Source organism: Variovorax sp. dw_308 (assembly GCF_019207085.1).
Lineage (GTDB): Bacteria > Pseudomonadota > Gammaproteobacteria > Burkholderiales > Burkholderiaceae_C > Variovorax.
The window spans coordinates 281,144-337,442 of the sequence record NZ_JAATOM010000004.1 but is presented as its reverse complement, the minus strand read 5'-3'; the positions used below and the strand labels follow the sequence as shown (position 1 = coordinate 337,442).

The 56,299-nt window shown below is 66.7% G+C and carries 51 protein-coding genes, 1 pseudogene and 2 riboswitches (2 of these 54 cut by a window edge); of the genes and pseudogenes, 22 read left to right on the top strand and 30 right to left on the bottom strand.

Annotation, left to right across the window (positions count from 1 at the left end; all coding sequences use genetic code 11):
- Positions 1 to 367, top strand: the end of a protein-coding gene (locus HCU76_RS10910; protein ID WP_218509241.1) for an ATP-binding protein. The gene continues 971 nt to the left of window position 1, outside the view; only the last 367 of its 1,338 coding nucleotides appear in the window; its start codon lies beyond the left edge, outside the window; it ends in the stop codon at positions 365 to 367.
- A 172-nt stretch (positions 368 to 539) separates the two neighbouring features.
- On the opposite strand, the gene HCU76_RS10905 is transcribed toward HCU76_RS10910, so the two are convergent.
- Positions 540 to 1,304, bottom strand: a complete 765-nt coding sequence (locus tag HCU76_RS10905) for an SDR family oxidoreductase (protein WP_218509240.1) — start codon at positions 1,302 to 1,304, stop codon at positions 540 to 542.
- Between the two features lie 123 nt (positions 1,305 to 1,427).
- Between HCU76_RS10905 and HCU76_RS10900 the strand changes: the two genes are divergently transcribed.
- On the top strand, positions 1,428 to 2,327 hold the full coding sequence (locus HCU76_RS10900; RefSeq protein ID WP_218509239.1) for a LysR family transcriptional regulator: 900 nt from the start codon (positions 1,428 to 1,430) through the stop codon (positions 2,325 to 2,327).
- A 42-nt stretch (positions 2,328 to 2,369) separates the two neighbouring features.
- Here HCU76_RS10900 and HCU76_RS10895 read toward each other — a convergent pair whose 3' ends face one another.
- Positions 2,370 to 3,311, bottom strand: coding sequence for a LysR substrate-binding domain-containing protein (locus HCU76_RS10895; protein WP_218509238.1), 942 nt, complete (start codon positions 3,309 to 3,311; stop codon positions 2,370 to 2,372).
- Positions 3,312 to 3,442: 131 nt separating this feature from the next.
- Here HCU76_RS10895 and HCU76_RS10890 point away from each other — a divergent pair.
- A pseudogene (locus tag HCU76_RS10890) lies at positions 3,443 to 3,845 on the top strand (SDR family NAD(P)-dependent oxidoreductase).
- 244 nt (positions 3,846 to 4,089) lie between these two features.
- Here the strand turns inward: HCU76_RS10890 and HCU76_RS10885 are convergent.
- Genes HCU76_RS10885 through HCU76_RS10875 form a run of 3 tightly spaced genes read right to left on the bottom strand, consistent with a single transcriptional unit; the run spans position 4,090 to position 6,196 of the window.
- Entirely contained in the window at positions 4,090 to 4,518 is a 429-nt protein-coding gene (locus tag HCU76_RS10885) for a thioesterase family protein (protein ID WP_213953604.1), read from the bottom strand.
- Positions 4,515 to 5,393, bottom strand: a complete 879-nt coding sequence (locus HCU76_RS10880; protein ID WP_371319798.1) for a DMT family transporter — start codon at positions 5,391 to 5,393, stop codon at positions 4,515 to 4,517. Before HCU76_RS10880 ends, HCU76_RS10885 begins: the two co-directional genes overlap by 4 nt.
- Before the next feature lie 20 nt (positions 5,394 to 5,413).
- A complete protein-coding gene (locus tag HCU76_RS10875; RefSeq protein WP_213953603.1) occupies positions 5,414 to 6,196 on the bottom strand; it encodes an SDR family oxidoreductase in 783 nt (260 codons plus the stop codon).
- A gap of 138 nt (positions 6,197 to 6,334) precedes the next feature.
- On the opposite strand from HCU76_RS10875, the gene HCU76_RS10870 reads away from it, so the two are divergent.
- The 6 genes from HCU76_RS10870 to HCU76_RS10845 all read left to right on the top strand — a co-directional run bounded on the left by HCU76_RS10870 (position 6,335) and on the right by HCU76_RS10845 (position 14,863).
- Positions 6,335 to 8,035 carry an electron transfer flavoprotein-ubiquinone oxidoreductase gene (locus tag HCU76_RS10870; protein WP_218509237.1) on the top strand — a complete coding sequence of 567 codons (1,701 nt, stop codon included), beginning with the start codon at positions 6,335 to 6,337 and terminating at the stop codon, positions 8,033 to 8,035.
- A gap of 143 nt (positions 8,036 to 8,178) precedes the next feature.
- Positions 8,179 to 9,189, top strand: a complete 1,011-nt coding sequence (gene denD, locus HCU76_RS10865; RefSeq protein WP_218509236.1) for a D-erythronate dehydrogenase — start codon at positions 8,179 to 8,181, stop codon at positions 9,187 to 9,189.
- A gap of 8 nt (positions 9,190 to 9,197) precedes the next feature.
- A riboswitch (glycine riboswitch) is annotated at positions 9,198 to 9,295 on the top strand.
- A gap of 16 nt (positions 9,296 to 9,311) precedes the next feature.
- A riboswitch (glycine riboswitch) is annotated at positions 9,312 to 9,414 on the top strand.
- Positions 9,415 to 9,462: 48 nt separating this feature from the next.
- A complete protein-coding gene (gene gcvT / locus HCU76_RS10860; RefSeq protein ID WP_218509235.1) occupies positions 9,463 to 10,632 on the top strand; it encodes a glycine cleavage system aminomethyltransferase GcvT in 1,170 nt (389 codons plus the stop codon).
- 42 nt (positions 10,633 to 10,674) lie between these two features.
- On the top strand, positions 10,675 to 11,049 hold the full coding sequence (gene gcvH / locus HCU76_RS10855; RefSeq protein WP_218509234.1) for a glycine cleavage system protein GcvH: 375 nt from the start codon (positions 10,675 to 10,677) through the stop codon (positions 11,047 to 11,049).
- 203 nt (positions 11,050 to 11,252) lie between these two features.
- The gene (gene gcvP / locus HCU76_RS10850) at positions 11,253 to 14,150 is read left to right on the top strand and encodes an aminomethyl-transferring glycine dehydrogenase (protein WP_218509233.1); all 2,898 of its coding nucleotides are present in this window, start codon (positions 11,253 to 11,255) and stop codon (positions 14,148 to 14,150) included.
- A gap of 116 nt (positions 14,151 to 14,266) precedes the next feature.
- A complete protein-coding gene (locus HCU76_RS10845) occupies positions 14,267 to 14,863 on the top strand; it encodes an ORF6N domain-containing protein (RefSeq protein WP_218509232.1) in 597 nt (198 codons plus the stop codon).
- Positions 14,864 to 14,922: 59 nt separating this feature from the next.
- On the opposite strand, the gene HCU76_RS10840 is transcribed toward HCU76_RS10845, so the two are convergent.
- Entirely contained in the window at positions 14,923 to 15,813 is an 891-nt protein-coding gene (locus HCU76_RS10840) for a DUF3014 domain-containing protein (RefSeq protein ID WP_218509231.1), read from the bottom strand.
- A 103-nt stretch (positions 15,814 to 15,916) separates the two neighbouring features.
- Between HCU76_RS10840 and HCU76_RS10835 the strand changes: the two genes are divergently transcribed.
- On the top strand, positions 15,917 to 16,546 hold the full coding sequence (locus tag HCU76_RS10835; protein WP_213953595.1) for a flavin reductase family protein: 630 nt from the start codon (positions 15,917 to 15,919) through the stop codon (positions 16,544 to 16,546).
- Here HCU76_RS10835 and HCU76_RS10830 read toward each other — a convergent pair.
- The 8 genes from HCU76_RS10830 to HCU76_RS10795 all read right to left on the bottom strand — a co-directional run bounded on the left by HCU76_RS10830 (position 16,543) and on the right by HCU76_RS10795 (position 24,275).
- A complete protein-coding gene (locus tag HCU76_RS10830; RefSeq protein WP_218509230.1) occupies positions 16,543 to 17,235 on the bottom strand; it encodes an alpha/beta hydrolase in 693 nt (230 codons plus the stop codon). The two genes, HCU76_RS10835 and HCU76_RS10830, sit on opposite strands and share 4 nt — an antisense overlap.
- A 1-nt stretch (position 17,236) precedes the next feature.
- Positions 17,237 to 18,445: a DUF1501 domain-containing protein gene (locus HCU76_RS10825; RefSeq protein ID WP_218509229.1), complete on the bottom strand. Its 1,209-nt coding sequence runs from the start codon at positions 18,443 to 18,445 to the stop codon at positions 17,237 to 17,239.
- A gap of 7 nt (positions 18,446 to 18,452) precedes the next feature.
- The gene (locus tag HCU76_RS10820) at positions 18,453 to 20,021 is read right to left on the bottom strand and encodes a DUF1800 domain-containing protein (RefSeq protein ID WP_218509228.1); all 1,569 of its coding nucleotides are present in this window, start codon (positions 20,019 to 20,021) and stop codon (positions 18,453 to 18,455) included.
- A 112-nt stretch (positions 20,022 to 20,133) separates the two neighbouring features.
- Positions 20,134 to 20,808, bottom strand: a complete 675-nt coding sequence (locus HCU76_RS10815; protein ID WP_213953591.1) for a DsbA family oxidoreductase — start codon at positions 20,806 to 20,808, stop codon at positions 20,134 to 20,136.
- Positions 20,809 to 20,907: 99 nt separating this feature from the next.
- Positions 20,908 to 21,678 (bottom strand): alpha/beta fold hydrolase, encoded by a 771-nt coding sequence (locus tag HCU76_RS10810; protein WP_218509227.1) that lies wholly within the window; start codon positions 21,676 to 21,678, stop codon positions 20,908 to 20,910.
- Between the two features lie 9 nt (positions 21,679 to 21,687).
- Positions 21,688 to 22,125: a carboxymuconolactone decarboxylase family protein gene (locus HCU76_RS10805; protein WP_218509226.1), complete on the bottom strand. Its 438-nt coding sequence runs from the start codon at positions 22,123 to 22,125 to the stop codon at positions 21,688 to 21,690.
- Positions 22,125 to 23,336 carry a 3-carboxy-cis,cis-muconate cycloisomerase gene (pcaB, locus tag HCU76_RS10800; protein ID WP_218509225.1) on the bottom strand — a complete coding sequence of 404 codons (1,212 nt, stop codon included), beginning with the start codon at positions 23,334 to 23,336 and terminating at the stop codon, positions 22,125 to 22,127. Before pcaB ends, HCU76_RS10805 begins: the two co-directional genes overlap by 1 nt.
- An 18-nt stretch (positions 23,337 to 23,354) precedes the next feature.
- Positions 23,355 to 24,275: a shikimate dehydrogenase gene (locus tag HCU76_RS10795; protein WP_218509224.1), complete on the bottom strand. Its 921-nt coding sequence runs from the start codon at positions 24,273 to 24,275 to the stop codon at positions 23,355 to 23,357.
- Positions 24,276 to 24,440: 165 nt separating this feature from the next.
- Between HCU76_RS10795 and HCU76_RS10790 the strand changes: the two genes are divergently transcribed.
- A complete protein-coding gene (locus HCU76_RS10790) occupies positions 24,441 to 25,226 on the top strand; it encodes an IclR family transcriptional regulator C-terminal domain-containing protein (RefSeq protein WP_213953586.1) in 786 nt (261 codons plus the stop codon).
- 16 nt (positions 25,227 to 25,242) lie between these two features.
- On the opposite strand, the gene HCU76_RS10785 is transcribed toward HCU76_RS10790, so the two are convergent.
- The 3 genes from HCU76_RS10785 to aroC all read right to left on the bottom strand — a co-directional run bounded on the left by HCU76_RS10785 (position 25,243) and on the right by aroC (position 28,471).
- A complete protein-coding gene (locus HCU76_RS10785; RefSeq protein WP_218509223.1) occupies positions 25,243 to 26,067 on the bottom strand; it encodes a phytochelatin synthase family protein in 825 nt (274 codons plus the stop codon).
- A gap of 88 nt (positions 26,068 to 26,155) precedes the next feature.
- Positions 26,156 to 27,346 (bottom strand): MFS transporter, encoded by a 1,191-nt coding sequence (locus HCU76_RS10780; RefSeq protein ID WP_218509222.1) that lies wholly within the window; start codon positions 27,344 to 27,346, stop codon positions 26,156 to 26,158.
- A 6-nt stretch (positions 27,347 to 27,352) separates the two neighbouring features.
- Positions 27,353 to 28,471 carry a chorismate synthase gene (gene aroC / locus HCU76_RS10775; protein ID WP_218509221.1) on the bottom strand — a complete coding sequence of 373 codons (1,119 nt, stop codon included), beginning with the start codon at positions 28,469 to 28,471 and terminating at the stop codon, positions 27,353 to 27,355.
- A 382-nt stretch (positions 28,472 to 28,853) separates the two neighbouring features.
- Between aroC and HCU76_RS10770 the strand changes: the two genes are divergently transcribed.
- From HCU76_RS10770 to HCU76_RS10750, 5 genes are all read left to right on the top strand, one after another.
- A complete protein-coding gene (locus HCU76_RS10770; protein WP_213953582.1) occupies positions 28,854 to 29,048 on the top strand; it encodes a hypothetical protein in 195 nt (64 codons plus the stop codon).
- 116 nt (positions 29,049 to 29,164) lie between these two features.
- Entirely contained in the window at positions 29,165 to 29,476 is a 312-nt protein-coding gene (locus tag HCU76_RS10765) for a hypothetical protein (protein ID WP_213953581.1), read from the top strand.
- 82 nt (positions 29,477 to 29,558) lie between these two features.
- On the top strand, positions 29,559 to 29,981 hold the full coding sequence (locus HCU76_RS10760; RefSeq protein WP_213953580.1) for a cupin domain-containing protein: 423 nt from the start codon (positions 29,559 to 29,561) through the stop codon (positions 29,979 to 29,981).
- Between the two features lie 164 nt (positions 29,982 to 30,145).
- Entirely contained in the window at positions 30,146 to 31,060 is a 915-nt protein-coding gene (locus HCU76_RS10755; RefSeq protein WP_218509220.1) for a DUF2167 domain-containing protein, read from the top strand.
- A gap of 7 nt (positions 31,061 to 31,067) precedes the next feature.
- Positions 31,068 to 31,784, top strand: coding sequence for a site-2 protease family protein (locus HCU76_RS10750; protein ID WP_218509219.1), 717 nt, complete (start codon positions 31,068 to 31,070; stop codon positions 31,782 to 31,784).
- 90 nt (positions 31,785 to 31,874) lie between these two features.
- On the opposite strand, the gene HCU76_RS10745 is transcribed toward HCU76_RS10750, so the two are convergent.
- Complete coding sequence (locus tag HCU76_RS10745) at positions 31,875 to 33,149, bottom strand: porin (RefSeq protein ID WP_218509218.1); 1,275 nt, start codon at positions 33,147 to 33,149, stop codon at positions 31,875 to 31,877.
- Between the two features lie 375 nt (positions 33,150 to 33,524).
- Between HCU76_RS10745 and HCU76_RS10740 the strand changes: the two genes are divergently transcribed.
- Both HCU76_RS10740 and HCU76_RS10735 read left to right on the top strand, forming a co-directional pair.
- The gene (locus tag HCU76_RS10740) at positions 33,525 to 35,435 is read left to right on the top strand and encodes an adenylate/guanylate cyclase domain-containing protein (RefSeq protein ID WP_218509217.1); all 1,911 of its coding nucleotides are present in this window, start codon (positions 33,525 to 33,527) and stop codon (positions 35,433 to 35,435) included.
- 122 nt (positions 35,436 to 35,557) lie between these two features.
- Complete coding sequence (locus HCU76_RS10735) at positions 35,558 to 36,457, top strand: dienelactone hydrolase family protein (protein WP_218509216.1); 900 nt, start codon at positions 35,558 to 35,560, stop codon at positions 36,455 to 36,457.
- A 50-nt stretch (positions 36,458 to 36,507) separates the two neighbouring features.
- Here the strand turns inward: HCU76_RS10735 and cydX are convergent, their stop codons facing one another.
- The 12 genes from cydX to HCU76_RS10675 form a co-directional block, all read right to left on the bottom strand.
- Positions 36,508 to 36,654 carry a cytochrome bd-I oxidase subunit CydX gene (cydX, locus tag HCU76_RS10730; protein WP_213953574.1) on the bottom strand — a complete coding sequence of 49 codons (147 nt, stop codon included), beginning with the start codon at positions 36,652 to 36,654 and terminating at the stop codon, positions 36,508 to 36,510.
- Positions 36,655 to 36,672: 18 nt separating this feature from the next.
- Positions 36,673 to 37,827, bottom strand: a complete 1,155-nt coding sequence (gene cydB, locus HCU76_RS10725; protein ID WP_213953573.1) for a cytochrome d ubiquinol oxidase subunit II — start codon at positions 37,825 to 37,827, stop codon at positions 36,673 to 36,675.
- Positions 37,828 to 37,830: 3 nt separating this feature from the next.
- Positions 37,831 to 39,432, bottom strand: a complete 1,602-nt coding sequence (locus HCU76_RS10720; RefSeq protein ID WP_218509215.1) for a cytochrome ubiquinol oxidase subunit I — start codon at positions 39,430 to 39,432, stop codon at positions 37,831 to 37,833.
- A 39-nt stretch (positions 39,433 to 39,471) separates the two neighbouring features.
- Positions 39,472 to 41,169: an amino acid ABC transporter ATP-binding/permease protein gene (locus HCU76_RS10715; protein ID WP_218509214.1), complete on the bottom strand. Its 1,698-nt coding sequence runs from the start codon at positions 41,167 to 41,169 to the stop codon at positions 39,472 to 39,474.
- Positions 41,166 to 42,920 carry a thiol reductant ABC exporter subunit CydD gene (gene cydD, locus HCU76_RS10710; protein ID WP_218509213.1) on the bottom strand — a complete coding sequence of 585 codons (1,755 nt, stop codon included), beginning with the start codon at positions 42,918 to 42,920 and terminating at the stop codon, positions 41,166 to 41,168. The genes HCU76_RS10715 and cydD overlap by 4 nt, the downstream gene beginning before the upstream one ends.
- Before the next feature lie 131 nt (positions 42,921 to 43,051).
- Positions 43,052 to 44,161, bottom strand: coding sequence for an acyltransferase (locus HCU76_RS10705; RefSeq protein WP_213953882.1), 1,110 nt, complete (start codon positions 44,159 to 44,161; stop codon positions 43,052 to 43,054).
- A gap of 50 nt (positions 44,162 to 44,211) precedes the next feature.
- Positions 44,212 to 45,174 carry a nitronate monooxygenase family protein gene (locus HCU76_RS10700; RefSeq protein ID WP_213953569.1) on the bottom strand — a complete coding sequence of 321 codons (963 nt, stop codon included), beginning with the start codon at positions 45,172 to 45,174 and terminating at the stop codon, positions 44,212 to 44,214.
- A 167-nt stretch (positions 45,175 to 45,341) separates the two neighbouring features.
- A complete protein-coding gene (locus HCU76_RS10695; RefSeq protein WP_213953568.1) occupies positions 45,342 to 47,132 on the bottom strand; it encodes an acyl-CoA dehydrogenase in 1,791 nt (596 codons plus the stop codon).
- 75 nt (positions 47,133 to 47,207) lie between these two features.
- On the bottom strand, positions 47,208 to 48,140 hold the full coding sequence (locus HCU76_RS10690; protein WP_218509212.1) for an electron transfer flavoprotein subunit alpha/FixB family protein: 933 nt from the start codon (positions 48,138 to 48,140) through the stop codon (positions 47,208 to 47,210).
- A 16-nt stretch (positions 48,141 to 48,156) separates the two neighbouring features.
- A complete protein-coding gene (locus HCU76_RS10685; RefSeq protein ID WP_218509211.1) occupies positions 48,157 to 48,906 on the bottom strand; it encodes an electron transfer flavoprotein subunit beta/FixA family protein in 750 nt (249 codons plus the stop codon).
- Positions 48,907 to 49,019: 113 nt separating this feature from the next.
- Complete coding sequence (locus HCU76_RS10680) at positions 49,020 to 50,294, bottom strand: mechanosensitive ion channel family protein (protein WP_218509210.1); 1,275 nt, start codon at positions 50,292 to 50,294, stop codon at positions 49,020 to 49,022.
- A gap of 27 nt (positions 50,295 to 50,321) precedes the next feature.
- The gene (locus HCU76_RS10675) at positions 50,322 to 51,275 is read right to left on the bottom strand and encodes a histone deacetylase family protein (RefSeq protein ID WP_218509209.1); all 954 of its coding nucleotides are present in this window, start codon (positions 51,273 to 51,275) and stop codon (positions 50,322 to 50,324) included.
- Positions 51,276 to 51,343: 68 nt separating this feature from the next.
- Between HCU76_RS10675 and HCU76_RS10670 the strand changes: the two genes are divergently transcribed.
- The 4 genes in view from HCU76_RS10670 to mltB are tightly spaced (at most 57 nt apart) and all read left to right on the top strand, a layout consistent with a single transcriptional unit that may run on beyond the window.
- Complete coding sequence (locus HCU76_RS10670) at positions 51,344 to 52,264, top strand: MoxR family ATPase (protein WP_213953563.1); 921 nt, start codon at positions 51,344 to 51,346, stop codon at positions 52,262 to 52,264.
- A 10-nt stretch (positions 52,265 to 52,274) separates the two neighbouring features.
- The gene (locus HCU76_RS10665) at positions 52,275 to 53,249 is read left to right on the top strand and encodes a DUF58 domain-containing protein (protein WP_213953562.1); all 975 of its coding nucleotides are present in this window, start codon (positions 52,275 to 52,277) and stop codon (positions 53,247 to 53,249) included.
- Complete coding sequence (locus HCU76_RS10660) at positions 53,243 to 55,231, top strand: DUF3488 and transglutaminase-like domain-containing protein (protein ID WP_218509208.1); 1,989 nt, start codon at positions 53,243 to 53,245, stop codon at positions 55,229 to 55,231. The genes HCU76_RS10665 and HCU76_RS10660 overlap by 7 nt, the downstream gene beginning before the upstream one ends.
- Positions 55,232 to 55,288: 57 nt before the next feature.
- A protein-coding gene (gene mltB / locus HCU76_RS10655) for a lytic murein transglycosylase B (protein ID WP_218509207.1) crosses the window boundary here: on the top strand, positions 55,289 to 56,299 show its 5' portion. Its footprint extends 99 nt past the window's final position; only the first 1,011 of its 1,110 coding nucleotides appear in the window; it begins with the start codon at positions 55,289 to 55,291; the stop codon falls past the right edge of the window.

Below are 56,299 nucleotides of genomic sequence, written 5' to 3'. Positions count from 1 at the left end.
CGACCTCGAGGTGCCCGAGACGGAGCCCGCGCCCATCGTCATGGGCGACTTCGACGCGCTCGCGATCGCCTTGCGCAATCTCATCGAGAACAGCCTGAACTACGCGGGAGACAGCCGCGTACTGGTCGAAGTGACCGCCGATTGCAACCTCGTCGTGCGCGACGCCGGCCCTGGCGTGAGCGAAGCCGAACTGGGCAACCTCAAGCAGCGTCACCAGCGCTACACCGCCGAGCACACCGGCTATGGCCTCGGCATGTCGATCGTCGCCACCATCGTGGCGAAGCACGGCGCCCGGCTCGAGTTGCGCTCGCCGCCCACAGGCGCAGCCACCGGTTTCGAGGCGCGCATCGTGCTGCCGCCTGCGTAGCCTCTCAAGTCGATGTGGCTTTGCCATCTCGACTTGATCCCCCGCGGGGGGCCGGCCGGCTGCGGCCCGGCCCTGGGGCCCTCAGAAGGTGTGCCGCACTCCGGCTTTTTCCGAAAGCTGTGCCGGGCAAATATGCGAGCAAACCGGCGTGAACGTTCGTGAATCGACGCGCTCAGGTGCGGGTGATCGACGCGCCGCCATCCACGAGCGAAGCGGTGCCGGTCACGAAAGCGGCATCGTCCGAGGCCAGGTACAGCACCGAGCGGGCCAGTTCCTCGGGCTTTGCGACGCGCTTGAGCGCATGCAGGTTCGTCACGAAGGCTTGCGACTCGGGCGTGTTGTTCATGCTGCGATACATGGCCGTGTCCACCGCGCCGGGCAGGATCGCGTTGACCCGCACGCCCTTCGGCCCGAACTCTGCCGCCAACGCCTGTGTCAGCCCGATCAGGCCTGACTTGCTGGCTGCATACGCCGCCACGCCGGGGAAGGCAAAGGTGTGGCCGACGAAGGTGGACGTGAAGATCACCGAGCCGCCGCCGTTCTTCAGCATCTGCGCGATCTGGTGCTTGGCGCCCAGGAAGGAGCCCGTCAGGTTGATGGCGATGGCATCGTTCCAGCCGGCCTCGGAGACCTCGGTGCTCGCCCCGCCCTCACCCAGGGTGCCAGCATTGTTGAAGGCGATATCGAGCCGCCCGAAGCGCTGCACAGCCAGTTCGACCAGGGCCTTGGCATAGTCCTCCGAGCGCACGTCGCCAGCCAGCGCAGTGGCTTCGCCGCCGGCGCGCTGGATCTCGTCGACCAGATCGTTCAGCTCGCCCTGACGCCGCGCGCCGACGACCACCTTGGCGCCTTCGGCCGCGAAGAGCTTGGCGGTGGCATGGCCGATGCCCGAGCTCGCGCCGGTGACGACAGCAACTTTTCCAGATAAACGTCCCATGATTGACTCCGATTGGATGGTCCGGCGAACGGTGTCCGCCTTCAGACATGACTCAGTGTGGAGACGGGGGACTGTTCGCAGTAGATTGCAAACATCTGATCTACCTTCCGGGAAAGTCGAACAATGCTCAAGCTAGACGGCATCGCCAGCTTTGCGGCCATCGCGGAATCGGGCTCGATCAGCGAGGCAGCACGGCGCCTGCGCCTGTCCAAATCGATCGTCAGCGAGCGCCTCGCCGACCTGGAGCGCAGCCTCGGCGCCGCGCTGCTGCACCGCACGACGCGCAAGCTGAGCCTGACCGAGGACGGCAACGCCTTTCTGGAGCGCGCGACGCGCATCCTGCGCGAGGTCGAGGACGCAGCCTCGGACATGGCCGAGCGCCGCGGCAGCCTGGCCGGCCCGCTGCGCATCGCGGCGCCGGTGACCTTCGGCCGCATGCATCTGGGCCCGGCGCTCTACCCCTTCCTGGCGCAGCACCCAAGGCTGGCGCTGACGCTGGATCTCGATGACCGGCGTGTCGATGCCGCTGCAGATGGCTTTGACGCCGTGGTCCGCCACGGACCGCTGGAAGACTCCCGGCTGGTGGCCTGGCAGTTGGCCCCGAGCCGCCGCCTGCTGGTGGCCTCACCCGCCTACCTGGAGCGTCATGGCAGGCCCGATTCATTGGAGGCGTTGCAACGGCATCGTGGGATCTTCTATACCAACCGCGGCGTGGCCGACTGGCGTTTTCAGGGGCCGGACGGCGCCGTCGCGATCCGCGCCACCGTGGGTTTGCGCGTCAACAACGGCGACCTGATGCGGGATGCGGTTGCCGCCGGATTGGGCATCGCCCTGTTGCCGACCTTCATCGCCGGCCCGTCGATCCAGACGGGTGCCTTGCAGGTGCTCGACCTTGGCTTGCAGGCGGCGCCGGAGTCCATCTATGTGGCGCATGCCGACGGGCGGCGCGTGTCAGCCAAGCTCCGGGCCTTTGTGCAGCGCCTCAGGGATGCGTTTGGGGATCCGCCGTATTGGGATCGGTGATATCCGACGCATACGCCAGTCCACTCCGGCCTTCGCATCTCTTCAACGATCATCGAACGGCGCAAACACCTCGGCCACCCAGTCCGCGAAGACCCGGGTCTTCGCGCTCAGATGCCGGCTGCTGGGATAGACCAGATGCAGCGGGTGCCGAGGCCGCGTCCATTCGTCCAGCACCGTGCGCAGATGCCCTGCGGCAAGATGAGGCGCGACCGCGAACTTGAATGTCTGTCCGATGCCGGCACCCGCGAGCAACGCGCTCAGATGCGCCGTGCTCTCGTTGACGGCCACGACTGGCTGCCCTTGCACCAGCAGGTGCTCCTCTCCCTTGCGGAACTCGAGAGGAAAGGCCCTGCCGGTAAGCGAAGAGAAATAGCCCGCGATGGCATGGCCTGGTACACGGGTCCTGTCCTCCGACCCGGGCTCGCTGGCTGCCAGCTCCAACGGATGCCTGGGAGTGCCGCGCGCGCCCAGGTAGACGGGGCTGGCGCAGGTGACCCAATCGAGATCCGCAATGCGCCGGGCCACCATCGACGTGTCGGCCAGCTCGCCGCCGCGTATGACGCAATCGACGCCCTCGCCGATGAGATCCAGCGGGCGGTCGCTGACGCCGAGATCGACATGCAGCTCGGGGTGGCGCGCCCGAAAGCCTGGCAGGGCCGGAATCAGGATCATGTTTGCCAGCACGGAGCCGACATCGACACGAATGCGGCCACGGGGCTGGGCGCGCGCTCGCGTGGCACTTTCGTCCATGTCGTCGAGCTCGGCGATGAGACGCGTGGCGCGCTCGTAGTAGGCCGCGCCCTCGGGCGTCACGCTGACTTGCCGTGTCGTGCGCTGCAGCAGCTTCGCGCCCAGGTGGCGTTCGAGATCCTGGACGAGCTTGGTCACCGTCGGGCGCGGGATGTTCATCGAATCGGCGGCCTTGGAAAACGCACCGGTCTCGGCGATTCGCGCGAACACGCGCAGGGCAAGCAGTTGGTCCATGGCGGGAGGGTTCGTGGTTTGGCTGGCCTCCATTATTCACAACCATGAAATAAGAAATACGAATCTGCCAATTTATTCATTGGCACGAATTATCTAAGCTTCGCTCACCCTTTCATTCAACGGAGCGAAACATGGCCAACAAACTCACCGGCAAGGTCACCGTCATCACTGGCGGCACGACGGGCATTGGCCTCGCAGCAGCGAAGGCCTTCGCGTCGGAAGGCGCGTTCGTCTACATCACCGGCCGCCGACAGGCCGAGCTGGATGCCGCCGTGGCGGCCATCGGCCCGAATGCAAGCGGGGTACAGGCCGACTCCACTCGCCTCGCCGACATCGACCGCCTCTACGACGCCGTCAAGGCCCGGCACGGTGAACCAGCAAGGCCTGCTCGACTACCTGACCTCGCAGGTCCCCATCGGTCGAATCGGACAGCCCGCAGACATTGCCAAGGCCGCCGTGTTCCTGGCTTCGGAGGATTCCTCCTTCGTCACGGGCGTCGAACTCTTCGTTGACGGCGGCATCGCGCAAGTTTGAGCCAAGCCCCCCAGCACCCACAGCGAGGACCCATGAAAACAGCGACTGAACTACTCCAGGCTTATCTGGACCAGATCAGGGATCCGGCCGCGGCTGCTGCCCCGCGGTCGCCGCGCGAGCCTTTGCCAAAGACTGAACCAACCACCCGTGAGCCGCGTGCCGAACAACGTGCATACCCGCCCCGCAGTGAATGGCTGGTCCCGGCGCCGGGGGTCACCACAAAGCAAGGTCAGGACAGCCGCAGTCAGCCCTCGTCACTGACGAGCTTGCGCACCCAATCCGGCAACCCGATGGCCTTCTGCTTCGCATAGTCGACCCAGATCGCGGTCGCGCCTCCTGCCGCGCAGATGACATCTGGCGCCTCGGTCCGCGCCATCGTCGTCCAGGTCTCGAAGGTGGTGCGGCCCGGATCGCTGACGTGCACGCGCGTCAGCACCGTGCCCGGATATTCGAGCTGACGATAGAAGTTGCAGAAGGCATTGGCGATGACCATGCCTTCGCCGTTCGGATCGCTCGACGCGCCGAGCGAGTGATACCAGTCGATGCGCGCCGTCTCCATGAAGCGGAAGTAGCTGGCGTTGTTGAGATGGCGCATTGCGTCCATGTCGCCCCAGCGGATCGGGATGGTCATTTCGTAGACGAGCTTTTTCTTCTCGGGAATTTCGATCTTCATCGGTGTGCCTTGATGGACGCGAGGATGCCAAGGACGAACAATACCGCCGCCGCCCATTCGGCCACGTGCGGCCAGCGGCCCTCCCAGGCAAAGGAGTAGAGCAACGCGAACAGCGTTTCGCTCACGATCAGCTGGCCGCAGAGGCTGGCCGACAGGCGCTGGCTGGCCACGTTCCACAGCACCGTGGCCAGCCACGAGGAGCCCACGCCACCGGCCAGCGCGATGAGCCAGAACATCAGCACGTTGGGCTGCGCGCTGAACGCCGCCACGCCGGAACCGGCCACCCACCAGAGCAGCAGCGAGCCGAGCCCCGTGGCGATGCCGAGCCAGTTGGCCCAGTCGGCCGCCGCCACATCGGAGTGCCTCCCCAGCCATGCGGCATTGAGCAAGCCGAAGGCCGTCCAGCTTGCCATGGCCAGCACCGCAAGCAGCAGGCCCGCGCCGAAGGACGGCGCACCCGCGCCGGATTCCGGCCAGGCAGTCGCCACCATCAGCGCGATGCCGGCCGCGGTCAGCGCCAGGCCGGGCAACAACGTCCGCAGGCGCAGGCCAGGGGGGCGCCCGAGCAGCATCATCCAGACCGGGATGGTGCCGATGACCAGGCTCGGCACCGCCGTGCTGGCCTGCTGGATGGCAAAGGCCAGCAACACGTAGTAGCCCGTGAAGCCCAGTACGCTGAGGGCCAGCGCCGCCCAGCCCTGGCGCATCGTGGGCCAGCGCTGCACAGGCGGTCGTGTGAACACCATCAGCACCGAAGCCGCGCCAAACACCACGAAGCGCGCCGCCGCGATGTCGACCGTGCCGAAGTTGCCGACCATGCGCGGCGCCACGAACACCAGGCCCCACAGCGCACCTGCCGCCAGGCCAGCGGCGATGCCGAGGAACGCGGGCGATTTCAGAGTGCGAACCCGTCGTCGGCCGCGATGACGGCGCCGTTCACGAAATGGCTCTGCGCGCTCGACAGCAGCACCACCAGCCCATCCAGGTCCTCGGGCTTGCCCACGCGCTTGCGCGGCAGCATGCCGACCAGCTTCTGGCCGCCGTCGGTGTCCCAGTGGTGCTGGTTGATCTCGGTCTCGATGTAGCCGGGGCATAGCGCGTTCACGTTGATGCCGAAGCGGCCCCACTCCAGCGCCATGGCCTTCGTCATCTGGACCACCGCCGCCTTGCTCATGCAGTACACGCCGATCTGCGGCAGCACCTTCAGCCCCGCCATCGATGCGATGTTGATGATGCGGCCACCCGTGTAGGTGCCCGGCGCGGCGCCGCGGGCGCGCTGGATCATGCGGCGCGCCACCTCCTGTGCCACGAAGAACGAGCCCTTGGCATTGGTGTCGAAGATGAAGTCGTAGTCGTCCTCGTCCACGTCGAGCAGGCGCTGCGTGGTGCTGACGCCCGAGTTGTTGACGAGGATGTCGATGGAACCGACCTCGGTCTCGGCGCGCGCCACGGCCGCCTTGATGCTCTGGCGATCGGTCACGTCCAGCTCCACCACATGCGCATCGCCACCCTCGCCTTCGATGCGGGCACGCAGCTCCTTGAGCTTGTCGATCCGGCGGCTGGCCAGCACCACGGCGGCGCCGGCGCGGGAGAGCGTTCGGGCGAATTGCGCGCCGAGCCCGCTCGACGCCCCCGTGACAAAGGCCACCCGGCCCGCGAGATCGATGCTGTATGTCATGGCGGGAGTCCCTCGTGCGTTGCGCGGGGCGACGCCACAGGCGGCATCGCCGAATGACAGGGGATGAGACCACGCGCCGCATAAAATGCCGTGCATCCCCGCTCCCCTGCAACCAAAAAACATTATCGGCCAGACCCCATGACCCACGACGAAATCCTCGCCCAGTTCGGCCCCCGCGAAGCCATGGAGTACGACGTCGTCGTAGTCGGTGGCGGCCCCGCGGGCCTGTCCACCGCGATCCGCCTGAAGCAGCTGGCGGCCAAGAACAACACCGAAGTCTCCGTCGTCGTGCTGGAAAAGGGCTCCGAGCCCGGCGCGCATATCCTCTCCGGCGCCATCATGGACCCGCGCGCGCTCAACGAGCTGCTGCCCGACTGGGCCGAACTTGGCGCCCCGTTGAACCAGCCCGTCACCGACGACGCCATGGTGTTCCTCAGCGAGAAGACCGGCTACCGCACGCCCAACTTCTTCCTGCCGGACTGCTTCCAGAACCACGGCAACTACATCATCAGCCTGGGCAACTTCACCAAGTGGCTGGCCCAGCAGGCCGAGAACCTCGGCGTCGAGATCTTCCCCGGCTTCCCCGCGGCGGAAGTGCTCTACAACGACGACGGCTCGGTGCGCGGCGTCGCTACCGGCAACATGGGCGTCGGCAAGGACGGCGAACCCACCGACAACTTCCAGCTCGGCATGGAACTGCACGGCAAGTACACGATCTTCGCGGAAGGTGCACGTGGCCACCTCGGCCGCCAGCTCATCAGCAAGTTCAAGCTCGACGCCGGCAAGGACCCGCAGGCCTATGGCCTCGGCGTGAAGGAAGTCTGGGAGATCGACCCCAAGCGGCACCAGCCCGGCTTCGTGCTGCACACGGCCGGCTGGCCGATGAAGAGCGACACCTACGGCGGCGCCTTCCTCTATCACATGGAGGACAACAAGGTCACGCTGGGCTTCATCACCGGGCTCGACTACAGCAACCCCTACCTCAGCCCCTTCGAGGAGATGCAGCGCTGGAAGACGCACCCGAACATCCGCTGGTACCTCGAAGGCGACGAGGCCCACGGCATCAAGCCGGCCAAGCGCATCGGCTACGGCGCACGCGCCATCACGGCCGGCGGCCTGATGTCGCTGCCGAAGACGGTGTTCCCGGGCGGCGCGCTGGTCGGCTGCGAGGCTGGCTACCTCAATGTGAGCCGCATCAAGGGCAGCCATGCCGCCATCAAGACCGGCATGCTGGCCGCCGAAGCCGCCTACGCCGCGCTGCAAGCGGGCCGCCAGCACGACGAACTCACGGCCTACCCTGCCGCGTTCGAGAAGAGTTGGCTCTACAAGGAGCTGTACAAGGCGCGCAACTTCAAGAGCTGGTTCAAGAAGGGCCTGGGTGTCGCAACGCTGATGAACGGCGTCGAGCAGTTCCTCCTGAAGGGCCACGTGCCATGGACCCTGCACCGCGACAAGCCCGATCACCTCGCGCTCAAGCCGGCTGCCGAGTGCGAGCCCATCGTCTACCCGAAGCCCGACGGCAAGCTCACCTTCGACCGCCTCTCCAGCGTGTTCATCAGCAACACCAACCACGAGGAGCACCAGCCGGCCCACCTGACGCTGAAGGACGCGTCAGTGCCGGTCAACGTCAATCTGGCCAAGTTCGCCGGCCCCGAGTCGCGCTACTGCCCCGCCGGCGTCTACGAGTTCGTGCCCGACGGTGACGCCGGCAAGCAGCGCCTGCAGATCAATGCGCAGAACTGCGTGCACTGCAAGACCTGCGACATCAAGGATCCGACCCAGAACATCGTCTGGGTCACGCCGGAAGGCGGCGGCGGACCCAACTACGTCGGCATGTAGTAGCTACCCCTCGCTCTCCCGCCAGAACGCGCCCGCACGGCGCGTTTTTTGTTTACATTTTGTATCGGCGTGTTTCCTGCTTCACAGAAGGGAGGCGATGCGCTATGACATCGTTTTAAGCTGGCAGGACAGGAGAACTACCGATGCAAATCGTGATCACCGGCGGCGCGGGCTTCCTCGGGGCGCGACTGGCGCGCAAGCTGCTGGCCAGGGGCTCCCTTGGCGTCGGCGGCGGCAAGGAGCATCGCCTCGGCACGCTCACGCTGGTCGACCGGGTGCAGCCACCGGACGACCTGGCGAGCCATCCCCGGGTGAACGTGATCGTCGGCGACCTGTGCGAGCTGCTGGCCCCGGACAGTCCGCAGCGCGCCCTTCCGCCGGAGACGGCGGTGGTGTTCCACCTGGCCGCCGCCGTGAGCGGCGAGTCCGAGGCCGACTTCGAACTCGGCATGCGCAGCAATTTCCTGGCGACCTATGCCCTGCTGGAGGCCTGCCGGGCCCAGCACACGCGGCCGCTGCTCGTGTACGCGAGTTCCCTGGCCGTGTACGGCGCGCCCCTGCCCCATGTGATCGAGGACGACACGCTGCCCACGCCGCAGACCAGCTACGGCACGCAGAAGTTCATTGGCGAGCAGCTCGTGGCCGACTACGGGCGCAAGGGCTACATCCACGCGCGCAGCGTGCGCCTCATGACCGTGGCGGTGCGGCCGGGCGAACCCAACGGCGCCGCGTCCGGCTTTCTCAGCGGCATGTTCCGCGAGCCGCTGGCCGGGCTGCCCTCGCGCTGCCCCGTGCCGCCGGAAACGATGGTTGCGCTCTCGTCGCCCGCACGCACCATCGAGGGGCTGATCTGCGCCGCGACCGCGCCACACGCCAAATGGGGGCAGCGCACCGCCGTCAACCTCCCATCCTTGTGCGTCAGCATCGACGAGATGGTCCAGGCGCTGTACCGCATCGGCGGCGCCACCGCCACCGACCTGCTGGACATGCGGCCAGACCGCACCATCACCGAGATCATCAGCGGCTGGCCGGGCCGCTTCGAATGGGTGCGTGCACGCGACCTGGGCCTGTACGCCGACGAGAGCATCGACGCCATCCTGCGCGACTACGTTCGTGAAAATCCCGACGCGGTGATCCTGCCCGTGGCGGCCTGACAGTAGAATTCCGCCGGTCAGGAGAGCGCCCCGGAAGCGGGGCCGCCGAAGGCGCAGGCCCCCCGAAAGCAAGGGTCCGAACGCTCAGGCAAAAGGACTGACAAGGCGCCCGCTCCAACGGGCGTTTTCTTGCTGGAGAGAGGCCGCGCAACCAGGCGGTCCACCGAAGGAGCAAACCCCGATCGTGGGGCGAATCTCTCAGGTAAAGCGGACAGCAGGAGTGGCCCGTGGCATTTGCCATGGAACTCGACTGCCCCACCGGAACCAAGCCTCATGGCCACTCCATCCGACACCGCCGCTGAACTCCTCAAGACCCCCCTGAACGACCTCCACGTCGAACTTGGCGGGCGCATGGTGCCCTTCGCGGGCTACTCGATGCCGGTGCAATACCCGGCCGGCCTGATGGCCGAGCACAAGCACACGCGCGAAGCCGCCGGCCTCTTCGACATCTCGCACATGGGGCAGTTGCGCCTCGTCGGCCCGGATGCGGCGGCAGCCTTCGAGACGCTGATGCCGGTCGACGTGATCGGTCTCGCGCCGGGAAAGCAGCGCTACGGCCTGCTGCTGGACGACAACGGCGGGATCCTCGACGACCTGATGTTCTTCAACGAGGGCAAGGACTCGCTCTTCGTGATCGTGAACGGGGCCTGCAAGGCAGCCGACATCGCGCACATCACGGCAAGGATCGGCGGGCGCTGCTCGGTGCAGCCGCTGCCCGACCACGCGCTGCTCGCGCTGCAAGGCCCGCAGGCCGCCGCCACGCTGGCGCGGCTGTCGCCGGGTGTCGAGCGCTACGTCTTCATGACCGGCGGCGCCGTGCAGATCGGCTCGATCCCGGCTTTCGTGACGCGCAGCGGCTACACCGGGGAAGACGGCTTCGAGATCTCGGTGGCCGCAAGCGACGCCGACGCACTCGCCCGCCTGTTGCTGGCGCAACCCGAGGTCAAGCCCATCGGCCTCGGCGCCCGCAATTCGCTGCGCCTCGAAGCCGGCCTGTGCCTCTACGGGAATGACATCGACACCACCACCACGCCGGTCGAGGCCTCGCTCAACTGGGCGATGCAGAAGGTGCGCCGCGCCGGGGGCACGCGCGAAGGCGGCTTTCCGGGAGCAGAGAAGATCCTCGCGCAGTTGGCCGTGGCCAGCGACCTGGCCGGCCACGTCGACCAGAAGACGCTCACGCGCAAGCGCGTCGGCCTGGTGGCGCTGGAGCGCGTACCGGTGCGCGACGGCACCGAGCTGCAATCCTTCGAAGGCCATCTCATCGGCAAGGTGACCAGCGGCCTGCTCGGCCCGACGGCCGACCGTCCGATCGCCATGGCCTACGTGGCCACGGCCTTTTCCGAGCCCGGCACCCGCATCCAGGCCATCGTGCGCGGCAAGCCCGTGCCGATGGAAGTGACCACCATGCCCTTCGTGCCGACGCGCTATTTCCGCGGCTGATTTCCCCAAGGTTCGCCAGATTTTTTTCCAGGAGCTTTCTTCATGACCGTCAAGTACACCCAGGACCATGAGTGGGTCCAATCCACCGGCGGCGATGCCGTCACCGTCGGCATCACCGTGCACGCGCAGGACGCGCTCGGCGACGTGGTGTTCGTCGACCTGCCCGAAGTTGGCAAGACCTTTGCGCAAGGCGAAGTGGCCGGCGTGGTCGAGTCGGTCAAGGCCGCGGCCGACGTGTTCATGCCCGTGTCGGGCGAGATCACCGAAGTCAACGAAGCCCTGCGCGCCGACCCGTCGCTCGCCAACACCGATCCGCTCGCGGCCGGCTGGTTCTTCAAGGTCAAGCTGAGCGATCCCTTGCAGCTGGATGCGCTTATGGATTCGACCGCCTACGACAAGTTTGCGGCGGAGGCTTGATCTACCGCGGCTGAATGCGGACGGCCGGACGCGAAAGACCCAACGCGGACAGCCGAACGCAGAAGTCGCAAAGGTTTCGCAAAGGTCGCAAAAGAAGACAGAGATTTTCCTGGAAGTCCTTTTGCGACTTCTGCGAAACCTTCGCGACCTCTGCGTTCGGTTCCCGTTCCCGCATTCCCCCGCCCTCTGACAAGAACACGCCAATGCCCAACGCCCTGCCCTCCCTGCGCCAACTCGAGAACGCCGAAGAGTTCGTCGCGCGCCACATCGGCATCGAAGCCGCCGACGAGGCGCGCATGCTGCCCGTCATCGGCCATGCCACGCGCGAGGAATTGATCGACGGCATCGTGCCGCCGGCCATCCGCCGCTCGGCGCCGATGGACCTGCCGCCCGCCATCACCGAGGCCGCCGCGCTGGCCGAACTCAAGGCCATGGCGTCGAAGAACAAGGTCGCACGCAACTTCATCGGGCAGGGCTACTACGGCACGCACACGCCGGGCGTGATCCTGCGCAACATCCTCGAGAACCCGGCCTGGTACACCGCCTATACGCCCTACCAGGCCGAAATCTCGCAGGGTCGCATGGAAGCGCTGCTGAACTTCCAGACCATGGTCTGCGACCTCACCGGCATGGCCATCGCCAATGCGTCGATGCTCGACGAAGCCACCGCCGCGGCCGAGGCCATGACGCTGGCCAAGCGCAGCGTCAGGAGCAAGAGCAACGTGTTCCTGGTGGCGGGTGACTGCCATCCGCAGACCATCGAGGTCATCAGGACGCGCGCCGCGCCGCTGGGCATCGAGATCAAGATCAGCACCGCGACCGAAACCCTGCCGCACCTGATGGCGAGCGGCGACTTCTTCGGTGTGCTGGCGCAATATCCCGGCACCACCGGCCAGGTGCATGACCTGCGCCCGCTGGCCGGCCACGCGCATGCCAACAATGCCGCGCTGTGCGTCGCGGCCGACCTGCTCGCGCTGACGCTGCTCGCGCCCCCCGGCGAATGGGACGCGGACATCGTCTGCGGCACCACGCAGCGCTTCGGCATGCCGATGTGCAACGGCGGCCCACACGCGGCCTACCTGGCCTGCCGCGACGAATTCAAGCGCTCGCTGCCGGGCCGGCTGGTCGGCGTCAGCGTCGATGTGCATGGCGCGCCCGCCTACCGCCTCGCGCTGCAGACGCGCGAACAACACATCCGCCGTGAGAAGGCCACGTCGAACATCTGCACCGCGCAGGTGTTGCCGGCCGTGATCGCGAGCATGTACGCGGTCTACCACGGTCCCCAGGGCCTCATCCGCATCGCGCAGCGCGTGGCTGCGTTGACCGCGGTGCTCGCCGAGGGCCTCGAGGAGATGGGCCGCGTCGTGGCCAACGCCACCGCCTTCGATTCGCTGACCATCCAGACCGGCGACGACACCCAGGCCATCCTCGACCGCGCCACTGCCGCCAACATCAACCTGCGCTGCCGGCTGCAGGGCCACGTCGGCCTGTCCCTCGACGAGACCAGCACCTATGCCGACGTCGAAGACCTGTGGGCGCTCTTCGCGCCGAAGGACGCGCACCTGCCGCATTTCGAATTGCTGGCCGAAGGCGTCGCGCCGCGCATCCCCGAGGAGCTGCGCCGCACCAGCGACTTCCTCACGCACCCGGTGTTCAACACGCACAAGAGCGAGACCGGCATGCTGCGCTACATCCGCAGCCTGAGCGACAAGGACCTCGCGCTCGACCGCAGCATGATCCCGCTGGGCAGCTGCACGATGAAGCTCAATGCCACGAGCGAGATGATCCCGATCACCTGGCCAGAGTTCGCGAACATCCACCCGTTCGCGCCGGCTGAGCAGCGCCAAGGCTATGCCGAGCTGGACCAGCAACTGCGCGACTGGCTCTGCGAAGCCACCGGCTATGCCGGCATCAGCCTGCAACCCAATGCCGGCTCGCAGGGCGAATATGCCGGCCTGCTGGCCATCAAGGCCTTCCATGCATCGCGCGGCGAAGCGCATCGCAACATCTGCCTGATTCCGTCATCGGCCCATGGCACCAATCCGGCCAGCGCACAGATGGTCGGCATGCAGGTCGTCGTGACGGCCTGCGACGCCCAGGGCAACGTCGACCTCGACGACCTCAAGCGCGCGTGCGAGAAGCACAGCGCCAACCTGGCCGCCGTGATGATCACCTACCCCAGCACGCACGGCGTGTTCGAAACCGGCGTGAAGGCGCTGTGCGAACTCGTGCATTCGCACGGCGGGCGCGTGTATGTCGATGGCGCCAACATGAACGCGCTGGTCGGCGTGGCTGCGCCGGGCGAATTCGGCGGCGACGTGAGCCACCTGAACCTGCACAAGACCTTCTGCATTCCGCACGGCGGCGGCGGACCGGGCGTGGGCCCGGTGTGCGTGGTGGAGGATCTGGTGCCCTTCCTACCGGGCCATGCGACCGCAGGCATCGCATCGCAAGGCCCCGGCGCGGTATCCGCCGCGCCACTGGGCAACGCGGCCGTGTTGCCGATCAGCTGGATGTACTGCCGCATGATGGGCGCCGAAGGCCTGAAGGCCGCGACGGAGGTCGCGATCCTCAGCGCCAACTACATCAGCTCCCGCTTGAAGGACCACTACCCCACGCTCTACGCCAGCCCCAACGGCCATGTCGCGCACGAATGCATCCTGGACCTGCGACCGCTCAAGGACACCAGCGGCGTCACCGCCGAAGACGTTGCCAAGCGCCTGATCGACTACGGCTTCCACGCGCCGACGCTGAGTTTCCCGGTGCCGGGCACGCTGATGGTCGAGCCGACCGAGAGCGAGCCGCTGGCCGAGCTGGACCGCTTCGTCGACGCGATGATCGCGATCCGAGGCGAGATCCGCCGCATCGAGGAAGGCGTCTGGCCGAAGGACGACAACCCGCTCAAGCACGCGCCGCACACGGCCGCGAGCCTGATGTCGGCTGAATGGGCCCACCCCTATTCGCGCGAACTCGGTGCCTTCCCGCTGGCGGCGCTCAAGCAGAACAAGTATTGGTCGCCGGTCGGCCGCGTCGACAACGTGTACGGCGACCGCAACCTGTTCTGCAGCTGCGTGCCGGTGGGCGAGTACGAGGAAGCGTAGGAGCCTCGCCGGGGTCGCACGCGGAAGGCTCGCGGACAAGCCGGGGATCACGGTCTATCGGAAGAATCTCGGAGCTGGAGCCGGCAGGCGACTCTTGAGGAAGGGGAGGGAGAGATATGACGACAACAACCAGCAACGCGCTACTGCCACGCATCGAGGGGCGCATCCAGATCCTTCGCGGCATCAAGGTCATGATCGATGCGGATCTGGCGGAGCTTTACGGGGTGCCGACAAAGGCGCTGAACCAGGCAGTGAAGCGGAACCCCACGCGCTTTCCATCCGACTTCATGTTCCAGCTCACGGCGGCCGAGAAAGCCGAGGTGGTCTCAAACTGTGACCACCTCGCCAAGCTCAAATTCTCCAGAACACTGCCCTACGCCTTCACCGAGCACGGGGCCATCCAGGCCGCCAATGTGCTGGCTTCGCCGCAGGCCGTGGAAATGGGCATCTACGTCGTGCGCGTCTTCGTCCAATTGCGCCAAGCCAACGCGCTGCATTCGGACCTGGCCAAGCGCCTGACCGATCTTGAAGAGAAAGCGGAGCGGCTCGAAATGCGCCACGACAACTTCGCCGAGAACACCCGCACTCAACTTCGGCAGATTTTCGACGTGCTGCGCGAACTCACGATGCCGCCCGACCCACCCAAGCGGCCCATCGGCTTCGTCACGCCAGAGGAGAAGAAGCCGTCAAGGGCCAAGTCGCCCCGAAAGTGACTTGCGACGGGTCTGGATGCCCGCGGCCATGCCCACGGCCCCCTCAACCCTTCAACCCTTCAACCCTTCGGCACGACGCCCGCCGCCACGCGCTTGCGGAACTCCGCCAGCTTCGCCTTCAGCCGCTTCTCGTTGGCAGCCCCCATGCGGACCATCATCTTCTGCCCCGCCGACAGCGATTCGAGCTGCGGATCCGCGAACTCGTAGCGCGTCCAGGGCTGTGCGGACGGGTACTCGCCCTTCACTTCCGTGAGCTTCACCTGCGGCGGCGCAGCGGGTTCCGGCGCCTGCAGCAGATGGTCGAGCACCGCGACCAGCCGGTCGTTGAAATAGCCCTTCGGATAGCCCAGTTCCTCATAGGCCTGCTGGAAGCGCGGGTAGAGCTTGACGTACAGCGCCACGGCCTTGCGAGTATCGAGCGTCTCGGCAAATGCCACGAAGGGGGCATAGCGCTTCGCATTGTCCGCCGCGATGTGCTGCGATCCGCCCTCACCCGCGACCGAGAAGCGCTGCGGCGTCGGTTGCACCGGCCACATGCGCGTGGTGGCCTGCTCGCGCGTCAGGTTGTCGACCGTGGCGACCACCCGCCGCGTGAAACCGTCGACCTGCAGGAACGACGACACCGCCTGCTGGCCGAGCAACGCGTTCAGCAACTGGGTCATCTGCGCGTCGGGGTCGGCCGGCGGCGCCGCCTCGGCGGGCTGCGGCTCGATCGGGAACAGGGGGCCCGTCGCCACCTGCGCGGGAGGCTGCGCGGGCTCATCCTCCACCGGCGCCGCGGTGACGGCCGGCGTCGCGGCCACCGGGGCGGGCTGCTGCTGCCGCTGCGTGCTGTACCACCACCAGCCACCGGCTCCGATCGCCGCCGCGATCAGCACCCCCACGATGATGCGAGAGGCCGGCGATTCACGCTGGACTGGCCTGAAATCTGCTGTGTCCCATTCGGGCATCGACTTCTCTCCTTGTTGCACCTTGAATACATCGCTCATTGGAAACCCGTGATACAGCTTTCGGGGTAACGTACTGTGAGCCAACCCCGCACTTTCATCCCCCATGGACATCGATTTCGCCGCACTTACCGAGCACCAACGCTACAAACTGATGGCAAGCCTGATCGTGCCACGCCCGATCGCGCTGGTCACTACGCTCGGACCCGATGGCGTGGTCAACGCCGCGCCCTTCAGCATGTTCAACATGCTCGGCGAAGAGCCTCCCATCGTCATGATCAGCGTCAACCGACTGCAGGACGGCGTGCTGAAGGACACGGCCGCCAACATCGTTCGCACCGGCGAGTTCGTGGTGCACCTGCCCGACGAAGACACCGCCGAGCAGATGCACCGCTGCGGCGACCGCCATCCGCCGCATGTGAGCGAACTCGACGTGGTCGGCTTCACCGCCCTGCCCAGCAATGCCGTCAAGCCGCCGCGCATCGCGGAAGCCCCCGTCGCCTTCGAATGCACGCTGTGGGAGAAACTGGAAACCACCAGCCGCCAGATCTTCATCGGCCAGGTGCGCTGGATGCATGCGCGCGACGAGCTGATCGACACCGAGACCTGGCGAGTGCGGTTGCAGAACTACTACCCCATCGGCCGCTTCGGCGCGAGCTTCTACGTGAAGACGCGCGAGCGTTATTCGCTCGCCGCGCAGGGGGCGACGCGCAGCACGTCGATCGACGAGATCTAGGCCGGCGGACCTTCCTGCGCGGCGAGGCCTGCCAGCCAGGCCACGGACTGTTCCAGTTCCGCCGGCCGGATCTCGTGGCCACCTGGGAAGTCGGCGCCGGACAGTGCGACCGGCAAAGACGCAACAAACTCGCGAGCATGCTGCGCTGCCGCCGGCGGAATCACATTGTCGGCGGCGCCGTGGCTGATCCACAGCGCCTTGCCGGCAAGCGCCTCGGCGGGCGCCAGGTCGGGCTGCACCTCGGGCAGCAGGCGGCTGTGCCACACCATCGCGGCACGCAGTCTGGCTGGCTGGGTCAGCAGCAAGGACAGCGACATGATCCCGCCCTGGCTGAAACCGCCCACCACCGTGCGCCCGGGCGGGATGCCAAGCTGCTCGCACGCTGTCGCGGCCAGCTCGCCGACGAGGAAGCGGCTTTCGCGCTCCTGCACCTTGTCGGTGGTGCGGCGCCCATCGGCTGCGACATGGAACTGGAACCAGGCATAGGCATCCGGCGCCAGCACATTGGGTGCGCGCAGGCTGAGCACATGGAAGCGCGTCGGCATCATCGGCGCCAGTCCGAACAGATCGCCCTCGTTGCTGCCGACGCCGTGCAGCAGCACCAGCAGCCAGGGTTCGCGAACGTCGTCTCGGGCCGGGCGTTCGAGGAACTTGAGCGGGAGGTGGAGTCTGGTCGTGGGCTGCGTCATGCTAGACCAGCTGCAGATCTCGCGGCGTCACGCCGGCAAACACGCGGTCGAGCTGACTCGGCGACAGGCCGTACATCCGCGCGAAGAGCCCGGCGAACACCGCCCGGTATTCGTTGAGCACCGGCCAGTCGCGGTTCTGGAACAGCGCGGGCTGCGACACATCGACCTGCTCGCCGATGACGTGGCCACCGGCTTGCGCCGACAGGCTGCCGCCGAGCACCCAGTACACCGTGCCGTGCCCGTGGTCGGTGCCGCCGGTGCCGTTCTCGCGGAAGGTCCGGCCGAACTCGCTGATCACCACGACGACCGTGTTGCGCCAGGTGTCGTCGCCGATCTCCTGCGCAAAGCCGGCCACGCCGCGGCCCAGTTCCTCCAGGCGGCTGGCCAGGTAGCCGGTGCCTGCGCCCTGCCCGACGTGCGTGTCCCAGCCGCCGACGTCCACGAAGGCGATGTCGAAGCGCTCCCGCATCAACCGCGCCATGCGTCGCGCCACCAGCTCGAAGCCCTTGGCGGTCAGGGCATTGCGGCTGGCATCGTCCATCTCCGCCTTGATCGAGCGCGCGATGGCGTCGCGCACTTCGAAGCCCTCGGCCACTGCGGGGCCCAGCGGGGTGTCGCGGTACATCGCCTGGATGACCTTGCTCTGCCGGTCGTCGATCGCCGGTCGGCCGGCCGCATTGAGGGTCACGTTGGCGGCCTTCGCGTCGCCACGGAGCACGATCGGCATCTGGCTGGTGAAGGCAATGGCTTCGGGCGCCGACCGGCCGTCATTCAACACCGTGGCGAGCCGGTTGAGGAAGCCGGAGCGGTAGTCCCGCCTGCCGACGGGCGCCTGGCCGAATTCGATGGCGTCCTGCGTCTCGAAATGGCTGCGGCTCAGGTCGTCCGTGCCGGCAAAGGGCAGGAATGCAAGCTGTCCCTTCGCGTAGAGCGGCATCATGCTGTCAGCGAGCGCGGGATGCAGGCCCCAGCGTAGGTCCAACGGCAGCGCGCCGTTGGGCGCGCCCGGCTTGGGCACGGCAATGCGCGGCCGAGCCTCGTAGTAGAAGGGGCTGGTATGCGGCACGAGCAGGCTGGCGCCGTCGTAGCCGCCGCGCAGGAAGACCAGCAACAGCTTGTTGCCCTGCGCCGCGGGCGCCGCCAGCAGATGCCCGGCGGTGCCGGCCAGCGAGGCGGCGGCGAGGTGTTTGAGAAGTTCGCGGCGCTGCATGACGGCTCTATCGATTCATGAATTCCGGCGACGCCAGCAGGTACGTGTTCCAGTCCTGCGGCGACTTCGCATCGGCCAATGCCGCGCGCGTCGGGGCGCCGAAATGGCGCTCCAGCGTCGCCACCACCTGCGACGCCGCAAGCGCCGGAAAGGCGGCCCCCGCCGGCTTCGAAGGGTCATTGCCGCGGAACAGCATCCCGCCACTGGCGCCCAGGGTGCGGGCGATTTCGAAGCGCGTGACCATCTGCCCGGGGCCCGACCAGGCCGCACGCGTCAACGAATAGCCATCCGGCGTTTCATGCCCGTACAGCGGCTCGCCCATGCGGTCGATCCAGCCAAGCACCGGATCGACGGTGCTCACCACGCGATCGTCATAGGCCAGCCGGACCCCGGCCACGACGTAGTGCAGCGGGTCGCGAAACTGGTGGCCGAGCGAGGCGGCAAACTCGGGCGTGGCGAACAGGGTCGCGAGCGTCGAGGCGATGTCGCCGTCGCTGCGCGTGAACGCCGCGGCCATGCGGGCGACCAGCGCGTCGGAAGGCTCGTCGGACACGAAGAACACCGCCAGCTTGCGCGAGATGAAGCGGGCCGTGGCCGGTGCGCGCGCCAGGCGGTCAAGCGCCTCGTCGATCTCAGCCAGCCCGCGTTTCGTGATCGGCTGGCCGAGCAGGGTCTTCGCGCCGTAGTCGTGCCGTATCGGGTTGAACTCGAACAGCCCTTGCCGTACATAGTCGGCGGCCAGCGCCGGCTTCAGGTTGGCGGGCGGACCAGGCTCGGGGCGCAGCGTGATGCCCACGCCGGTGAGCACCCGCGCCAGCTCCTGCACGTCGGCCTGCGTATAGCCACCATCGACGCCGAGCGTGTGCAGTTCCATCAGCTCGCGCGCGTAGTTTTCGTTGAGGCGGTTGCCGGCGTTCTGCGCGTTGTCGAGATAGCGCTGCATCGCCGGATGCCGCAGCGTCGCGCCCAGCAGTTCGCGGAACTTGCCGAGCGCATGCGGGCGAACCGCGTTCTCCTCATAGTCCGCGATTGCGCCGCGCAGATTGACCTTGCGGCTGCTGACGTTGAAGTGATTCATCCAGAACCAGGTCATCTGCTCCTGCAACTGGCTCGGCGAATACAGCGCGCGCAGTATGAAGCGCTGTTGCGTCTCGCGGGCCATGCGCGCTGAATCCTGCTGGTAGGGCAGCGTCGCCGCCCGCTTCTGCTCCGGGTCGGGCGCGGCCTCCTGGGCCTTGCGCTGCGCGTCCAGCGCCGCGGCGACCTGTTCGAGCGGCACGTTGGAGATCGTCATCGCATCGATCTGCGCCTGCGCCGCGGCCGGCAGCTTCGCCGGGCGCGCATTCAACTGCTGTTGCAGCCATGGCTCCAGCCCCAGCTTCGTCAACTCGGCCTGGCTGCTGGCGCTGGCGCCCCAGGTCAGCCGGTCGAGCCAGGCGAGCTGGGTATTCGGATCTTGCGCGGTCCGCTTCAGCACCGCGAGTTCGGGCCGCGGCACAGGCTGTACGCATCCCGCGAGCCAGAGAACGGTCGCTGGGAAGATTGCCACGAGACAGCGGCGACGGAAGACGTTCATGGGGTGGTCATTCAACCCACGCGCCCGGCGCGCGGTTGACGCATTTCAAACCCCACGAGTAAAGCTGGCGTGTCGGCGCTTGTAAATTGGCCGAGTGGCGCGCCGGGCCGCTTCAGGCCGTCGCCGTGGCCGACGGCTGCGCGCCGGCAATCTGCCGCAGCGCGCGCTCGAACACCTCGACCGGCTGGCCGCCCGAGATCAGGTGCTGGTTGTTGATGATGATCGCCGGCACCGAGTGGATGCCGGCATCCGTGTAGAGCTTTTCCCGCGAGCGCGTTTCGGCCGCGAATTCATTGCTGGCAAGGATCTCGCGGGCGCGCGTCACGTCGAGACCGACCTCGCCGACCACGCGCAGCAGCAATTCGTGGTCCGATGGGTTCTCGCCCTTCGTGAAGTAGGCCTCCAGCAGCGCCTTCTTCAGAGCGCGTTGTTTTGCTGCGCCTTCAAGTTCGGCCCAGTGCAGCAGGCGGTGCGCGTCGAAGGTGTTGTAGATGCGCTTGCGCAGCCCGACGCCGAATTCGAAGCCGACCGCCTCGCCGCGCTGGCGGATCATCTCGCGCATCTGCGCCTGTTGCTCGGGCGAGGAGCCGTACTTCTCGCGGATGTGCTCCTCGATGTCCTGGCCCTCGGGCACCATCCTCGGGTTCAACTCGAAGGGCTGGAAGCGCAATTCGGCCCGCACATCCGGCGCCACGCGGGCCAGCGCCGCCTCGAGCGCACCCAGCCCGATGGCGCACCAGGGGCAGGACACGTCGGACACGAAATCGATCTGGAGTTGGGCTGTCATTGCAGGGGTCTACCGGGATGAGTGAAAGAAGAAAACGACATTCTTCACTGTGGTGGCGACCCTCGGCGTTTCAAGGTCTTGGGGCTGGCGGGCTTTCGGTCAGAGGCTGCGCCAGAAGTCGATGAGCAGATTCGCGAAATCAGCCGGCCTCTCCACCGCGCTCAAGTGCGCCGCATTGATGGTGACGAGCCGCGCACGCGGAATCGCATCGGCCATCTCCTTCGACATCGCCAGGGGCGTGGCCTCGTCCTGCAGGCCGCCGACGACCAGCGTGGGCACCGCGATGCGCGGGTTGCTCTGCCGGAAGTCGATCGCCGCGACGGCATTGCAACTGGCGATGTAGCCCGCCGCATCGGTCTTCTCCAGGGTGTCCTGCAGGGCCCGCGCGGCGGCCTCGCCTTCGAAGGTCGAGACCCATTCCGGCGTGAGCCAGCGAGACACCGCGCCCGGCGCAATCGCCGCGACGCCTTGCGATGCCACCGCCTGCACGCGCGCAGCCCACGGGGATTGGTCCGGGTAGAAGGCGGACGAGTTGGCGATGACCACGCTGCGCAGCAGGTCGGGCCGGCGGGCGGCCAGCGCCTGGGCCGTCATGCCGCCCATGGACAGGCCCACGAAATGGACCGTCTCGCCGACCGCCTCACGCTCGATCAGCCCAATCACGTCGTCGGCCAGCGTCTCGATGCCGAAGGCTTCGGTCGAATTTGCCGAGCCGCCATGGTTGCGGTGGTCGTAGCGCACCACGGTGTGCGCCCGAGCGAGCAGCGCGGCCACGCCGTCCCACATGTGCAGGTCGCAACCGAGCGCATGGCTCAGCACGACGATGGGGCCTTCGCCCTCGCGAACGACGTTCAACTGGATATTGCTCATGGTCTCTCCTTAGGCGGCCGGCGTCGCGGCGGGCAGCAGGCCCTTCTCGCGCAGGATCCCGGTCGCGATGCCGAAGGCGTGGTTGGCCACCGGCACGCCGCAATAGATGGCCGACATCATGATCACTTCCTTGATCTCGTCGGGCGTGAGCCGCGAATCGGCCGGCCCGTCCAGCGCGGCGCGTACGTGCATGGCGAACTCCTCGTACGCATGCACGCCCAGCATCATCGACAGCACCATCAAGCGGCGCGTCTTGTCGCCCAATGCGGGCCGGCCCCAGATGTCGTTCCACGCATGGCGCGTGATCATTTCCTGGAACTCGCTGTTGAAGGCGTTGCGGTTGGCCAGCGCGCGGTCGACCCAGGCGTCGCCGAGCACGCGGCGGCGGTGCACCAGGCCTTCCGTGTAGTCGGCGTGGGGGGCCGCGGTGTCGTCGTCGTTGCTCATCAGATGCTTTCCTTGATCGGTGTGTCGATACCGCGCAGGCGCTCGACCTGCGCCAGCGCGAGGCGTCCGGCGTTCTGCGCCAGCGCGGGGTTGAACCATTCGTCGGCGGCTTCCTGCGGCAATTCGGCGCGCAGGCGGTCGATGTTGGCGCGCATGCGGGTCGCGTCGACCTGGAGTCCAGGCAAGGCGGTGGCCAGCGCGCGCACGCTGCCGTGCGCCGACATCAGGAGCTGCGGCCATTCGGCCAGTTCGGCCTGCCAGGCGCCGAGTGCGCGCTCATGCTCTTGCGGCATGGCGCCCAGCAAGGCGGCCACGCGTTGCGGCGCACGCTGGGCCGCCGCGAGCGCGACCATCGATGCGACCGGATTGCGCTTGTGCGGCATGGCCGAAGACCCGCCGCGGCCCGGCTCGGTCGGCTCCATGACCTCGGCCACCTCGTACTGGCCGAGCAGCGAGATGTCGAGCGCGATCTTGCCGAGCGCACCCACCATCAGCCCCAGCTCGCAGCCCAGCGCGACCCATTCGTCGCGTTGCGTGTGCCAGGTGGCGCCCGCATTGCCCAGTTCGAGTTCCCCGGCCATGCGCTGCATCACCTCGCCGCCCTTGCCGCCCATCTGCGCCAGCGTGCCGACCGCGCCACCGAGCTGGACCTTCAGCGCGTTGTCCTTCGCCACGCGCAGGCGGTGGCGGCTGCGCACCAGCGGCGCGACCCAGCCCGCGCACTTGAAGCCGAAACTGGTGACGGATGCCGGCTGCATCAGCGTGCGCGCCAGCATCGGCGTCGTCGCATGCTGGACCGCATGTTCCAGCAGCGCGTCGATGGCACGCGACAGATCGGCCTCGACCAGCGCCATCGCATTGCGCGTGACCTGCGCCATCGCGGTGTCGATCACATCCTGGCTGGTGCTGCCGAAGTGCGTGTACGCGACCGCGTCGGCATTGAACAGGCCCACCGCCTCCTTCAAGGCCTTGACCAGCGGGATCGCCACGCTGCCGGCGCGGCCGCTGTCGCGCACGATGCGGGCCACGTCGAACAGCTCGACCTTGCAACTGTTGACGATCGAGTTCGCCGCCGATTCAGGGATCAGCCCGACGGCGGCCTGCGCGCGCGCCAGCGCGGCCTCGAAGCGCAGCATCGCGTCGACGAAGCTGCGGTCGTCGAACGCAGCCAGGGTCTCGGGGGTGGAAAGAAAACCTTCGAAGATGCTCATGGAATGGACCCTGTTGAACTAGGCCACGCTGGCCGAGTGATAGCGCAGCGGGGCGGAAATCTCGTCGCGCATGGCCTCGGGGTAGATCTGGTCGCGCAGGAAGCGCATGTCGTGCCGCACGGCGTTGGCAGCCGCGCCATAGCCGAAATAGTCCAGGTAGTTGGGCATCTGCTGGATCAGCATCTCGAAGCCTGCCTGCGCATTGAGCCCGCGCGCACGCACGGCCTGCACCAGGGGTGTCGGTTGCCCGCGCAGCAGGATGTCGAACAGCGCCGCATGCGGCTCCATGCGCGACACGTCGCAAGCCAGCGGATCGCCGGGCAGCAGGCCGGCCTGCGAAGCGTTCACCACCAGGTCGTAGCCGGCCGGATCACTGGAATCGACCGACACCGCGGTGGCATCGAAGAAGGAATCCAGTTGGGTCGCCAGACCGATGGCCTTGCCCGCCACCGGGTCGTAGAACGCGATGTGCTCGGCGCCATCGACGGTGCCGCCCTCGGCCAGCGCCACGCCGATGGCCGCGGCACTCACGCCCGCGCCCAGCACCAGCACGCGCTTTCCGCGGAACGGGATGTTGTAGTAGTCCAGCGCATGCACCAGGCCTTCGCCGTCGAACAGGTCGCCTTCGAGCTCGCCGTTGTCCAGGCGACGCACGATGTTCACGGAGCCCGCCACGCGCCCGAACAACCCGCAGCCATCCAGCAGGCTCACGATGAGCGGCTTGTGCGGCGGCGCGATCACCATGCCCTTGAGATTCCGGGCCAGGAAACTGGCCTTCAGGAACACCGCCAGGTCGCGCGCGGCCACCCGGGTGGGCACCATCACAGCATCGATGCCAAAACGCTCGAACACCGCATTGAACATGCGCGGCACGCGGACGTTGGCGATGGGATCGCCCGGGATCAGGTAGAGGTCGGTGGTGCCGTTGATGGCCTGCATGTCACGCTTTCCGTTTTCGGGCATCGCTCGCGCCGCGAGGGGGTCTGCCCGGACTTTAACGGCTGGAAAGCGATGGTCATCCACTTTTCAACTCGTTCGTGCGATCATCGATCCGCCCTACGCGATCATCATCCGCTTGCCGGGGTTTCACCGAGGAGACGCTCGATGGCAAAAGAAGAAGACCAAGCCCCCGCCGGCCTCGAAAAACGCGACTGGATCGCCGGCCTCGAACGCGGCATCAGCGTGATCGAAGCCTTCGACGACGCCAACCCGCGCCTCACCGCCAGCCAGGCCGGCCAGCGCACGGGCATGACCCGCACTGCCGCTCGCCGCTACCTGCTCACGCTGCAATACATGGGCTACGTGGCCAGCGACGGCAAGCTGTTCTGGCTCACGCCACGCGTGCTGCGGCTGGGCCAGTCGTACCTGGAATCGGCCCGGCTGCCGCGCATCGTGCAGCCCTTCCTGCAGCGCATTTCGGCAGGCACGCACGAGGTCGTCTACCTGAGCGTGATGGACGGCGACGAGGTGGTCTACATCGCCCGCAACGGGCCCAACCGCAACATGAGCACAGGCTATGTGTTGGGCGCACGCGTGCCGGCGCAGGTGACAGCCTCGGGCATGCTGATGCTGGCCTTGCGCAGCGACGCCGAGCTGGACAGCTGGCTTGCCACGCATGAACTGGCGGTGTTCACTTCGCACACCATCGCGAGCAAGGAGCGCATGCGGCTGGAACTGATGCGCATCCGGGCGCAGGGCTGGTCGCTGTCGGAGCAGCAGCTCGACCTCAACTCGCGCGGCATCGCGGTGCCGCTGCGCGACCGCCGCGGCGACCTGGTCGGCGCGCTGAACATCACGATGCCGATGGGCCACGAGGGCAGCGAGGATGCGGTGAAGCGGGTGCTGCCGGTGCTGCGGGAGACAGCGCAGGCGATGCGGAACCTGATTTAGTGGCCTGCGGACAGCTTCAGGGCCCGTTGACCACCACGTAGCCGCGGTTCTCCACCGTATCGAAGGTGCGCATGGCCTTGACCAGCGTCGCCGTCGGTATCCACGCCCAGCCCGCCGCGGCCGGATTGACATCGAGCACGAGGAAGGAATCCGACGCGGCGTCGTAGGCGCCCAGCGGCGAGATGTGGCCTCCGCCCTTCTGGCCCACGGCTTCGCGCCGGTAGTTCACGATCACATAGTCGCCGCTGCGCGCGAGGTTGCCGGCCATGTCGGCGCGGATGGACTGCTCTGGCAGCGAGTCGTCGACGACGACGGCCCGGGTGACGAGGCCGTTCCCGCGCAGCATCGCGTCGAACTGGCGCAGCTGGTAGCCGAAATCGCGCACCTCCTTGCCGCCCACCGTGACGGGCTCGCCGAGCACTTGCGCGCGCGTCTTCGAGCCCTTGTCGATCACGAGATCCTGCGTGAAGCGCGGCACGATCGGATCGGCGCCGGGCGGCATGAACTGCACATCGTCCTTGCGCAGGCGGGTGTGGTCCCGAGGCACATCGGCGCCGCGGCCGTTCACCGTGTTGAGCACGATCGCGGCCGAGGTGGGCCCGCAGAACGCGCTGTTGTACTGGGCTTCGAACTGGTTGGCGAGCGCCGCGAAATCCGCCTTGGCGCGCGAGCGGGCCAGTCGCGCCACGCCTTCGTCGGAGGCGAAGAGGACCAGCGCAGGTGATGCATTCGCCGAAGCACTCGTCGCGGCCGCGTTCGTCGCGACATCCGTGGCACAGGCCGACAGCAGCGCCGCGACGGAGAGCAATGCAGCACTGGCGAGGGTTCTGATCCGGGACACGGCGGACTCCATGGTTTGGGGCGGGCGGCCCATTGTCATGGACTGCGTCGCAGCGCGCACGAGCGGGGTGAATGCAGCCCGACGCCGGTCAGGCAAGCGCAGGGCTCGCCGACCGACGCTCGATGCGCTCCAATTGCCAGGCGCAGCCGGTGGCCAGCACGCACAGCAAGGTCGCGGCGCCGAACATCGCGTCAAAGCCGAACCGGCTCGCGATCGCGCCTCCCAGCAGCACCCCCGCCACGCCACCGATGCCGTAACCCACCACGGTGAACAGCGCCTGCCCCCGCCCGCGCAGCCGGCCAGGGAAAAAGTGCGTGACCATCGCGATGCAACTGGTGTGGTGCGCCGCAAAGCTCAGCGCATGCAGGACCTGCGCCAGCGCGATAGCCCACAGCCACTGGCCGCCCGCACCGGTAATGGCCATGCGCAGCGCGCCCACGAAGCCGCAGACCACCAGCCAGCGCGCCATCGGCATGCGCGAAATGAACCGCCCCTGGCAGAAGAACCATGCGATCTCCCCCACCACCGACATGGCCCACAAGAGCCCGATCATGGCCTTGCTGTAGCCCAGCGAATCCAGGTACAGCGACAGGAAGCCATAGACCCCGAAGTGCGCCATGACATGCAGGCACAGCGAGGCCAGGAACCAGCGCACTGCCGGCTGCCGCAACACCTGCCCGATCGGCGGGCGCGCCTCGTGCGAGGCGGCCGGCGGCTCGCGCATGTCCGGCAGGCGCCAGGCCGACAGCAGCACCAGCGCCAGCGTCACCCCCGCCCATGCCGGAAAGTGCCGCATGCCGAAGCGCTCGAACCATTCGCCCGCGATGAACACCGTCACCAGGAATCCGGCCGAGCCCCACAGGCGGATGCGCCCGTAGCGCCCCCAATCGCCGGCCACCAGGTGCGCCATCGCCGCCTCGGTGAGCCCCATCATCGAACTGGTGTGCGTGAACAGCAGCAACAGCACCAGCGCGATCCACCATGCACCGCCCTGGAACCAGAGCCCGAAGGACACCGCCAGCGCGATCGCCGCGCTGATGCGCAGCAGCCGCACCCGTTCACCCGTGTGGTCCGACAGCGCGCCCCATGCATACGGCGCGAACACCCGTGTGAACGACTGCACCGCCGCCAGCAGGCTGATCGTGAAGATCGGCAGGCCCTGGTCTTTCAACCACAGCGGCAGATAGGGGTTGAAGAAGCCGATGTGCGCGAAATAGCTGGCCGACAAGGCCGCGAACGCCAGCAACTGGCCGCGGCTCGCGCCGCCCGGCGCCGTCACCGCCGCCTACAGGAGCGAGGATTGCGGCGCGGTCGCTTCCCTGGTCGCGGGCCTGTCGCTCGCGCCCACGTCGCCGTTCTGCGCGCGATTGCGCAGCGCATGCTCCATCACGACCAGCGCCAGCATGGCCTCGGCAATCGGCGTCGCGCGAATTCCGACGCACGGGTCGTGCCGGCCCTTCGTGATGACTTCGACCGGCTGGTTGTTGACGTCGATGGACTTGCGCGGGCTGATGATCGAGCTGGTCGGCTTGATGGCGATGCTCACTTCCAGGTCCTGCCCGGTGCTGATGCCGCCGAGCGTGCCGCCCGCGTTGTTGCTGTCGAAGCCTTCCGGCGTGATCGAGTCGCCGTGCACGGTGCCGCGCTGCGTCACGCTCGCGAATCCGGCACCGATCTCGACGCCCTTCACCGCGTTGATGCCCATCATGGCGTAGGCGATATCGGCATCCATCTTGTCGAACAGCGGCTCGCCCAGGCCCACCGGCACGTTCGACGCCGTCACGCGGATGCGGGCGCCGCAGGAGTCCCCGGCCTTGCGTAACGCGTCCATGTAGGCCTCGAGCTGCGACACATCGGCGACGGGCGCGAAGAAGGGGTTGTTGGGCACGTGCTCCCAGCTCTCGAACGGGATCACGATGTCGCCGATCTGCGCCATGCACCCGCGAAACACGGTGCCGTATTTCTCGGCCAGCCATTTCTTGGCGACTGCGCCGGCCGCGACCATCGGCGCCGTGAGCCGTGCCGACGAACGCCCGCCACCGCGCGGGTCGCGGATGCCGTACTTCTTCCAGTAGGTGAAGTCGGCGTGGCCAGGGCGGAACTGCTGGGCGATGTTGCCGTAGTCCTTGCTGCGCTGGTCGGTGTTCTGGATCAGCAATGCGATCGGCGTGCCGGTGGTCTTGCCTTCGTAGACGCCGGAGAGGATCTGCACCGCATCGGGCTCGTTGCGCTGCGTGACATGGCGGCTGGTGCCGGGGCGGCGGCGGTCCAGGTCGCCCTGGATGTCGGCCTCGCTGAGCGACATGCCGGGCGGGCAGCCATCGATGACGCATCCGATCGCAGGGCCATGGGATTCACCGAAATTGGTGACTGCGAAAAGGGTGCCGAAGGTGTTGCCGCTCATGGCGCGGGATTATCCCAACAAACGCCCTGCGCCCTCCTTCGACCGCGCGGCGGACCGCGAGCAGTCGCCGATGCAGCTTTCGCGCAACACAATTGCAAACCAAATAGTTAACAAAGAGTAACATCGCGTACTACTTTTAGTGCAATGGCGATGTAGGCGAATCGGCCGATCGAGGCATTGAAAGATGGCGGATCCCACCATAGGACGTTGAGACAAAGCACCCGGGGCCCCCGGCAATCGAAGCGAAGTTGCCCGGCTCGAGCGACTCAAAACGTACGGATCAGTTGTTTAAAGTAGGTATCGCAGGGAGGCTCTGAGGCTGACAGAACCAGCAAATGGACGGCCAGCTAACGCCGCGAAGGCGGAAACGGATTGCTACGAAATGATGAGCGCTACCAGCGACATGGGCATTGCCTTCAGTCAATGGCAGGAATTGACGGATGCCTATGCCAGGCAGATCGACGCCCTGGCGCGCCGGATGCCCGGCGCAGCGGCGGAAGTTGCGCGGCTGGCCCAGGCCATGAAGCAGCACGAACTCGCGTTCCGCGAGTCGCCGTGGGCCCTGCTGCCCGCATAGAACGGCGCCAGTACGCTTGATCTAGGTGCGTGGCCATACGGCGTATGGACACGAATTCACCCCATGAATACCTTTGATATCGGTCGAATGACGACCGTCCTCGAAGGTATTCATTCATGCAACCCCATCTCCAGATCCGCTGCATTCGTCCCCAGGTCTATGCGTACAGCCTGAGCGCCAGCGCCGATTCGTTCCTGCACACCGAGACCACGCTCGAATCGCTCGAACGATGCCTCTGGGATGCTTGCGATGCGTTGGGCCACTACTTCTCCAGTGTGCAGATCAGCCTCGAAGGACAGCCGCTGGGCAGCTACGGTGTGGCATTGGTGCAGCGCAATGCACCCGCGCTGGCGCGACAGTTGCGCGAGCGCTTCGTCATGGCGCGCGAGCGCCAGGCCCGCCCTCTTTCGATCGTCGGCCAGGCATAGGCGCCCTCGATTCGGGCGTCCTCTCGGGAATGGTTTTTGCATGCTGCGGCGCAGCATCAACCATCTCCCAGAGGAGTGCCCCATGCTGGACCGAACCGCCACCAAGTTCTCGCACGTCAAGCCCGGTGACACGCAATTCGTCTCCGGCGGCTTGCGCGACTTCTTCCTGTACCGCGACCTCGGCGTGGCCGAGGCCACCAACGGCCAGGTCATCGCGCACCTGGTGAAGGCCAACATGCCACCGGAAGGCGGCACCGGTTGGCACCGACACGAGGCGGACTTCCAGATCGTCATCATGATCAAGGGCTGGGCGCGCTTCATGTACGAGGACAAGGAAACCCTGGTCGAGGCGGGCGACGTGGTGCACCAGCGTCCCGGCATCCGGCATTTCCTGTTCGACTACTCGCCGGACATGGAATACCTGGAGATCGTCTCGCCTGCGGATTTCAAGAGCATCGACGTCGAGCCTGCAGCCGCGGTGCCACCGTCGACGCCGTGGAAGTGACGCTTATTTTGCTATCAGTTTGATAGCTGTCTACCATTGTGTGACGGACTTCGCGGTCTTAATTCACGATCTAATGACAACGTATTCCCAAGGCTGATCCAGCCGCGGCGCAGGCCCCTAGACTCGGTGGCTGACACAACAACCGAGCACTCCGAGGGAACATCATGCGTCTGCACCCGACCCGCCTCGCCGCGGGTTTTCTTTTGACCTGCGCGGGCATCGCCTATGCCGCCACCCCTGCCACCGCCTCTGCCGCCGCCCCTGCCGCGAACACCAGCCCCGAGGCTGAACAAGAGGCTGCCTATGCCGCCGCCAAAGCGTCCAGGCAACTGGGCCCGGCCAACATCGGCGTGAGCAACCAGGCGCACCTCCAGCTGCCTGCGGGCTATGTGTGGGTGCCGGTGCCGGCCGCTGCGCAGTTGATGCGCAGCATGGGCAACCGCGTCGACGACAGCTTCCAGGGCTTGGTGTTTCCCGCCGAGCAGAGCGGATGGTTCGCCAGCGTCCGCTTCGTCAAGGAGGGCTACATCAAGGACGATGACGCGAAGGAATGGAACGCGGCCGACCTGCTCAAGAGCCTCAAGGAAGGCACCGAGGCAAGCAACGAGGACCGCGTGAAGCGCGGCATCACGCCGATGGAAGTCGTCGGCTGGGCGCAGGAGCCGAGATATGACGCAGGCACGCACCGCCTGGTGTGGTCTGCCCTGACCCGCGACAAGGGTGGCAGCACGCAGGACCAGGGTGTGAACTACAACACCTATGCGCTGGGCCGCGAGGGCTACATCAGCCTCAACCTTGTCACCGACGCGCGCGACATCGAAAAGCACAAGCCGGAGGCGAACAAGTTGCTGGGCGCGCTGCAATACGACGACGGCAAGAAATACGCCGACTTCAACAGCTCGACCGACAAGGTCGCGGCCTACGGCCTGGCCGCGCTGGTCGCCGGCGCGGCGGCCAAGAAGCTCGGCTTGCTGGCGGTGCTCGCGGCCTTCGCGGCCAAGTTCGCCAAGGTCATCTTCGTGGCCGGCGGCGCCGCGCTCTGGGGCTTCACCAAGATGTTCCGGAAGAAGGAAGGCTGAGCCAGTCGTGCTGAAGCTGCTGTTCCTGCTGCTGTCGGCCGGCAAGCTCGGCAAGGTGCTGCTCACCGGCGGCTCGATGCTGGTGTCTGTCATCGCCTATGCCTTCGTGTTCGGCTGGCGCTATGCGGCGGGCTTCGTCGGCCTGATCTTCGTGCACGAGATGGGCCACTACCTCGCGGCGCGCCAGCGCGGGCTCGAGGTGAGTGCGCCGACCTTCATTCCGTTCGTCGGCGCATGGATCGAGTTGAAGGACCAGCCGCACGATGTCGAGACCGAGGCATGGGTCGGCTTTGCCGGCCCGCTGCTCGGCAGCCTGGCCGCGCTGGGCTGCTACTTCGCGGCGCGCGAGACGGGCAGCCAGTTGCTGCTCGCCCTCGCCTATGCAGGCTTCTTCCTGAACCTGTTCAACCTGATCCCCCTGTCACCCTTCGATGGCGGACGCATCACCGCGGTGCTCACGCCGCGCGTGTGGCTGGTCGGCGTGCCGGTACTGGTCGCGATGTTCTTCTGGCGTCCGAGTCCGATGCTGATCCTGATCGCCGTGATGGCCGCGCCGCAGGTGATGAAGGCCTGGAAGTACGACCCGAAAGACCCGGCCAACCAGCAGTACTACGGCGTCAGCACCGAGACCCGCCTGACCTACGGCCTCTACTACCTCGGCCTGCTGACCTTTCTGGCCATCATGGCGCACGACACCCACGACATGCTGGGCGCCATCCATTGAGTTGATGCGCCGTCCACCTGAGCGTTGATGGATCGGAGCTTCCGCATCGAGATACAGCTCGAATTTCAGCGGGCGTTGGCCCGCGCAGGTTCAGAAGGCGTGGCGGATACCGAAGTCGTAGCCCATCACGTGATCGGCCTTGTACCCGGAACCCGTGGTGAAGTAGTTGTTGGTGAAGAGAGGAAAAGAGTTGCCGACGGGAATGATGAACGCAGCACCGTTCTTTTCCTTGACATAGGCACCCGTCACGTAGAGTGCCGTGCGCAGCGACAGGTTGTGCACATAGCCGATCGCGAACTTGCCAGCCGCTGGGTCCGAACCAGTCGCGGCCAGGATCGCAGTGGTACCCGTCGGCGGCGACGTGAAGTTCAGCTTGACGTGCGAGTAGGCCACGCGGATAAGGCCAACGCCGACCGGCATGGTTGCGCCGAGCAGGTAGCCGTCGCCCTTGTAGTCGCCCGTTCCGACGGGCGGCGGGAACACGTACTCGTTCTTGTTCTGGGTGCGAGAAATCTCACCGAAGAGCTTGACGACGCCGAAGTCCCATGAAGCGCCGAGGTTGGTGGTCACTACATTGGTGGTGAGGCCCTGGTTGTAGTTGTCGCCAGTGACGCTTTCGCCATAAGAGGCTGCCACGTCCAGCGGGCCGTAGCCATAGCCGAAGCGGCCGCCGACGTAGCGGCCAGCGCGTTGGGTGTTGGCCGCCGCAGGGGTCGTGTTGCCGGGGTCGTACTTGACGGCCTCGTTGAACGCGTACATCGCCTGGCCGTAGAAACCGCCGAGGTCCGGCGGCAGGAAGTAGCCGATGCTGTTCGACGCACGAGTGGCGTTGGGGTTGCCGAACAGGCCGCGGTTCAAGCCACCGAAAGAGACGGTGCGGGGACCGTTGTTCATCACGTAGACCTGACTGGCGCCAACGCCAGTGGTGCTGAACGGACTGAACACATCGTCGTTCCAGAACGTGGGCACGTAGTCGCGGCCGAGGCGGATCTCTCCGAAGCTGCTGCTCAACAAGCTCACGGTCGAACGACGATTGAAGGCTGCAAGCCCGATAGCGCCATCGTCATTTGTCATGCCGGCTTCGAGCCAGAAGCCTATGGCGACGCCACCTCCGAGGTCTTCCGTCCCACGGAACCCGAGGCGGCTCGCGTTGTAGCCGCTGCTGGTCATGGACCACTGGCTCTGATGCTGGTCGGGCGCGCCAACGAAGTTGAGACCGGGCGTACCGGGAATGCCAACGAACGAACTCGTCGTCTGGATGTAGGTGACGGCCGTGTCGACCACACCGAACATGGTCAGGGACGACTGAGCCGAAGCGACTCCGGCAGCAGCCAGGGCGGCCAGGGACACCAGGGATTTTTTCATCGCAATCTCCTCCATGGTCAAACACAGCGCTCCGGCGCAAGGGGCTCAGCGTGACGCACCTCTTTTCTTTCGCTCCCCCGGACCTCGGGTCAACCTCCTCTTGGGGAGTTGCCGCTATTGCACCAGACGCGCCGCGTCAGGGCAAAAGATTTCGCGCCAAGTCGCCTGCTGTCCGGACGTTCTGTTGCCACATTGAAACCCTCTCGCGGAATCCATCCCTCGACGGCGTTTTGCGGCCAAGAGGGAGGCGCGCATATCCGCTCGCAGATTTCAGGTTTCCTCCCACGTTCTGGGGAGGAAAAGGCCACAAATTCCGGTCCATCGGTTGACAATGGCCGTCGCTAGTCCCTGGAGTTTGCCCGCCCGCGATCAGACATGCAGACCGACATCCGACATCGACTGTTGGCCATCCTGGCCGCGGATGCGGCCGGCTATTCGCGGTCGATGGCACTCGACGCGATGGGCACGCTGACCGCATTGGACGAGGCCCGCCAGGTCTTTCGCACGCATGTCGCGCTGATGGGCGGGCGCGTCGTGGACACCTCCGGCGATTCGGTGCTGGCCGTGTTCGACACGGCGGTGGGCGCAGTCCGCGCTGCCGTCGCAGTCCAGGATGAACTCGCTTCCCGATCGAGCAGCCCGCCTGCACAACTCCAGTTGCAGTTCCGCATCGGCATCCACGTCGGCGACGTGATCGAGAAGCCCGACGGCACGGTCTACGGGGATGGCGTCAACATCGCGTCGCGCCTGCAGGCGCTGGCAGAACCGGGCGGGCTGGTCGTGTCGCACGCTGTCGAGGAACTCTCGTCCGACCAGACGCGCGCCAACTTCGAGGATATCGGCCTGCAGCAGGTGAAGAACATCACCAAGCCCGTAGGTGCATTTCGACTGGTGCATGCCACCGCGCCAGCGTCCAGCGCACCCGCAGCGCTGGCCTCGCCGCGTCCGCGCGCTCCACGACGCCACTGGCGCTGGATCGTCACCGGCATCGTGGTGGCCTGCGCCATCGGTGGCGCCACTGCAACGTGGCAATGGCAGCGGCATGCCATTCCGCCGATGAACATCGACGAAGAGGTCATCAACCGGCGCGCGCTCGCCGTGCTGGCCTTCAACGACCGGCGCGGCAAGACTGCCGGCTCCACGCTGGCTGACGACATGGCGGACGCCATCGGCGCTCAACTGGAGCGCGCGGGCGTGCGGGTCATCGAACGCGGCGCCACCCTGCAGCAGGATCCCGCTGCGCCGGAATTCGAGCGCATCGGCCGGGAGCAGTCGGTGCGGTTCGTGCTGGGCGGCCGTGTCGTGCGCGATGGCAGCACCGTTCGGGTGGCTGCCAACCTGACCGAAATCGCCACTGGCGCCGTCTACCGCCTGTACGAAGCCGAGTTCAAGAGCGATGAAGAAGCCGTGCGTTCCCCCTATGGGCGGGACGTCGCCAACGCGCTGACGGCGCGCTACTACGAGATCGAAGGCGTGCGGGCCAGGCTGCCCGGCCATGAGAAGGATCCCGTCGATGCCATCGTGCTGGCCTGGCACGACCTCGACCGCGGCAACACCGCCGAGGACCTGGAACGCGCGCGCGAGCGCTTCGAGTTCGCCGCGCGGGTCGACCCGAACTCCGTCGACGCCTGGATCGGCCTTGGCGTGACGCACCTCGTGGGCTTCTATAACTTCTTCAGCAAGTCCCCGCGCGACGAACTCGATATCACCGAAAAGGTACTCAAGCGGGCACTGGACCTCGGTCCGGCCAACTCCCAGAACCTGTCGGCGTGGGCCGAGATGCTGTCTCTGCGGCAGCGCCCCGACGAGGCGTTCTGGATCTGGCAACGCAGCTTCGAGGTCAGCCCCGACGACCCGGGTGCCCACCTGCGCATGGCCATCGCGCTGGTGCGGCAAGGCCGCTTCGCCGAAGCGCAGGAACACATGGCCAGGGCGTCCAGCCTCCAGGCCTACCAGACGCGGGCGAAGCAATGGCTCATCCAGTGCCGGGCCGACGCAGCCTTCGCACAGCAGCATGACGACGAAGCCTACGAGATCCTGCGCAACTGGGCGGCCGAGTTCCCCAACAACGGCCGACCCTATCTCATGCTCGCGGCGATCGATGCCTTGCATGGGCGCAAGGCATCGGCCGCAGCCAACATGTCAAGGCACCGCCAGTTGCAGCCACTGAGCAACATCGCTTACGTGGTTCTCACCTACCCGTCGACGGACCCCGGCTTTCTCGCGCAACGCGCGCGGCTGGTCGAGGGACTTCGAATGGCAGGACTCCCGGAGGGCAGCAAATGACTCGGCTCCGTTCGACACTTCGCCATGCGGCAGCGCTGGCCATTGCGGCGCTCTTCTGCGTCGCGGCCTGCGCGCAACAAGAGCCGATGGCGACTCCGCCGGGTAGACCCTCGCGCGCGTGGATGCAACTTCCGATGCCCTATGCGCAGCCACAAGGCGGCACCCTGGTCAGCTTCAAGTCCCCGCGCGCGGGCGGGCAGGAACTGGAGATCAAGGCCGTGGTATTCAAGCCGCCTGGCGAAGCCAAGGCGGCCGTGGTCATCGTCAATGCCGCGGACGGCTGGAGCGACGTGCGCGAGGGCCACTACGCCCGGTCCATCAGTTCCGCCGGCTATACGGTCCTGGTGATCGACACCTACGGCGCACGGAGCGTGAAGTCCACTTCAAACGACAACACCGCCATCAGCCTCTACGAACAGATGCGCGACGCCTTTGCTGCCAAGCGCTACCTTGTCTCCCTTGGCTACCCCGCCGACCGGATGGCGCTCATGGGATCCGGACGCGGTGGAACCGTGGCCTTGCTCGCCGCCGACCGAACATTCCTGCCTTCGGAAAAAGCCGACCGCTTTGCACTCGTGATGGCCGTCGGGGCCACATGCTTTCTCCACCCGCGGCAGCCCAAGCCAAGCGCCCAGGTGTTCATCGCGATCGGTGACAAGGACGACGTGACAGGCGTCAAGCCCTGCGAAACGCTCGGGAGCGAATACACGGCGGCAGGTGGCAGCAGCCTGGTCAAGGTCTACTCCGGTGCAACCACGGCATTCGACGGCGACCCGAAAGACCGCGTCATGTACCGCAACCCGACCATCGAAAGCCTGGCCAACTGCAACGTGGTGGTGGAACCCGACGGTCGCTTCAACTATGACGGCAAGACCTTTGCCGAAACCGACCCGGCCGCGCTGTTCCCCGAGATGCGAAAGAGCTGCATCAAGCCCGGCGCCTCGATCTACACCAACGTCACCCAGAAGGCCAACGTCACGCTCGACCTGATCGACTTTCTCGACGCCAATTTCCGCCACTGAACGGCCGCGTCGATTGCTGCCGTTGCGCTCAGCTCACTACATGCAATCGTCTACAGCCGCTCCTGCCCTTGCGGCCCTTCCGGCTCCAGCGTCGCCTTGCGAATCGCCTCGTCGTCCATCAGCTCGTACCACATGGCATTGAGCACCGCGAAGGCCGCCGCCAGCGGCAGCCCGAGCATCCACGAGAAGTACCACATCAATCGTCCTTTCAGGGTTCAGTAGGCATGACCGCGCTCTTCGCGGATCGCATCCTCGTCCACCTTGCCCCACAGCACGTGATAGACCCAGCTCGTGTAGGCCAGGATGATCGGCAGGAAGATGCAGGTGGCCACCAGCATGATGAACAGCGTCAAGTGGCTCGATGAGGCGTCGAACACCATCAGGCTGGCGCGCGGCTCCAGGCTCGACGGCAGGATGAACGGAAACATCGACGCGCCCACGCTGAGGATGATGCCCGCGATGCCGAGCCCCGAGCACAGCAGCGCCAGCCCGCCGCGCCGCGCCATCAACGCGAGCAGCGAGCCGATGGCCCCCACGAAACCGAGCACCGGCGCGACCAGCGCCCAGGGGTGGGCCGCATAGTTCGCGAACCAGGCGCCGGCCTGCACCTGCGCCGTCTTGAGCATCGGGTTCGACGGCCCGAGCATGTCGACGGCGCTGGTGACGCGATAGCCGGTCATCACCGTCAGCAGCAGCACGCCGGCCAGCGCATACAGCGCCACCGTGAGCAGCGCGGCCAGCATGCCCAGCGAACGTGCGCGCTCGGCCACCGCGCCATCGGTCTTGAACACGATCCAGCCGGCGGCATGCATGGCCAGCATCGCGACCGACACCAGGCCGCACAGCAAGGCGAACGGATTGAGCAACGCGAAGAACGTGCCTTCGTAGAGGATGTGCATGTCGGCCGTGAACCGGAACGGCACGCCCTGCAGCACATTGCCGATGGCGACGCCGAAGATCAGCGAAGGCACCAGCCCGCAATAGAAAAGCACCCAGTCCCAGCGCGTGCGCCATGCGGGGTCGTCGCGCTTGCTGCGGAACTTGAAGGCCACCGGCCGCAGGATCAGCGCCGTGAGGATCACGAACATCGCCAGGTAGAAGCCCGAGAACGACACCGCGTAGAGCTGTGGCCAGGCCGCGAAGATGGCGCCGCCGCCCAGCACCAGCCACACCTGGTTGCCTTCCCACACCGGCCCCACGCTGTTGATGATCACGCGGCGCTCGATGTCGTCGCGCCCGGCGAAGGGCAACAGGATGCCCGTGCCCAGGTCGAAGCCGTCCGTCACCGCGAAGCCGACCAGCAGGATGCCCAGCAGCAACCACCAGATCATGCGCAGCGTGTCGTAGGCCAGGAGTTCGTGAAGGATCATGATTCAGCTCCCTGCGGCGAAAGGCCTGGACGGGTTGCGGCCGAAGCCGCGCATCACATCCCCCGCCAACGGCGGATGCTCGTCGAGCGGCCCCTTGCGGATCGCCTTGAACATCAGCTTCAACTCGATGACCAGCAGCACGGTGTAGATCGCGACGAAGCCCAGCAGCGTGATGAGCAGCGTCACGGCCCCGAGGTTCGATACCGCCAGGGCCGTCGGCAACACGCCTTCGATGATCCACGGCTGCCGCCCGAACTCGGCCACCATCCAGCCCGCCTCGGCGGCAATCCAGGGCAGCGGGATCGACCACAGCGCCACCTTGAGCAGCCATGCGTGCCGGTCCAGCCGCCGGCGCGCCGACAGCACGAAGAAGGTCGCCGTCAGCAGGATCAGGAACATGCCGATCCCGACCATCACGCGGAAGGTCCAGAACAGCGGCGCGACCTGCGGCACGGTGTCCCAGGCTGCCTGGCGGATCTGCTCGGGCGTGGCCTGGCGCGGGTCGTCGACGTAGCGCTTGAGCAGCAGCGCGTAGCCCATGTCCGGCCCGTTGAATTCGAATGCGTCGCGCACGCCCTGTGTCACCGCCGTCGTGCTGCCGGCGTCGCGGATCTGCTGCAGCGCCTCGTAGGCCTTGAGGCCCGCCGTGATGCGCACCTCGGCCCGCTTCACCAGTTCGTCGATGCCAGGAATCACGGTCGTGAGCGAGCGCGTGCCGATCAGGCCCATCACCGCCGGAATGTGCACCGCATAGTGCGTTTCGCGGGCCTCCTGGTCGGGGAAGCCGAAGGCGGTGAAATGCGCCGGCGCAGGCACGGTCGTCCACATCGCCTCGATGGCCGCGAGCTTCATCTTCTGGTGCTCGCTCGACTGGTAGCCGCTCTCGTCGCCCAGCAGCACGACAGACAGCGAGGCCGCGAGGCCGAAGGACGCGGCCACCGTCATCGAACGCCTGGCAATCTCGACGTGCCGGTTGCGCAGCAGGTACCAAGCCGACACGCCCAGCACGAAGATCGACGCGCAGGCATAGCCCGCCGACACCGTGTGCACGAACTTGGCCTGCGCCACGGTGTTGGTCAGGATCTCGTAGAAGTCGCTGACCTCCATGCGCATGGTCTTGGGGTTGAACACCGCGCCGACCGGGTTCTGCATCCAGCCGTTGGCAATCAGGATCCACAACGCCGACAGGTTGGTGCCCATGGCCACCGCCCAGGTCGTGACCAGGTGGCCGACCTTCGACAGCTTGTCCCAACCGAAGAAGAAGAGCCCGACGAAGGTCGCTTCCAGGAAGAAGGCCATCAAGCCTTCGATGGCCAGCGGCGCGCCGAAGATGTCGCCGACATAGTGGCTGTAGTAGCTCCAGTTCATGCCGAACTGGAACTCCATCACCACGCCCGTGGCCACGCCCATCGCGAAGTTGATGCCGAACAGCGTGCCCCAGAACTTGGTGATGTCGCGCCAGATCACGCGGCCCGTCATGACGTAGACCGTCTCCATGATGGCCAGCAGGATCGACAGGCCGATGGTCAGCGGCACGAACAGGAAGTGATAGAGCGCCGTGGCGCCGAACTGCAATCGCGAGAGTGCGACGATGTCCATGTCCATGGGACGCTCCTCGTTGACTTGTTGTTTGCCATTCGTCGATCAGTCGGGGCGCAACGCGTGAAGCGCGGCGTCAAAGGCGTCCGTGCCGCGCATCAGGTCGGCAACGACGCAACCCTCCCTCAGGCAGACCAGCCGATCCGCCAGCTCTGCCTCTCGACGCAGATGGGTGGCGATCAACAGGCTCTTGCCTGCGACATGGCCGGACAACCTGTTCAACACGTCGCGTGCAGTCGCAGTGTCCAGCGCCTCGCTGGGTTCATCGAGAACCCACAGGGGCGTATTACGCAAGAAGAGCCGCGCGAGCGCAAGTCGTCTGGACTGCCCGCCAGACAGGCCTAGACCACCCTCGCCCAATGTGGTATCGAGCCCCGCGGACAGGGCCCTTGCCTCGTCACCGAGACCCGCCGCATCGAGCGCGGACCACAGCTGCGCATCGCCGGCGCAAGGGTCTGCCAGCCGCAGGTTGTCGCGCAGGCTGTCGTGGAACAGTTCGGTGCGCTGGGTCAGCAGACACGCAGGTTGCCGTGCGACCGTGCCGGAGAAAGCCGTCATCTCGCCCGTGGCGAGCGCCAGCACCGTCGACTTGCCTGCACCGCTGGGGCCGACCAGCGCCACGCGTTCGCCTGCGGCGATGGCGAGGGACAAGTGGGCGAGCACCTGATCCTGCCCGTCGGCATAGCGTGCGGACACATCGTCAAGCCGCAAGGCAAGCGAGCTTGCAAATTCGATCGATGGCGCGGGCGCCTCCTCGTCGGCGACGGCCATCCGCGGGCCCAGGCGCTTCACCGCAAGCCAGGTGCGCCCGGCATCGAGCGCGCCGCGCCGCAATGCGGCAAAGGGTTCGATCGCCGTCATCGCGATGAGCAATGCCAGCGCCGCTGCAGGCGCGCCAATGGCGCCCTCGCCCACCAGCCAGCCCACCGCCAACAGCGTTCCGACCAGGCTCAATGTGCCGGCCGCGCCATGGCCGAAAGCGGCAGCGGTCTCGAGCCGGTTCAGCGCGAGGTCGGCCTTGGCAAGGCGCGCATCCGCAGCGGCGAGCGCATGGCGTTGGGCGTCGAGGCGACCTGACATCACGAGATCCGTCTGGCCCGCCACGAGATCCACCGCACGCGCACGCAAGGCCTCGATCGCGTGTCCACGCAGCACCGCGGGACGACGCGCACGACTCGCGATGGCCAGTGCCATGCCACACCCGCACACCACGAGCCAAAGTCCAAGCGCAAGGCCCACGCCCACGTGCATGAAGCCGACCGCGACGCCTGCCAGCATCGCCGCACCGCATGCCGCAGCCGCCGGCACCAGCAGGCGCAGGTAGAGCGACTCCAGTGCGTCGATGTCGGAAGTGAGGCGAAACAGCAGTCGTGACGGTTGCACCAACAGCGCCCGCGCGGCCCCGGCCCGCGCCCAGCCACGGAACAGCTGCACACGCAGCGTGGCCAGCACGCCGAAGGTCGCATCGTGCGTGACCAGCCGCTCTGCATAGCGCGAGGCCGTGCGCCCCAGCGCCAGCAAGCGGATGCCGGCGGATGGCGTGAACACGTCGAACACCGACGCCGTGGCGGCGCTCAAACCCGCCAGCGAAGCCGCGGTGATGAACCAGCCCGAGAAGCCCAGCAAGGCCATGCCCATCCACACCGTGAGCACGGCCATCACCGCTCCCCACAGCAGGGCCCGTGGCTGCGCGGCGAGAAAGGGCCGCAGCACGAGGCGGAGATCGCGCCAGGCGCGGGTCATTGGAGAACCTCGGCGCTGCGCGCAGGGTTGCGAGCGCCTTCGGGCGGACGGGCAGCATGCTCCATCGGCTCGGCATCCAGATCGACCACGCGACCGATGCGCGCAGCCAGCACCGGGTCGTGCGTGGCAACGATCAAGGTCTTGCCGCGGGCCAGCGCCAACAGCGCGTCGGCCACGTGCGCGGCGGTTTCGGTGTCGAGGTGCGCAGTGGGTTCGTCGGCCAGCAAGAGGTCGGCGCCCGCGTGGGCGGCCATGCGCGCCAGCGCGAGCCTTGCCGCCTCGCCACCTGAAAGCCCCACACCACCTTCGCCCAATGCCACACCCGGATGCGCCTGCGCGACCGCCTCCAGCCGGGCCAGGCGCATTGCCGATGCCACCTCTGGCGCGCCGATGCCGGCCCGGCCCAAGGCGACGTTGGCCGCCACCGAGCCGGCGAACACATGCGGCTTCTGCCCCATCCAGCCCATGCGCTCACGCAGTGCCGTGGCGTTGCGATCGGACATCGGCACGCCGCCGATCTCTATGTGGCCGCTCGCGGCTGGCAGCAAGCCCGCCAACAGCGACAACAGCGCGGTCTTGCCCGACCCGCTCGCGCCCAGCAGCGCGACATGCTCGCCAGCTGCGATACGAAGCTCGAAGCCGTCGAAAAGCGGCGACTCCCCGGGGTGCGCGAAGCGCAGCTCGCGCACGATCACAGACGGGGCGGTGTGCGGGTGCGGGTGCGGGTTCGGCTGCGCGGCCACGGCGCCGACGCTGGCGGGGCGCCCGCCCGGCAACGCAACCCCATGGCGCTCCATCTGCCCAAGCGCATTCAGGGCCGCCTCCCCGGCAGCACGGTCATGCCAGACCGCGGCCATGTCCCGCAATGGCTCGAAAAACGCGGGCGCCAGCAGCAGGATGAACAGGCCCTCGCCGAGGCTCAGGCGATTGCCCCAGGCGCCGAATGCCAGCGTCCCAAGCAGATGGAATCCCACATACGCCGCCACCATCGCAACGCCGAGCGCGGAGAACAGTTCCAGCACCGCGGACGACAGGAACGCGATGCGCAACACGGCCATCGTGCGCCGTCGCAAGGACTGCGCGGAATCCCCCAGGCGCCGCGCAGTCGCGTCCACCGCGTCCAGCGCACGCAAGGTGGCGAGGCCGCGCAGACGGTCCAGCAGGAAGGCATTCATGCTGCCCATCTCCAGCATCTGCGCCTTGCTCGCGGCCTGCGCCCGCATGCCGACGATGACCATGAACACCGGAATCAGCGGCGCCGCGACCAGCAGCACCAGCGCCGCGATCCATGAAAGGCAAGCCACCACGGCCGCGATGGCGAGCGGAACCACCATCACGCGCCAACGCGCCGGCTGATACCGCACCAGGTAGGGCACCACCGCTTCGGCCTGCTCGGCCAGCACACTGGCCGCCAGGCCCGAAGGCACCCGCGTGCGATCCGACGGCGAGCCCGCCGCCAGTGCCGCCACCGCATGCGCCCGCAAGGCCGTCAGGTGGGCGCGGGCCTGCAGGAAGACACGGCGCGCGCCCCAGGCTTCGCAAGCACTGCGCAGCAGGCCCAGCAGCAGGATCCCCCCGGCCGGCCATCCCACGGCCGCCAAGCCGCGGCCCGACGCGAGGCCGTCCACCGCCCAGGCCAGCAGCGCGGCCTGCGGCAGCCACAGCAAGGCCGCGACGCCCTGCACCACGCTGCCTAGGCCTTGCGCCGGGAGCGATTGCAAGTGTGGACGCTGCGATGGAGGCGGTGTCATCCGTCTGTGGGTTTGTTCACACCTCCGCAGCGTGCGCCCTCCGGACGGCGGGCGCAACAGGCCGTTCGCCCGGTTGCGCGAATCGCCCTGGATGCCCCAGGGCGCGACCTCACGGAGATCTCACGGAAACCTCACGGCGCTGTGAGCATCCCGCACACCACCAGGGCGCCGAACAGGAACAACAGCGCGCGCCACGTCGTCGGACGCAGCTCGACCTGGGCGTGAAGCACCGTCGCGGCCCCCAGCGACAACAGCACCGCCCCGGCCAGTCCGAGCGCGTCGCCCCAAGGCGTGCGCGGCGCCCACTGGCTGACCAGCGCATTGACCGCGAGGATCACCGAAAAGTGAATCAGGAACAGCGAGTAGGAGATCCGCCCCAATCGCAGGAGCGGCATCGCCATCGTGGGCCAGTGTTTCGGAGCCAGCCAGCCACGGCGGTCCGCCAGCACGATGGCGAGCGCCGTCACCAGGGCCACCACGATGCGGCTGCGCCATTCGACGGCCAGGGCCACCAGGCCCACCGTGCCCAGCAAGGCCACCGCGCTGCTCCAGGCGATACCGCGCGTCGCCCGGCCGAGCCAGAAGCCGAGCATCCCCAGCCCGTAGGCGCCGAAGAAATAGATGGCCGTGATGTCCAGCGAGGCTTGTCGGTTGAACACCAGCAGCGAGCCGACGACCAGGCCCCCGACAAGTACCGCGCCCACCCACCGCGCAGTGGCGGGCGACAGGCGCCCATGCCGCTGCATCGGCCCTGCGAGCCCGACCACCACGATGGCCAGTGCGAACAGCTGGAAGTCGATGGCCACATACCAGACGCCTGCCGACAGGGCGTCGTAGCCCAGCAGGTCCTGCAGCAGCAACCCATGCGCGATCAGTTGCGGCAGGCTCGGTGCACCCGGTACGGCTTCGTCGTGGAGCCAGGGCCTGACCGCCGCCGCCACCAGCACCGTGCATGTGAGCGCCGCCAGATAAGGCATGACCAGGCGCCCGTAGCGCTGGTAGAGGGCGCGCATGGCAGGCCGGTCGCTTCGCAGCAGGCCCGCGGGCGCAAGGCTTGCCGCCGCCAGGAAGCCGGCGATCACCAGGAAGACCTGCACCGCCAGCCGGCCATCCTCCGAGAGCCATTCGAACAGCCACGGCGCGAGTGGCGCCGCACCGTCGGCCAGCGGCCCATAGCGAACCAGGTGGTGCCCGACGATCAGCAGGCAGGCCACCCCCTTGGTGGCATCCAGAAGTGGCATCCGCCCGGCCGCGGACTGCTGCGGCAAGGCGGCCACTGCGCGCTTTTCCGTCAGAGCGCGAGGCGCTTGCGGGCGGCGAAGTATTCCGCCTTGAGTTTCTCGATGAAGGACGCGGCGCTCGACACTTCGGTCACGGCGCCGATGCCCTGGCCCGAGCCCCAGATGTCCTTCCAGGCCTTGGTCTTGGCGCCATCGCCACCGCCGAAGTTCATGGTCTTCAGGTCGCCCTCCGGCAGGTTGGCCGGATCCATGCCGGCCGCGATGATCGATGGCGCCAGGTAGTTGCCGTGCACGCCGGTGAACAGGTTCGAATAGACGATGTCGTCCGAGCTGCCCGCCACCACGGCCTGCTTGTACTCTTCGCTGGCGCGCGCTTCCTCGGTGGCGATGAAGGCAGTCCCGATGTAGGCGAAGTCGGCGCCCATCGCTTGCGCGGCCAGCACCGCGTCCCCGGTGGCGATGGAGCCCGACAGCGCGATCGGGCCGTCGAACCACTGGCGGATCTCCTGGACCAGCGCGAAGGGGCTCTTCACGCCCGCATGGCCGCCGGCACCGGCCGCCACGGCGATGATGCCGTCGGCGCCCTTCTCGATGGCCTTGCGCGCGAACTTGTTGTCGATCACGTCATGCAGCGTCACGCCGCCATAGCTGTGCACGGCCTCGTTCACATCGACGCGTGCACCGAGCGAAGTGATGACGATCGGCACCTTGTACTTCACGACCATCTCCATGTCGTGGTCGAGCCGGTCATTGCTCTTGTGCACGATCTGGTTGATGGCAAACGGCGCGGCGGGCTTGTCGGGATTGGCCTTGTTGTAGGCGGCCAGTTCCTCGGTGATCTCGGCCAGCCAGTCCTCGAGTTGCGCTGCGGGGCGTGCGTTGAGCGCGGGCATCGAACCGACGACCCCGGCCTTGCATTGGGCAATCACCAATTTCGGATTGCTGATGATGAACAGCGGCGAGCCGATGATCGGCAGCGGCAGCTTGGCGAGGACGGCGGGGAGCTTCGACATGGTCAGGGTGTCTCTTGATGCGGGTTGAATGCGGGATCGGACAGCCGAACGCAGAAGAAATACAAAAACTACGCAGAGGTCGCAAAGGAACTCATCTGGAATTTCCTTCTGCGACTTCTGCGCAATCTTTGCGACCTCTGCGTTCGGCTGCCCGCTTTCGGACTGCCTCAGTAGGCTTCGAGCGCCATCGCCGTGACGCTCTCTGCGCCCTCGACGATGCTGTCGCGGATGCCGGGCGCCTTGTTGAGGATGTGCTCCGCGTAGAAGCGCGCGGTCGCGACCTTGGCCGTCATGAAGGCGACGTCGTTGTTCTGCGAGGCGAGGTCTTCCGCGATGATCAACGAGCGCGCGAGTTGCCAGCCGGCGACCACATTGCCGGCGAGCATCAGGTACGGCACGCTGCCGGCGAACACGGCATTAGGCGAGCCCTTGGCCTGGCTCACGACGAAATCGACCACGTCGAGCAAGGCCTCGCGGCCGGCCTTGAGGCGCTTCAGCATCGATGCCGAAGCGGCGCTGCTGCGCTTGGCCAGTTCGGCCTCGGTCTTCTCGATCTGCGCAGCCATCGCCTTCGCGGTTGCGCCACCGTCGCGCATGGTCTTGCGACCCACCAGGTCGTTGGCCTGGATCGCCGTCGTGCCTTCGTAGATCGTCAGGATCTTGGCATCGCGCATGTATTGCGCCACGCCGGTTTCCTCGATGAAGCCCATGCCGCCGTGCACCTGAACGCCCAGCGAAGCCACTTCGAGGCTCATCTCGGTGCTGTAGCCCTTGACCAGCGGCACGAGGAAGTCATAGACCGCCTCGTTCTGCTTGCGTGCATCGGCGTCCGGATGCTTGTGCGCGGCATCGTAGGCGGCCGCTGCGACGCTGGCCATTGCGCGGCAGCCTTCGACGTAGGCACGCATCGTCATCAGCATGCGCTTGACGTCCGGGTGATGGATGATCGCCGCGCTGGCCTTGATCGAACCATCGACCGGACGGCTCTGCACGCGTTCCTTCGCATAGGCCACTGCAGCCTGATAGGCCATCTCCGCCACCGCGATGCCCTGGACGCCGACGCCATAGCGCGCCACGTTCATCATGATGAACATGTACTCGAGGCCGCGGTTTTCCTCGCCGACGAGGTAGCCCACAGCGCCGCCGTTGTCACCGTACTGCAGCACCGCCGTCGGCGACGCCTTGATGCCCAGCTTGTGCTCGATGCTCACGCAGTGCACGTCGTTGCGATCGCCCAGCGAGCCGTCCTTGTTCACCATGAACTTGGGCACGATGAACAGGCTGATGCCCTTGACGCCTTCGGGCGCCCCGGTCACGCGCGCCAGCACCAGGTGGACGATGTTCTCGGCCATGTCGTGCTCGCCGTAGGTGATGAAGATCTTCGTGCCGAAGACCTTGTAGGTGCCGTCGGGCTGGGGCTCGGCGCGGCTGCGCACCAGCGCGAGATCGCTGCCGGCCTGCGGTTCGGTCAGGTTCATCGTGCCGGTCCATTCGCCTGCGATGAGTTTTTCGAGGTAGGTGGCCTTGAGTTCGTCGGAGCCGGCCATCAGCAGCGCTTCCGTGGCGCCATCACTCAGCAGCGGGCACAGCGCAAAGCTGATGTTGGCCGAATTGATCATCTCGGTGCAGGCCGCGCCGATGGTCTTGGGCAGGCCCTGGCCGCCGAAGTCGGTGGGGTGCTGGATGCCTTGCCAACCGCCCGCGGCGTATTGCGCGTAGGCCTCCTTGAAGCCGGCAGTGGTCGTGACCTTGCCATCCTTGAACGTCGACGGGGCGCGGTCGCCCTCGACGTTCAATGGCGCGATCACGTCCTGGTTGAAGCGCGCGCACTCTTCGAGCACGGCTTGCGCGGTTTCGAGGCCTGCGTCTTCAAAGCCCGGTAGCTTGGCGACCTCGGCGATATCGGCCAGGTGCTCGATGTCGAACAGCATGTCCTTGAGGGGTGCGATGTAGCTCATGTTCTTGTCTCCATGCGAAAGATGTGAAAAGGGCATCGCGAACGATGCCCTGGGCGGTCATTCAGCGGTGGCGGCTCAGAGCGCCTTCACCAGTTCCGGCACGGCCGTGAACAGGTCGGCCACCAGGCCGTAGTCGGCCACCGAGAAGATCGGTGCCTCTTCATCCTTGTTGATCGCGACGATCACCTTGGAATCCTTCATGCCGGCCAGATGCTGGATCGCGCCCGAGATGCCGGCGGCGATGTACAACTGCGGCGCGACGATCTTGCCGGTCTGGCCCACTTGCCAGTCGTTCGGGGCGTAGCCCGCGTCGACGGCAGCGCGGCTGGCGCCCAGGCCGGCGTTGAGCTTGTCGGCCAGCGGCGCCATGACTTCCTGGAACTTCTCGGCGCTGCCCAGCGCACGGCCACCGGAGACGATGATCTTGGCGGCGGTCAGCTCGGGGCGTTCGCTCTTCGTGACTTCACGGCCGACGAAGCTCGACTTGCCGCTGTCAGCCACGCCTTCGGCGTTCTCGACCGTGGCGCTGCCACCGGTGGCGGCCGCGGCATCAAAGCCCGTGGTGCGCACGGTGATGACCTTGGTCGCATCGCTGCTCTGCACGGTGGCGATCGCGTTGCCCGCGTAGATCGGGCGCTCGAAGGTGTCGGCGCTCACGACCTTGGTGATGTCGCTGATCTGCGCCACGTCGAGCTTGGCGGCCACGCGCGGGGCGACGTTCTTGCCGTTGGCGGTCGAGGGGAACAGGATGTGACTGTAGTTGCCGGCAATCGCCAGCACTTGCGCAGCGACGTTCTCTGCGAGGTTTTCTGCGAGCGACGGGCTGTCGGCCACGATGACCTTGGCCACGCCTGCGATCTCCGCGGCGGCTGCCCCGGCTTCGGCGGCATTGGCGCCAGCCACCAGCACGTGGACGTCGCCACCGCATGCAAGCGCGGCGGTCACGGTGTTGAGGGTCGCCGGCTTGACGGTGGCGTGGTCGTGTTCGGCAATGACGAGTGCGGTCATGTTCTTATGTCTCTCTTCAGATGACTTTGGCTTCGTTCTTGAGCTTGTCTACCAGCGTGGCGACATCGGGCACCTTGATGCCGGCACCGCGCTTGGGCGGCTCGCTGACCTTGAGCGTCTTCAGGCGCGGCTTGACATCGACGCCGAGGTCCTCGGGCTTGAAGGTGTCGAGCTGCTTCTTCTTAGCCTTCATGATGTTGGGCAGCGTCACGTAACGCGGCTCGTTCAGGCGCAGGTCGGTCGTGATGACTGCAGGCAGGCTTACCGAAATGGTTTCGAGACCGCCGTCGACTTCACGCGTCACGTTGAGCTTGTCGCCGGCCAGTTCGACCTTCGATGCGAAGGTGGCTTGCGGCAGGTCTGCCAGTGCGGCCAGCATCTGGCCGGTCTGGTTGGCATCGTCGTCGATGGCTTGCTTGCCGAGGATGACCATCGAAGGTTGTTCCTTGTCGACCAGCGCCTTCAGCAGCTTGGCCACGGCGAGGGGCTGCAGTTCTTCAGTGGTTTCAACGAGGATGCCGCGATCGGCACCGATGGCCATGGCGGTGCGCAGGGTTTCCTGGCACTTGGCGTCGCCGCAGGAGACGGCGATGACTTCGGTCACGACGCCCTTTTCCTTCAAGCGCACAGCCTCTTCGACGGCGATTTCGTCGAAGGGGTTCATGCTCATCTTGACGTTGGCGATATCGACGCCGGAACCATCGGACTTGACGCGGACCTTGACGTTGTAGTCAACGACCCGCTTGACCGCTACGAGAACCTTCATTGGACTGACCTCCAGGGGGATTTTGCGAAACCGGGGATTTACGGAGCAACCGCGCATTCTAGGCGGCTGGCCCTCAACAATCTTGAAAAAAGAACGATCGTGCTTTTTAGTGATTATAGGCGAGTGTCTCCCGTTGGGGAAGCGTTATTTGGCAAGTTCTCGACGCGCAGTACACGCTGCCGTTGCGCGATCTCGATGCCTGCATTGCGCAGGCCATCGAGGATCGCGATGTTGATCGCCGAGCGCAGGTTGTCCTTGCCCTTGTCCGGATCGGCGATCCAGAAGTTCAGCGTGAACTCCAGTCCGTCCGGCGTGAAGTTCATGAGGAAGGCCACGGGCGCCGGGTCGCCGAGCACGCGCGCCTGCGCCGCGGCAGCACCCGTCATGATCGCCTGCACCTGCGACACATCGCTCGCATGACCCACGACGACGGTGGTCGTGAGATTGAAGCGGCGATCCGCCTGCGAGAGGTTCTCGACGCGGCTGGTAATGAGCGTTTCGTTCGGCACGATCGCTTCGCGGCCATTGCCCGCGCGCACCAGCGTATAGCGGGTCTTGATGTCGGTGATGCGGCCTTCGAAGTTGTCGACCTTGACGTTGTCGCCGATACGGATCGAGCGCTCCAGCAGGATCACGAATCCGCTCACATAGTTGGCGGCCAGCTTCTGCAGTCCGAGGCCGAGACCCACGCCCAACGCGCCTCCCAGCACCGACAGCGCCGTCAAGTCCACGCCCACGGCCGACAGCGCAATCAGCAGGCCGATCAGCAGCAGGAACGCGCGAATCGCGTTCGAGGCGACCTTGCGCATCGACAGGTCGGTGACGGCTTCCTGCAGGATCCGCTTCTCGATGGTGGCCGCGATCCACAACGAGATGACGAGCACCACGGATGCAGACAAGACGCCCTCGAAGATGGTTCGCACGCTCACGTGAGACTTGCCGAAGGACAAGGTGATCTGGTCGAGTTCAGCCAGCACCGGCGGCAACAGCCCGACGATCCACAGCGCCGCCCCGACCCAGGCAAGCCAGGAGATGGTGCGCTCGATCAGGCTGACCAGCGTGGACTGCGGAAACACCGTCTTGAGCACGCGCGCAAACAGGCGGATGGCTACCAGCGACAGCAGCACCGGCACGGCAATTCGCAGCAGCACAGGCTGAAAGCCGATCGCGGCGCGACGTGCCAGGTCGGAGAACAGCAGCGCGAGCAGCGGGAACATCAGGCCGTCGACGGTGTGACGGCCAAACCAGATCGAATTCTTGGGCTGGTCGCGACCAAACCAGCGGCAAATGGCCCAGGCCAGCGCCAGGCAAGCGGCCAAGGCCGCGAGTTCTACCGAGACCGTGCGAAGGTGGACTTCGCTCAGCAACTGACTGAGGTCGCCGGACATCTACTGGAAACCAGGCCTGTTCACAGGCTAGAGATCAGCGAGCGTCCGCACATGCGCTTCCACGCTGCGCGCCAGTGCATCGAGGTTGTAGCCGCCCTCCAGCAGGGAAACGATGCGGCCGTCTGCATGCTGGCGCGCCACGGCGCGCACGCGGCTGGTGATCCAGGCGTAGTCGTTCTCGTTAAGGCGCAACTGGCCAAGGTCGTCCTCGTAGTGCGCGTCGAAGCCCGCGCTGAAGAAGATCATCTGCGGCCTGAACGACTCCAGGCGCGGTATCCACAGCATCTCGACCACTTCTCGAATGTCCATGCCCTTGGTGTAGGCCGGCACCGGGATGTTCAGCATGTTCGACGCCGGATGGTCGGCGCCGCTGAACGGGTAGAACGGGTGCTGGAAGAAGCTCACCATCAACACGCGCGGGTCGTTGGAGAGGATGTCTTCGGTGCCGTTGCCGTGGTGCACATCGAAATCGACGATGGCCACGCGCTCCAGGCCGTATGCCTCCAGCGCATGGCGGGCCGCGATGGCAACATTGTTGAAGAAACAGAAGCCCATGGCCTGGTCGCGACAGGCGTGATGGCCGGGAGGGCGCACCGCGCAGAAGGCGTTCTCGACCTCGCCGCGCATCACCGCATCGACCGCAGCAACGGCCGCACCCGCTGCCCGGCGCGCGGCAAGCAAGGTGAACTTCATGAGCGAGGTGTCGGGATCGATCTGCGCATGGTCGGGCCCGGCGGCCGGTGCGTCGGCCACGAGCCGCTGGCTCAGTTCCTCGAGGTGTTCAAGATGCTCGACACTGTGCGCCAGCGTGATCTGCTGCAGCGTGGCAATGGGAACATCGATGCGCTGGAGCGCGTCGCCGACGCCGGAGGACAACAGGCGGTCCTCTATGGCATCGAGGCGCGCTGGGCATTCCGGGTGACCCGCGCCCATTTCGTGCTTCCAGAAATCGCGATGTATCAGGTAACCGGTCTTGGCCATGTCTCTCGTCGACCTTATGCAGCCTGGGGCTGCCAGCCTTACGGTATGGTTTGCATATGGATACAAAAATGGACGTCGCAGCGAAGCTCGCCAGTTTGCTCGGGCAGCTTAACACGGTGATCGTTGGCAAAGAGGCGCAGGTACGCGATTGCGTGGCCTGTCTTCTGGCCGGCGGACACCTGCTGATCGAGGACGTGCCCGGGGTCGGCAAGACCACGCTGGCGCATGCGCTCTCGCACACTTTCGGGCTGCAGTTTTCGCGGGTGCAATTCACCGCCGACCTGATGCCCGGCGATCTCTCCGGCGTGGCCATCTACGACCGCGGTCAACAGGCTTTCGTGTTCCACCCCGGCCCGATCTTCGCGCAGGTGCTGCTGGCCGATGAAATCAACCGGGCCAGCCCCAAGACCCAGAGCGCGCTGCTGGAGGCCATGGAAGAAAAGCAGGTGACCATCGAAGGCGAGACGCGCCCGTTGCCCACGCCCTTCTTCGTGATCGCCACGCAGAACCCGCACGACCAGCTGGGCACCTTCGCGTTGCCCGAGTCGCAACTCGACCGCTTCCTGATGCGCATCTCGCTTGGCTATCCCGATCGCGCGGCCGAACGCGAACTGCTGGCCGGTGCCGACCGGCGCGAATTGCTGGCCACGCTGCCCGCCCTGTTGAGCGCCGAGGAACTGACCGCGCTGCAACAGCGCGTGCAGCAGGTGCATGCGGCCGATCCGCTGCTCAACTACGTGCAGGACCTGGTCGCCGCCACGCGCAATGGGCGCTGGTTCCTGCAGGGGCTTTCGCCGCGCGCCGGCATTGCCGTGTTGCGCGCCGCGAAGGCGCAGGCGCTGCTGGCCAACCGCGACTATGTGGCGCCCGATGACGTGCAGGCCGTGCTGCCGCAGACCGTGGCGCACCGCATGACACCGGTGGGCGATGCGGGCCGAGGCGCGGTCGAGCAGGTGCGCGCGATGATCGCGGCTGTGCCGATTCCCTGATCGGGCGACGATGAATCCCGCAGCGGCCCTGCGACGTCGCATCGACGGCTGGTTCCTCTCGCGCCGGCCGCCGTCGGACACGGTCGAACTCACGCAGCGCAACGTCTACATCGTGCCGTCGCGCGCGGGCTGGATGCTGGCCGCCACCTTGCTGGTGCTGCTGATCGGCTCAATCAACTACCAGCTCAACCTGGGCTACCTGCTGACCTTCTTGCTGGCCGGCAGCGTGGCTGTGGGCATGCATGTCTGCCATGCCACCCTGCGCGGCCTGGCGATGCACCTGATCGCGCCGGATCCCCAGTACGCGGGCGCTGCGGCGGTGTTTCGCGTGGTGCTGCACAACGCGCGGCGCGGCGTGCGCTACGGCATCGGGCTCAGCGTTCGCGGCAGCGGGCAATGGGCCTGGGCCGATGTACCGTCGCAAGGCAGCGAGACGGTCGAAGTGGCTTTCAAGCCGACGACGCGGGGACTGCACGCGGTACCGCCGCTCACTGCGGAGACGCGCTTTCCGCTCGGCACCTTTCGCGTGTGGACCGTCTGGCGTCCCGCCGCGAAGGTGCTGGTGTACCCGGCGCCAGAGTTGCATCCGCCACCGCTGCCGCCGGGCGAGCCGATTGCGGGCCAGGCGGCGTCGGCCGTCGTGGTGGCGCAGTTGGCCGGCGAATACGACGGGGTGCGAGCCTACAGGCGCGGCGATCCGTTGAAGCTGGTGGTCTGGAAGAAGGCTGCGCGCGCACAGGCCGCAGGCTCCAACGAACTGGTGAGCCGCGACACGCAGCAGGCGCAGCGGCAGGAACTGTGGCTCGACGTGCAAGCCGCCGCGCTGCCGGACACCGAGGCGCGCATGTCGCGGCTGTGCGCCTGGGTGCTGATGGCGGACCGGCTCGGCCTCGACTACGGCCTGCGTGTCGGTTCGCTCAGCGTGAAGCCCGCGCAGGGCGAGGCGCATCGACGGCGTTGCCTGGAGGTGCTGGCCACATGCTGAAGCCACTCCAACAACTGCGGGCCCTGCCCCGCGATGCACGCGACACGCTGTTCCTGCTGGCGGTGATCGCGCTGATCGTGCTGCCGCAAGTCGGCAACCTGCCGCTCTGGTGCAGCGGGCTGACGGCCGTGGTGCTGGTCTGGCGTGCAAGCCTTGCCGTGCAGGCCACGCCGTTGCCCAATCGTTGGTGGATCGGCACGCTGCTGGCCGTGACGCTGGCGGCGACCTTCGCGACGCACCGCACGCTTTTGGGGCGCGACGCCGGTGTGACGATGGTGGTGATCCTGCTGGCCCTCAAGACCCTGGAACTGCGCGCGAGACGCGATGCCTTCGTCGTCTTCTTCCTGGGCTTCTTCGCGATGCTCACCAACTTTTTCTATTCGCAATCATTGCTGACGGCGCTCGCGATGCTGCTCGCCTTGCTCGGCCTGCTGACCGCGCTGGTCAATGCCCACATGCCGGTCGGTCGGCCGCCGCTGCTCCAGGCAGCCCGCACCGCAGGTTGGATGGCGCTGCTCGGTGCACCAATCATGCTCGCGCTTTTCATGTTGTTCCCCCGATTTGCACCGCTGTGGGGCACGCCGGGCGATGCGATGGCGGGACGCAGCGGGCTCTCGGCTTCGATGCGCGTGGGCACCATCGCGCAGCTGGCGCTCGATGATTCCATCGCGGCGCGGATCCGGTTCGAAGGCCCGCCACCGGCGCAGCGGGACATGTATTTCCGTGGGCCGGTGCTCGGCCGCTTCGACGGCCGCGAGTGGAGCGTGCTGGAACCCTGGGCACGAGGCTCGGTGCCTGCCAACCTGCGCGTGGAAGGCACGCCTGTGCGCTACGAGGTGACGCTGGAAGTCAGCAACAAGCCTTGGCTGCTGACGCTCGATGCCGTGCAAGCCAAGCCGGATGTGCCCGGCTACGAGGCCTTCAGCATGCCGGACCTGCAATGGTTGCTGAACAGGCCGGTCAACGACCTGTTGCGCTATCGCGCCGAGAGCTATACGCAGTACCGGAGCGGGCCGCTGCGGCGATCGTCTGGCTTGCAGACCTACCTCGGCCTGCCGCCCGGCTCCAATCCGCGCACCGTTGCGCTGGCCGCAACGATGCGCAGCGAGATACCCGGCGCCGACACGCGCGCCTTCGTCGAGGCCGCGCTGCAGCGCCTGCGCACCGGCGGCTACACCTACACCCTGGACCCCGGCATCTTCGGGGACAACACGGCCGACGAATTCTGGTTCGACCGCAAGGAAGGCTTCTGCGAACACATCGCGTCGTCGTTCGTGGTGCTGATGCGGGCGCTGGGCGTTCCCGCGCGCATCGTCACCGGCTACCAGGGCGGCGAAGCCAACCAGGTCGACAACTACTGGGTGATTCGCCAGAGCGACGCCCATGCCTGGGCCGAGGTCTGGCAGGAAGGCACGGGCTGGGTGCGCGTCGACCCCACGGGGGCGGTGTCGCCGGGCCGCATCGGTTCGCTCAACCGGCTGGTGCAGCAGCCGGGGTTCTTCGCGGGTGCTATCGGCACGATGAGCCCGACGCTGGTGCAGAACATCCGCGCCGCATGGGAAGCCGTGAACAACGGCTGGAACCAGTGGGTGCTCAACTACACCCAGAGCCGACAACTCGCATTGCTGAAGAACATCGGCTTCGACGCGCCCAGCCTGCAGGACCTGGCCACCGTGCTGATCTGGCTGCTTGTCATCGTGAGCATCGCCGGCGCCGGATGGACCCTTTGGGAACGCAGCCAGCACGACCCGTGGTTGCGCCTGCTCGGCAAGGCCCGCGCGCGCTTGAGGAAAGCCGGACTCGACCTGCCCGACGCCACGCCGCCGCGCCAGATGGCCGCACGCGTGAGCGAGCGTTTTGGACCGGCCGGACAGGCGGTGCGCGACTGGTTGCTGCGACTCGAAGCACAGCGCTACGCCAAGACGCCCGTCACCGAGTTGTCGCGACTGCGCGCCGAGTTCCGCCAGTTGGCATGGCCGTGACGAAACTAACGGCGGCGGTCGTTGAGGAGGGCCGCCGCGCCCTCACAATCCTGCCTCATGCGACGACTGATCTCCCTTGCCCTGCCGACCGCTGTCTGCCTGACCGTGGCCTGTGCCGCCCTCCCCGCGGTCGCCTCTCCCAAAGCCAAAGCCAGGGCCAACGCCAAGACCGCCGTCGCTGAAAAGCAGTCGACCGCCGCGCGCGGTGGCCCGACCTACGCAACACGCGACGACGCGATGCAGTTCGCCGACGAAGTGGCCGCACGCCGCAAGCTCGACCCCGACTGGGTGCGCACCACCATCGGCGGCGCACGCATGCTGACGAACGTGCCGCGCCTGATGCTGCCGGCGCCCAAGGGCTCGCCGAAGAACTGGGCCGCGTACCGCGCGCGCTTCATCGACCCTGTGCGGATCGCAGCGGGCGTGCGCTTCTGGCGCAACAACGCCGACACGCTGGCGCGCGCCGAGGCGGACTTCGGCGTGCCGGCCGAGATCGTCGTCGGCATCATCGGCGTGGAAACGATCTACGGCCGCAACATGGGCAGCTTCCGCGTGATCGATGCGCTGTCGACGCTGGCCTTCGACTTCCCGCAGGCCCATCCGCGCGCCACCGAGCGCCAGGCCTTCTTTCGCGATGAACTCGAAAGCTTCCTGAGCACGGAGAGCCGCACCCACGAAGACCCGATGCGCCCGCTCGGCAGCTACGCAGGCGCCATGGGCATGCCGCAGTTCATGCCGAGCAGTCTTGCCAAATACGCGGTGGACTACGACGGCGACGGCAGGATCGACCTGGTCAACAACACGGTCGACGTGATCGGCTCGGTGGCCAACTACTTCAAGGCCTTCGGCTGGAAACGCGGCATGCCGTCGACCTTCCCGGTGCGCTTCGATGAGGCACGGCTGCAGAAGGCGACCCTGCTCGCACCGGACATCGTGCCGACCTTCGGCGCGGACAGCTTTGTCGCGGCGGGCGCGGTGCTCGACGGGGACGCCGCCAGCTACAAGGGCCTGCTCGCGCTGATCGAATTGCAGAACGGCGCCGATGCGCCGAGCTATGTGGCCGGGACG

Coding starts and splice junctions, on each gene's coding strand:
- HCU76_RS10905 (WP_218509240.1), bottom strand. CDS start 1,304: ATGGGACGTTTATCTGGAAAAGTTGCTGTCGTCACCGGCGCGAGCTCG.
- HCU76_RS10900 (WP_218509239.1), top strand. CDS start 1,428: ATGCTCAAGCTAGACGGCATCGCCAGCTTTGCGGCCATCGCGGAATCG.
- HCU76_RS10895 (WP_218509238.1), bottom strand. CDS start 3,311: ATGGACCAACTGCTTGCCCTGCGCGTGTTCGCGCGAATCGCCGAGACC.
- HCU76_RS10885 (WP_213953604.1), bottom strand. CDS start 4,518: ATGAAGATCGAAATTCCCGAGAAGAAAAAGCTCGTCTACGAAATGACC.
- HCU76_RS10875 (WP_213953603.1), bottom strand. CDS start 6,196: ATGACATACAGCATCGATCTCGCGGGCCGGGTGGCCTTTGTCACGGGG.
- HCU76_RS10870 (WP_218509237.1), top strand. CDS start 6,335: ATGACCCACGACGAAATCCTCGCCCAGTTCGGCCCCCGCGAAGCCATG.
- denD (WP_218509236.1), top strand. CDS start 8,179: ATGCAAATCGTGATCACCGGCGGCGCGGGCTTCCTCGGGGCGCGACTG.
- gcvT (WP_218509235.1), top strand. CDS start 9,463: ATGGCCACTCCATCCGACACCGCCGCTGAACTCCTCAAGACCCCCCTG.
- gcvH (WP_218509234.1), top strand. CDS start 10,675: ATGACCGTCAAGTACACCCAGGACCATGAGTGGGTCCAATCCACCGGC.
- gcvP (WP_218509233.1), top strand. CDS start 11,253: ATGCCCAACGCCCTGCCCTCCCTGCGCCAACTCGAGAACGCCGAAGAG.
- HCU76_RS10845 (WP_218509232.1), top strand. CDS start 14,267: ATGACGACAACAACCAGCAACGCGCTACTGCCACGCATCGAGGGGCGC.
- HCU76_RS10840 (WP_218509231.1), bottom strand. CDS start 15,813: ATGCCCGAATGGGACACAGCAGATTTCAGGCCAGTCCAGCGTGAATCG.
- HCU76_RS10835 (WP_213953595.1), top strand. CDS start 15,917: ATGGACATCGATTTCGCCGCACTTACCGAGCACCAACGCTACAAACTG.
- HCU76_RS10830 (WP_218509230.1), bottom strand. CDS start 17,235: ATGACGCAGCCCACGACCAGACTCCACCTCCCGCTCAAGTTCCTCGAA.
- HCU76_RS10825 (WP_218509229.1), bottom strand. CDS start 18,445: ATGCAGCGCCGCGAACTTCTCAAACACCTCGCCGCCGCCTCGCTGGCC.
- HCU76_RS10820 (WP_218509228.1), bottom strand. CDS start 20,021: ATGAACGTCTTCCGTCGCCGCTGTCTCGTGGCAATCTTCCCAGCGACC.
- HCU76_RS10815 (WP_213953591.1), bottom strand. CDS start 20,808: ATGACAGCCCAACTCCAGATCGATTTCGTGTCCGACGTGTCCTGCCCC.
- HCU76_RS10810 (WP_218509227.1), bottom strand. CDS start 21,678: ATGAGCAATATCCAGTTGAACGTCGTTCGCGAGGGCGAAGGCCCCATC.
- HCU76_RS10805 (WP_218509226.1), bottom strand. CDS start 22,125: ATGAGCAACGACGACGACACCGCGGCCCCCCACGCCGACTACACGGAA.
- pcaB (WP_218509225.1), bottom strand. CDS start 23,336: ATGAGCATCTTCGAAGGTTTTCTTTCCACCCCCGAGACCCTGGCTGCG.
- HCU76_RS10795 (WP_218509224.1), bottom strand. CDS start 24,275: ATGCAGGCCATCAACGGCACCACCGACCTCTACCTGATCCCGGGCGAT.
- HCU76_RS10790 (WP_213953586.1), top strand. CDS start 24,441: ATGGCAAAAGAAGAAGACCAAGCCCCCGCCGGCCTCGAAAAACGCGAC.
- aroC (WP_218509221.1), bottom strand. CDS start 28,471: ATGAGCGGCAACACCTTCGGCACCCTTTTCGCAGTCACCAATTTCGGT.
- HCU76_RS10770 (WP_213953582.1), top strand. CDS start 28,854: ATGATGAGCGCTACCAGCGACATGGGCATTGCCTTCAGTCAATGGCAG.
- HCU76_RS10765 (WP_213953581.1), top strand. CDS start 29,165: ATGCAACCCCATCTCCAGATCCGCTGCATTCGTCCCCAGGTCTATGCG.
- HCU76_RS10760 (WP_213953580.1), top strand. CDS start 29,559: ATGCTGGACCGAACCGCCACCAAGTTCTCGCACGTCAAGCCCGGTGAC.
- HCU76_RS10755 (WP_218509220.1), top strand. CDS start 30,146: ATGCGTCTGCACCCGACCCGCCTCGCCGCGGGTTTTCTTTTGACCTGC.
- HCU76_RS10745 (WP_218509218.1), bottom strand. CDS start 33,149: ATGAAAAAATCCCTGGTGTCCCTGGCCGCCCTGGCTGCTGCCGGAGTC.
- HCU76_RS10740 (WP_218509217.1), top strand. CDS start 33,525: ATGCAGACCGACATCCGACATCGACTGTTGGCCATCCTGGCCGCGGAT.
- HCU76_RS10735 (WP_218509216.1), top strand. CDS start 35,558: ATGCAACTTCCGATGCCCTATGCGCAGCCACAAGGCGGCACCCTGGTC.
- cydX (WP_213953574.1), bottom strand. CDS start 36,654: ATGTGGTACTTCTCGTGGATGCTCGGGCTGCCGCTGGCGGCGGCCTTC.
- cydB (WP_213953573.1), bottom strand. CDS start 37,827: ATGATCCTTCACGAACTCCTGGCCTACGACACGCTGCGCATGATCTGG.
- HCU76_RS10720 (WP_218509215.1), bottom strand. CDS start 39,432: ATGGACATGGACATCGTCGCACTCTCGCGATTGCAGTTCGGCGCCACG.
- HCU76_RS10715 (WP_218509214.1), bottom strand. CDS start 41,169: ATGACCCGCGCCTGGCGCGATCTCCGCCTCGTGCTGCGGCCCTTTCTC.
- cydD (WP_218509213.1), bottom strand. CDS start 42,920: ATGACACCGCCTCCATCGCAGCGTCCACACTTGCAATCGCTCCCGGCG.
- HCU76_RS10705 (WP_213953882.1), bottom strand. CDS start 44,161: ATGCCACTTCTGGATGCCACCAAGGGGGTGGCCTGCCTGCTGATCGTC.
- HCU76_RS10700 (WP_213953569.1), bottom strand. CDS start 45,174: ATGTCGAAGCTCCCCGCCGTCCTCGCCAAGCTGCCGCTGCCGATCATC.
- HCU76_RS10695 (WP_213953568.1), bottom strand. CDS start 47,132: ATGAGCTACATCGCACCCCTCAAGGACATGCTGTTCGACATCGAGCAC.
- HCU76_RS10690 (WP_218509212.1), bottom strand. CDS start 48,140: ATGACCGCACTCGTCATTGCCGAACACGACCACGCCACCGTCAAGCCG.
- HCU76_RS10685 (WP_218509211.1), bottom strand. CDS start 48,906: ATGAAGGTTCTCGTAGCGGTCAAGCGGGTCGTTGACTACAACGTCAAG.
- HCU76_RS10680 (WP_218509210.1), bottom strand. CDS start 50,294: ATGTCCGGCGACCTCAGTCAGTTGCTGAGCGAAGTCCACCTTCGCACG.
- HCU76_RS10675 (WP_218509209.1), bottom strand. CDS start 51,275: ATGGCCAAGACCGGTTACCTGATACATCGCGATTTCTGGAAGCACGAA.
- HCU76_RS10670 (WP_213953563.1), top strand. CDS start 51,344: ATGGACGTCGCAGCGAAGCTCGCCAGTTTGCTCGGGCAGCTTAACACG.
- HCU76_RS10665 (WP_213953562.1), top strand. CDS start 52,275: ATGAATCCCGCAGCGGCCCTGCGACGTCGCATCGACGGCTGGTTCCTC.
- HCU76_RS10660 (WP_218509208.1), top strand. CDS start 53,243: ATGCTGAAGCCACTCCAACAACTGCGGGCCCTGCCCCGCGATGCACGC.